The following is a 57671-nucleotide window of genomic DNA, read 5'->3' as shown; positions in this document are numbered from 1 at the left end:
CTGAATACCGAAAAGGCGGTCGCGCCCGAGCACGACCGCCTTCCCGTGGAGACGCTTTCCGAAGCAATGGAAGAAGGGGGGTATTACTTCAGAAGCGAAAGCACGTTCTGCTGGGCCTGGTTCGCCTGCGCGATCATCGCGGTCGAGGCCTGGCTGAGGATCTGCGACTTGGCCATCGCGGTGGTTTCCGCCGAATAGTCGGTATCGAGAATGCGGCTGCGGGCATCCGACAGGTTGGTGACGTTGTCGGTCAGGTTGCTGATCACCGATTCCAGCCGGTTCTGGCCGGCGCCGAACGAGGCGCGCGCCGCGCTGACTTCGGCAAGCGAGGTATCGACATCGCCCAGCGTGGTCGTGGCCGCCGTGGCGAGCGAGACGTCGAAGGTGACGGTGGCGATGCCCTTGCTGGTGATGTCGACCGTGTCGGTCGATTCACCGCCCACCTGGATGGTGAAGGTGCTGTCGGCGGTGCCGAACACGTTGTTGCCGTTGAACTTGGTGTTGGCGAGCACGTCGTTGATCTGGGTCGCCAGTTCCTGAACTTCGGCGTCCATGTAGCCGCGGTCGGTATCCTGGTAGGTGCCCGAGGCCGACTGCACGGCAAGTTCGCGGACGCGCTGGAGCATGTTGGTGACTTCGTTCAGCGCGCCGTCTGCGGTCTGGGCAAGCGAGATGCCGTCGTTGGCGTTGCGGATGCCCTGGCTCATGCCCTTGATCTGCGAGGTCATGGTGGTGGTGATCGCAAGGCCCGCGGCATCGTCCTTGGCGCCGTTGATGCGCTTGCCGGTCGACAGGCGTTCCATCGCGATGCCGGCCATCTTGCCAGCGGCGTTCGAAGCATTGGCCGCCTTGAGCGCGGCGATATTGGTGTTGATGACTGCCATTTCCCATTCTCCACTATGGGGCCGGAGTGACGCTCCGTTCCGTGTTCCGAAGCCAAGAACGGCGGGGCGCGCGAGGTGTTAAGGGGGGATATTCGACGGCGCGGGACTTGCCCGCTGTTCCGTTTCCGTTCACTGGAGAGCTGCCAACCGGAGCGATGATGAAACCGCTGCAGATCCCCGCCATTCACGCCTCCCACGGGGGATGCTGGCTGCGGCGCCCAGACCTTGTGGGCGACATGCTGGGCGCCACCACGCGCGGCGTGGGCAAGGGCGAGGCGATCATGGCGGTGTCGGACACGCCGCTGCTGATGCTCAATGCGCCGCTGGTGGCAAGCCGGCTGGGCTATCCCGACCTTTCAGGCCTCGACCTGCTCGAACTGTTCGCTTTCGTCCATCCGGCGCGGTTCGTGGTGCCGACGCCCAAGGGCATGGCCCATGCGCTGGGGCTCGAACCACCGGCAGGCGATGCCGACGTGCCCGAACTGCTGCAGCGCGCGGCCGGTGCGCTGCTGGCGACCTGCGAGGCCGAGGACTGGCCCGAGCGCGAGGGCGCGTGGACCGCGCTGCAATCGCTGGTGCGGCTGCGCTGGCCCTGGGCGGGGCTGGTCACGCCGCATCTGCGCAAGCCGGAAAAGGCCGAGCGCTGGCTGTTCGCGCGGCTGCCGGAATGGGAGGAAGCGCCCGAACGCCCGCAGCCCGCGCAAGTCGTGCTCGGCGCGGCGGAGATCGGCCTGCGCCTGTCGGCGCTCACCGGCGAAGGCGCGGAGGAGCGCGCCAGCCAGCTCGCCTTTGCCGAAGCGGTGGGTGCGGCCTTTGCGCCAAGGCGGGGGCAGCGCGAACCGCACGTGGTGCTGGCGCAGGCGGGCACGGGCACGGGCAAGACGCTGGGCTATCTGGCGCCCGCCTCGCTATGGTCGGCCAAGAGCGGCGGGACGGTGTGGGTTTCGACCTACACCAAGGCGCTGCAACGCCAGCTGCGGCGCGAAAGCCGGCGCGCCTATGGCGAAGGTGCGGCGGGCGGCCAGCAGCCCGTGGTGGTGCGCAAGGGACGCGAGAACTACCTCTGCCTGCTCAACCTGGAGGATGCGCTGCAGGGCGGCTTCCAGGGGCGCGCGGCGATCCTGGCGCAGCTGGTGGCGCGCTGGGCGGCTTATAGCCAGGACGGCGACATGATCGGCGGCGATCTGCCGGGCTGGCTCGGCACGCTGTTCCGCAAGCGTGGGGTGACGGCGTTGACCGACCAGCGCGGCGAATGCGTCTATGCCGGGTGCCCGCATTACCGCAAGTGCTTCATCGAACGCTCGGCACGGGCTTCGGCCGGCGCGGAGCTGGTGATCGCCAACCACGCGCTGGTGATGGTCAATGCGGCGCGCGGACGCGATGTGGCCAACCGGCCGACGCGGGTGGTTTTCGACGAAGGCCATCACGTGTTCGAAGCGGCGGATTCGACCTTCTCCGCCGCGCTGACCGGGGCCGAGACGATCGAGCTGCGACGCTGGGTGATCGGCCCCGAAGGCAAGTCGCGCGGGCGGCGGCGGGGACTTTCGGCGCGGCTGGCCGATGTGGCAAGCTATGACGAACAGGGCGCGCTGGCGATCACCGAGGCGGTCGAGGCGGCGCAGGCCCTGCCCTCTGACGGGTGGCTAGGCCGGATCGTGGAAGGCGCGCCGTTCGGCCCGGTCGAGGAGCTGCTCGGCGCGGTGCGCGCGCTCGTCTACGCGCGCGACGAGAATGGCGGTAGCGAGGCGGGCTACGGCCTCGAAACCGAAGTGGCGCAGCTCGATGGACCGTTCGTCGAGATTGCCGGCCACGCGCAGGAGGCGCTGGAGGCGTTGCGCCAGCCGCTGGTCCGCCTGGGATTGCGGCTGGAGGCGCTAATCGAGGACGGGCCCGACTGGCTCGACGGCCCGGCGCGCGCGCGGATCGAAGGCGCGCGCGGGGCGATCGGCTGGCGCAGCGACCTGATCGGCGGGTGGATCGCGCTGCTGGCACGGCTGGGTGGCCCCGCCGACCGCGATTTCGTCGACTGGCTGGCGGTCGACCGTTCGGACGGGCGCGAATGGGACATCGGCCTGCACCGCCACTACCTCGATCCGATGAAGCCGTTCGCCGAAACGGTGCTCGCCCCCGCGCACGGCGTGGTGCTGACCAGCGCGACGCTGTGTGATCGCAGCGGAGCGAGCGGGGGCGAGACCGGCGGCGACGACTGGGACAGCGCGGTGACCCGCAGCGGCGCGCAGCATCTGGAGGTGGCGCCCAAGCTGTTCAGCGCGGAAAGCCCGTTCGACTATGCCGCCCAGGCCGAAGTGCTGATCGTGACCGACGTTGCCAAGGGCGACATTGCTGCGCTCGCCGGCGCCTATGGCCGGCTGATCGAATCGGCGGGCGGCGGCGTGCTGGGCCTGTTCACCGCAATCCGGCGGCTGCGCGCGGTCTATGGCCGCATCGCCGACCGCCTCGCCCGCGCCGGGCTGCCGCTCTATGCCCAGCATGTCGATCCGATCGACACCGGCACGCTGGTCGACATCTTCCGCGACGATCCGCGCGCCAGCCTGCTCGGCACCGATGCTCTGCGCGATGGCGTGGATGTGCCGGGCGATTCGCTGCGGCTGGTGGTGATGGAACAGGTGCCCTGGCCCAAGCCATCGATCCTGCACCGCGCGCGGCGGCTGGCAGCCAAGGACAGCGGCGGCGGACAGCGGCACGATGATCGCATCATCCGTGCGCGGCTGGCACAGGCGTTCGGGCGGCTGATCCGTTCGGGCACCGACCGGGGGCATTTCGTGGTGCTGTCGGCGGCGTTCCCTTCGCGCCTGCTCAGCGCCTTCCCGCCGGGCACGCCGGTGCGCCGGGTCACGCTCGATGCGGCTTTACAATTGATCGCAGCCGGTGTTTCAGGGAGCGAACCCGCGGCTTCGCCCGCAGCCATCGACGGAAGGACCGCGTGAAGACCCTGGCCCTGTTCCGCCACGCCAAGTCCGACTGGAGCGATGCCCGCGCCCGCGACTTCGACCGCCCGCTGAACCTGCGCGGCCAGCGCGGCGCGCTGGCGATGGGGCAGCACATCCGTTCGACCGGGCGCCGCTTCGACCGCATGATCGCATCGCCCGCAGTGCGCGTGGCCGAAACCATCGAGACATCGAGCAAGGCCTGGGGCCGCAGCTTCCCGGTCGAATGGGACCGGCGCATCTACCTTGCCAGCAGCGCGGTGCTGATGGACCTGCTGCGCGAAATCGCGGGCGATCCGAAGAGCGTGCTGATGGTGGGCCACAATCCCGGCTTGGAAGACCTGATCTTCGACCTGGTGCCCGACGATGGCAGCAGCCCGTTGCGCGACGTGGTGGTCCAGAAATTCCCGACCGCGACCTACGCGGTGATGGAACTTGCGATCGACCGCTGGGCGGACCTGGAGGAAGGCTGCGCCAGGCTGGTCGAGCTGAAACGCCCGCGCGATCTCGACCCGGAGCTGGGGCCCGAATTGCCCGATTGAGCGATGGCTGGCGCGCCTGGCGCCGCCACCAGCCGGTCAGTCGCGCCGGGTCGCCATGATGATGACGTGCTGTTCGTCTGGCTTGGCGGGGCACGAATCCGCGCCGCGATCGGCTTCGATCACGGTGACCGAAAAGCCGCTGCGGGCGAGCGTTCCGGCGAACCGGTCATCGTGGGAGGCGGACCAGATGCCGAGTATGCCGCCATCCTTCAGCGCAGAGCGCGCGGCGGCGAGGCCTGCGGCGGAATAGAGCCAGTCGTTCGCGCGGCGGGTCAGCCCTTCGGGTCCGTTGTCGACATCGAGCAGGATGCAATCATAGCCCTGCCGCGCGGATTCGATCAGCAGGGCGACGTCTTCCTGAACCAGCTGCACGCGCGGATCATCGAGGCAGCCGAAGGTGATCGCCGCCATCGGACCTTTCGCCCATTCTACGATCTTGGGCACGATTTCGGCGACCGTCACTTCGGCATCGGGGCCGAGAGCACGCAGCGCGGCGCGCAGCGTGAAGCCCATGCCATACCCGCCGATCAGCATGTGGACGGGCGCACGGTCAGCCAATTCTGCGCAGACCGCGCTCGCCAGCACGCCTTCCGAAGCCGAAAAGTCCGTGCTCATCAGCTCGTTGTCGTCGAGCAGGATCGCGAAATCGGTGCCGCTCTGGACAAGGCGGAGCCTGCTCCCGTCGGGCACGAAGGCCGTGTCGACGAGATGTTCGCCGGCATTGAGCGCGGACATGCCGCTGGCGGGGGCAGGATCGGGCAAGCGTTACTTCTTGCGCGCCTTGCGGGCCGCATACTTGGCGTCCCGGGCTGCCTTGCGCTCCGCTTCGGTCAGTGCAGGCGCCACCTTGGCGGCGCTTTCCGCCTTGGCGGCGCGCTCGGCCTTGTCGGCCAGTTCCTGCGCCTTCTTCGCCTTGAGCAAGGCGCGCTTTTCGGCCTGCGCCTTCTCGCGCGCTTCGGCCGCAGCGATGCGTTCGGCCTGCGCTACGGGATCGAGCGGCGCCCGTGCCTTGAGCTTTGCGAGAGCCGCTTCGCGCGCAGAGGCTGCTGCTGCGCGCCGGGCTTCGAGCCCGGGTTCCTTGTAACCTGCCATAAAACGGGGTCGTCTCCGAAGGAAGGCGCTTGCCGATCCGCGCGATGGGATAGCAATCTGCCAGAATATGCCTGGTGGCGAGCAATGCCCGCTCTTTCGAGCTGAGCCTGCGTGGCGGCACCGACATCGCCAGCCCTACGCCCTATCGCACGCGATGTCACGGACTGTTGTCCTTTCCGGGGCGGCGGCGCCTTTATACTTTGGCCGACCCCAGCCGTTCGGCCCAGGCGCTGACGCCGTCGCGCAGCTTGCGATTGCGGCTGGCAGGGGTCTCGTCGTCGCAATCGAAGCTCTCGACGATCTCCAGCGAGAAGGCGTCTTCGCCATGCTGGCGCCACGCCTCCTGCAGGGTGCGGTGCGGATTGGCGCCTTGGCGCAGCGTGAACCAGACGCGGTTGCGGATGGTGGTCACGTCCGGCGCAGCGCCGGTCCACACGCCATCCGACGCGCTGCAGCGGATGACATAGATCCCGGCTTCCACCTTGCGCTGGCGATAGGTGGCAACGGCCGCCTTGCGATCGGGACGCTCCATCGTGGCTCCATTTTCATATGGGTTAATTGACATTATTTAATCCGGGTATATTTATGCCGACATGAACGATGTGCTGTCAATCCCCTGCTCGGCCTTTGCCGGATTCTCGCTCGTCGCCCAAGGCAGCGTGGTCGACGTGGCGCTGGCGCTGCGCGATCTGGTGACGCCAGTCGATGCCCCGCCGGTGCTGATCTTCGACGACCTGTCCGGCGGGCAGATCGACCTCAACCTGCGCGGATCGACCGCCGACGTGGTGCGACGGCTGGGCGAGCATCCGGCGCTGCTGCGGCTTGTCGCCAGTACCGATGCTGCAGCGGTGGAGGATGGGGACAGCGATGCGCCGCGCGGCCGGGGCCGGCCCAAGCTGGGCGTGGTGGCGCGCGAGGTGACGCTGCTGCCGCGGCACTGGGACTGGCTCGCCAGCCAGCCGGGTGGCGCTTCGCAAGCCCTGCGGCGGCTGGTGGACCTGGCGCGCAAGCGCGATGCCGGACGCACCGACGAGCGCGCGGCGCGCGAGCGGGCCTATCGCTTCATCTCCGCGCTGGCGGGTGATCTGCCCGATTTCGAGACGGCGTCGCGCGCGCTGTTTGCCGGCGACACGACGGCGTTCGCGGCCAGCATCGCGGCGTGGCCGTCAGACGTGCGCCGGCACGCGCTGCGGCTGGCGGAGATCAACGCCGCCTAGTCGGCGATGGCGAGGGCGAGCCGTTCGCGGATGGCGGAGAGGTGCCCGGCAAGGACGCGCAGTGCCTCGACCACCTCGTCCTCACCGCCGTCGAGCGGCAGCGCGGGTTGCGGCGCGGCCGCTTGCGATGGGGCCGGGTGCGGCTGCACGGCGGGTTCGACCCGCGCGGCCGGCGGCTTGCCTGCCGACAGCAGGGTCTGGCGCGCGCCCTTGATCGTGTAGCCTTCGCCGTGGAGCAACTGGTTGATCTGCTGCACCAACGCCACGTCCTCGGGCCGGTAATAGCGCCGGCCACCGGCCCGCGTCAGCGGGCGCAGCATCGGGAACTGTTCTTCCCAATAGCGCAGGACGTGCTGTTTGAGCCCGAGCGCCTTGGCCACTTCGCCGATGGTGCGCAGCGCATCGGGCGCCTTGCCATCGTCGAATACGGGAGCCGAGGAAGCTGCGGGTGGCTTTGCGGTCATCTAGTTTCCGGTCAGGACCCGGTGCAGATGCGATCCTTGAGCATCTGGCTGGCGCGGAAGGTGAGCACGCGGCGTGGCGTGATCGGCACTTCGATCCCGGTCTTGGGATTGCGGCCGACGCGCTCTGCCTTGTCGCGCAGGAGGAAGGTGCCGAAGCCGGAGATCTTCACATTCTCGCCCTCGCCCAGCGCACCGCACATGTGGCCAAGGATCGCTTCGACCATTTCGAGCGAGTCCGCGCGCGACAGACCGACGCGACGATTGATGCTTTCCGCGAGATCGGCGCGGGTCAAGGTACCTACAGAACGCATTCTAGCTCATCCCCCCAGATGACAGAACAATCCGGGCCCTGATCATAACGCGAATTCTCGCCAGCGCAATCCAATGCCCTGTGATAAAAGGAAATGCGTACCGTAATGAAACCTTGTTGAACAAGGTGACAATTGAAACTTCCGCCGGTCAGAAGCGGGCGAGGCTGGCGCCCCAGGTGAAGCCGCCGCCCATCGCTTCGAACATCACCAGGTCCCCCTTGCCGATGCGGCCATCGCGCACGGCGGTGTCGAACGCGAGCGGGACCGAGGCCGCGCTTGTGTTGGCGTGCCTGTCGACGGTGACGATGACCTTCTCGATCGGCAGCGACAGCTTGCGCGCGGTGGCATCGAGAATGCGGAAATTGGCCTGATGCGGCACGACCCAGTCGATATCGGACGGGGCGTGGCCGGAAGCTTCGAGCACTTCGGACAGCACGTTGGCGAGATTGGTCACCGCGTGGCGGAAGACTTCGCGGCCCTTCATGCGCAGCTTGCCGACGGTGCCCGTGGTCGAAGGCCCGCCATCGACGAACAGCAGTTCGTTGTGCGCGCCATCGGCGTGGAGCCGGCTGGCGATGATGCCCGGTGCGTTGGGGTCGTTCTCGTCGACCTCCTGCGCTTCGAGCACCAGTGCGCCCGCGCCATCGCCGAACAGCACGCAGGTGGTGCGGTCTTCCCAGTCGAGGATGCGGCTGAAGGTCTCCGCGCCGATCACCAGCGCGCGCCGAGCCATGCCGGTGCGCAGCAGCGAATCGGCGGTGGCGAGCGCGTAGAGGAAGCCCGAGCACACCGCGGCCACGTCGAAGGCGATGCCGCCGTTGCAGCCCAGCCGGTCCTGCACGATGGTAGCGGTGGCGGGAAAGGTCTGGTCGGGCGTGGCCGTGGCAAGCACGATAAGGTCGATCGACCGGGCATCGACGCCTGCAGCTTCGAGTGCGCGGCGCGCCGCTTCGGTGGCCAGCGAGGCGGTGGTTTCGCCCTCGCCCGCGATGTAGCGCTGGCGAATGCCGGTCCGCTCGACGATCCATTCGTCGGTGGTATCGACCATCTGCGCCATTTCGGCGTTGGTCACGAGACGCGCCGGCAGCGCGGAACCGCTGCCCAGGATAACCGAACGCACGCTCATGCCCCTTCCCCGGAAACCTCTTGTTCGGCGCCGGCGGCTTGCGGCTGCGCCTTGGTGTTGCGGCCCGAGGACCGGAAGGCTTCGGCCCCGACGCGCGTCAGGTCGGCCGCGATCCGTTCGGTGAGGTTTTCCTCAAGCAGGCGCGCGGCGACGGCAACGGCGTGGGCAACGCCCAGCGCGGACGCACCGCCGTGGCTTTTGACCACGAGCCCGTTCAGGCCGAGGAAGACCGCGCCGTTGTGATTGTTGGGATCGAGATGGTGCTTGAGGAGCTCGGTCGCAGGCTTCGAGATGAGGAAGCCGAACTTCGAGCGCAGCGACGAGGAAAAACTGCGGCGCAGCAGGTCGGCCACGAAGCGAGCCGCGCCTTCCATCGCCTTCAGCGCGATGTTGCCGGAAAAGCCATCGGTGACCACGACATCGACGTTGCCGCGCGAGATCTTGTCCGCTTCGATGAAGCCGTCGAACGAAAAGGCGAGCTGTTCGGCCGCGGCCTTGAGCGCCGAGGCGGCATCGCGCAGGTTGTCGGTGCCCTTGGTCTCTTCGCTGCCGATGTTGAGCAGGCGCACACTGGGCGCATCGAGTCCATGGACGATCCGCGCATAGGCCGCACCCATGATCGCGAACTGGATCAGGTTGCGCGTGTCGCACTCGGTATTGGCACCGAGATCGAGCATGACGAGATCGTGTTCGCCAAGCGTGGGCAGCAGGGCGGCGAGCGCGGGGCGATCGATGCCGGGCATCGTGCGCAGCGCAAGCTTGGCCATGGCCATCAGCGCGCCGGTGTTGCCGGCGCTGACCGCGACTCCGGCCTGGCCGCGCTTCACCGCGTCGATGGCAAGACCCATCGACGTGGTCTTGGCACGGCGCAGGGCCTGCGTCGGCTTCTCGTCACCCGACACGACGTCGGGCGCGTGGAGAATTTCCGACGCGGCCTTGAGATTGGGGTGATTCTCGAGCGCCTGGGCGATGCGCGTTTCTTCCCCGACGAGCAGGAACTTGAAACGATCGTGGCGGCGACGGGCAAGCGCCGCGCCTTCGATCATCACGCGCACGCCTTCATCGCCGCCCATCGCATCGACAGCGATACGCGGCAGGCTCATTTTCTAGCGATCCCCCCGGAAACCGGTCAGCTTAGACGCCGACGGCGAGGACTTCGCGACCGTTGTAGTGACCGCAGGCCGTGCACAGGTTGTGCGGGCGCTTCAGTTCACCGCAGTTCGAGCATTCGTGGAAGGCTTCGACCTTCAGCGCATCATGGCTGCGACGCATGCCGCGACGGCTGGGGGAAGTCTTTCGCTTGGGGACGGCCATCTCGGCACCTGTTCCTGATCAAAGTATCGTTGTGTCACGGGCGCGATAGGGAAATCGTTCCCGTCGCACAACCCCTGCGCGACACGCGGCACGAGACGGGAAACGGGGATTCGCCAATCGCGGGCGAAGGCGCGCCTATACGGATTTTGGGATGCTTTGCAAGCACGGCCGCGCTAGCGTCGGCACCGGGACGAAAACAACAGGGGGAGTACGAAAGGCATGTTCCTGCCCATTACCCTGGCTTCGGCGGCTGCCGCGGCCTTCATCAACATCTGGCTGTCGGTGCGCATCGGCATGATCCGCACGGCCAAGAAGATCTCCGTCGGCGACGGCGGCGACGAGGACCTGGTGCGGCGGATGCGCGCGCAGGCAAACTTCATTGAGAACACGCCCATAGTATTGGTACTGATCGGGGTGATCGAGGCTGCGCGCGCCGGCAACCCGTGGCTGATGGGCGTGGCCGCAGTCTACGCCCTGGGGCGCGTGGCGCACGGCGTTGGGATGGACGGCGGACCGCTGGGCTTTGGCCGCACGGTCGGTACGCTGATCACCATGCTGACGCAGATCGGCCTCGCCGTCTGGGCCATCACCATCGCGCTGGACATGTAAGGTGCAAGCGGGGGCGCCCGGCCGGGTGCCCTCGCAAGCCTTCCACCTTCAGCTCAGCATGTAGTCGCTGACGAAGGCATTCATCTTGCGCTCCTGGCCGAACGTGCTGGTGGGGCCATGCCCGGGCACGAAGCGCACTTCGTTGCCGAGCGGCCAGAGCTTCTGCGTGATCGAATCGATCAGTTGCTGGTGATTGCCGAGCGGGAAGTCGGTCCGCCCGATCGAGCCCTGGAAGATCACGTCGCCCACGATGGCGAAATTCGACGGGCCGTGATGGAACACCACGTGGCCCGGCGTGTGGCCGGGGCAGTGGATCACATCGAGCACCAGATCGCCGATCGTGACGGTATCGCCATCATGCAGCCAGCGGTCGGGTTCGAACGCTTCGCCATCGATGCCGTACTTGGCGCCATCTTCGCCGAGCTTCGCAATCCAGTAGCGGTCCGCCTCTTCCGGTCCTTCGATCGGCACGCCCAATTCGCGGGCAAAGATTCCGGTCGATCCGCAGTGATCGATGTGGCCGTGGGTGACGAGCAGCTTTTCGATAGTGACGCCGGTCTTTTCGATCGCCATGCGCAGGCGGGCGAGATCGCCACCGGCATCGATGAAGGCCCCGCGCATCGTCTTGGTGCACCACACCAGCGTGCAGTTCTGCTGCAGCGGGGTGACGGGAATGATCGCCACCTTCATCGGCGGTTCGGCGGCGGGTGTCTGGGTCGCTTCGGTCATGGGCGGAAGATGGCGGCTCCGCCTCTCGCACGCAAGCCTTAGAGCCGCCCGCCCTTCCACACGACGCGGCCAACGATCTCCACCTCGGCCACGGGGCGTTCCATGCGCGGGTAGGCGGGGTTGTCGCTGATCACGCGGATCGTGCCGGCAGGCCCCGTCTCCAGCCGCTTGACGAGCAGCACATCGTCGAGGCGGATCACGTGAACCCCGGCGCGCATCGGGCGCGGGCTGCGATCGACAAGGATCTCGTCGCCATCGCGCAAGGTCGGCTCCATCGAATCGCCCTCGACCTCGATCACCGAGAGATTGGCGGGTTCGAGCCCCTGCCCCTTGAGCCAGCGGTTGTTGAAGCGCAGGCGGCCCGAGGGAATTTCCTCGCCCGCCATCGCGCCGGGTCCGGCCGAGGCGCCCAGCGGCAGGCGCGGAATGTCGGCCCATTCGGCCAGCGCTGCCGGAATCGGGCGCTCCGCAGTCCTGGCCACCTGACGTGCCGGCTGGAGCGGGGCAACGCCCGGCAGATCGACCACCACGACACCGCCGCGCGCCGGGGCGCCGAGCTCGCTTTCATCCACGCCGAAGAATTCGGCGAGCGTGCGCCGGTCGTTCTCCTCCAGCTTGCGGGGGGATCCCTTGCGCACGAACTGCTGCAGGTACGTGGTGTTGCGACCGATCAGCGCGGAAAGCGCAGAAAGGCTGACGTTGCGGGCATTGGCCAGTTCGAGCAAGCGGCCCCGCGGCCCGTCGATGGAATTTTCCGCAGCCAGATCAGGACTTTCGCCAAACCTTGCCATTTCCTTACTCCGATTTCGAAGGACTTTTCCTAGACGAGTTGGATTTCACCGTCAACATAGGATTTATACAACGCCGAGTCTCAGTGAGGAAAAGGAATTCGCCGATGCTCCTGCAGAAGATCGAGAAGTTCATCGCGGTGACCGGGATGCCCGTCACCAAGTTCGGCCGCCTTGCCGCGCATGATCCGCGGCTGATCGGCGATCTGCGCAATGGCCGTGATCCGCGTCCCGCGATGGTGGAACGCGTGGAACATTTCATGAACGAATACGTGGGGACTGTCCATGCTGCTTGATCTTAGCCTGCTCGAAGACGGAGAACCCAAGGCGCCGCGCGTCCGCCCGACGATGGGCGAGCGCCTGGTCACCGCAGTCCGTCGTCTTGCTGGAGAGCGCGCCTGCATCGCCCGCCATGGCGAGACGCCCTGGGCCAGCGTGACCTTCTCCGGCTCTCGCCACAGCGTGGTGCTGCGCTTCGAGGGATGGGAAGCCTGCGACGACGGCGAAACCTTCATCGCGGAACTGCCCGACCATGAATTCACCTTGCCGGGCGTGCTGGTGGCCGACGCAAGCGTGGTCCGCAACGAGCAGGTCCTGCTGCCCGAGCCGGTGCTGGAAGTCGAAGTGGAGCTGCTGCTGCTCAACACCAAGGAGTGAGGGCCTTGGCGAGGGCGAATGTGCCCTCGCCCGTCGCAGACCCACCCCTGCACGGCGCAGCCCCGCACCGCCGGGGCAGACGCGCCCTGCTCAGTCGATCCGCGCCTTGGCCATCAGTTGCGGTGCGGTCTTCGCCCCCACCCAGAGCTTCATGTCGACGCTGTTCGACACCTTGAACGGCTCGCCCCGGCTGTTGAGGAACAGCTCCTCCATTTCCTTGCGATTGAACGGCCGCGATCCAAGGCGGCCGAACACCGCGATCTGGCCGCCGGTCTCGTCCACCCCGCGATCGCGGTCGAGCCCCTTCGACATCGCCAGCGCCGGACTTGGCGTGCGGGCCCAGGCGATCAGCTCGGGCTTGGGCTCGGGCGCGAAGCCATAGAAGTTGGGCTGGCTCGCCGGGCTGGTCAGCTGCACCACCTTCATCCCGTTCCGCCCGTCGGCCACGTAGGCGAAGAGCGAGGCGTTGGTCGAGCCGACGATCACGTCCTCGGCATCGTTCAGCTGCCCGTCGGCGGTGAACTGCTGGTAGATGGCAGGCCTCGTCGGCGCGGTGACATCAACGATGACGAGACCCTGCGCCTTCGCCGCGACATAGGCGTAGGTGCGCGCCACATAGACGCGGCGCGCATCGGCCAGCGGCACGGTCGCCTGCGGCACCGGCTTCGGCTCGGCCAGGTTGGTCACGTCCATCAACTCGAGCCCGTTGGCCGTCGTCACCCACAGGTAGCGGAACTGCACCGCCGTGGCGCGCGGATCCTTGAGCGGCACGACCGAGGTGATGCTGGGGTTGAGGCAGGTGGTCTTGCCCGAAACCTCGCATGGGCGGTCGGGCGACCATGCAGCCGGCAGGTGCACGGTCACCAGCGCCTTGTCGGTGACGATGTAGGCGTAATCGCCCGCCAGCGTGATGTGGCGCGCCCCCGTCAGCACGCCGCCCGGATTGAAGGTGAGCGCGCGGTCGAAGAAGTTGTTGCGGAATTCGCCGTCAGCCAGCGTGTCCACATTCACCGCGATCAGCCCTTCCACCGCATCGGTGACGAAGGCGTAGTGGTAGATCGGGCTGAACGGTTGCTCCTGGTTGACCGTGCGCAGTTCGACCGTGTTGCGGGTGGGCGCGATCGACTGGTTGGTCGGCAGCGCCATGCAGGTGGCGTTGCTGGTCTTCACATGGGTATCGTGCCCCAGCGGCGAGAACGGCGCGGTGGTGATCCGTTCGGAAAAGCCCTTGTTGGCGACCGAGGCGATGTCATAGGCGCGGAAACCGCCCGTTCCTTCGGCAACGTACATGTATTCACCGCGCATCTGCAGGCAGCGCACGGCATCGCCGGTGCCCTTGGTGACGTTGGTGAATTCCTCGCGCCCGGTGGTTTCGCCCGACAGCTTGCCATTCATGATGGCGCCGCGCGTCCAGTCCTTCAGCTCGCGCCCATTCTTCTCCACGTGCTGGCGGTAGAAGTCGGGATATGCATAGCGGTGGAGGTAGGAACCGATCACCGCCTGCGGTTCGTCCCACTCGGTCACGCGCACCGCCTCGAACCCGCCGGACAGGCCGGTCCAGGCGTTCATGCCGACGAAGTTGACGTAGTTGGTGCCGAGCAGCAGCAGCTGCGCCATGATCGCGTTGTTGTCGTCCTGGTCCGACAGGTGGCAGTCGGTGCACTGCTTGGTTTCCTGCCGGCGGACGGTGTGCGGGAAGTGCGGCGCGAAGGCCTGTGACGAATAGCCGATCGCCGAGATCGGCGGCTGCTGCACGTAGATGCGTTCGCGGTTGATGTTGGTCGACGACAGGATCAGCGCCGAGCTGGAGCGGATCGGTGCGGTGATCGCCTTGCCCGAAACCGGGTTGCCTTCGGCATCGAACTGCACCGGATCGCTGCCCGACGACTTGTTGCGCTGGTGCTTGCCGAGCTGGAACATGTCATCGCGCGCCACCTGCGGGTTATAGGTCGCGTAGTTCCGGGTGTAGTCTTCCTCGTACTTGTGGACCGCACTCTTCCAGTTGGCCTCGATCGGCAGGTGGCAGCCGGCGCAGCTGGTAGTCCAGCTGAGGTGGCAGGTGAAGCAGGCCATGTCGTCGTCGCGGTGCGCGCGCGCTTCCTTGGGGATGCCGAGGCCGAAGCGGTACATTCCGTCCTCCGCCGCCGACTTGCCCATCAGCTTGGCGCGCGCCGCCTTGGGGTTGAACACGGGGCGCCCGTCGGGCTCGACCACGTTCTGGTATTGCGGATCCACCGATTCCTTCACCAGGCTGACCCGCCAGGTCAGCTTGGGATCGATGATCGAGCGCTGCAGCAGCACGCGCCGCCCATTCTCCTCGGTCCATTCGAAACGGCGCTGGCCATCGGCATTGCGCAGCAGCGAAAGGTTGGTGCCGCCCTTGGGCGCGGCGAGGTTCGAGGTCAGCAGCGTGGGGAAGGCATCGGGCGTGCCGTGGCAATCCTTGCAGCCGATCTCCACCGCGTTGGCGACTTCGCCATAGATCATGCCGTTGCCGTGGCTGTCCTGCGCGAAGTGGCAATCGGCGCACTGCATGCCGACCTGGGCGTGGATGTCCATCATGTGGACCGACTTGCCGGGGTTGTCGTACGAAGGATCGACGAACTTGCCTTCGCTGCCTTTCCGCCACTTTTCGGGATCGTCGGGGCTGACGATGTGCGCCTTGTCGGTGCCGTAGCTCGCCATGTCGCCATCGGCATCGAGCAGGTTGCCACGCCGGTCGCGCTTGAGGATGGCGCGGAAATTCCAGCCGTGGCCATGGTAATCGGCGAACTGGGTGTCCTTGTTGCCGGCGTTCAGGTCATAGACGTTGCGCAGGAATTCGACGTCGCGCCACAGACCGTGTGTGCTGGCCGCCTCGGGATTGCGATCGAGCACTTCGCGCTGTTCGACCATGTTGGGGTGGAACTGCGTCCTGAACGCCTTCTGCCACTGCGCGTCGGTCAGCCCTTCGGGGCGCGGCGCAGTGTTTTCAGGGCCGGGCCACATGCGGGGCGCATCGGATTCATAGTCCCACATGATGTAGCCGAGGTAGGTGTTCAGGAAGATGTTCGGCTGGTGCATGTGGCAGTTCATGCACTGCGCCGTGGGAATGGCGCGGGTGAAGGCATGGACCAGCGGGTGGCCGCGCTCGCGCTCCTGCATCGGCACATAGCGGCCGACGGCGGGACCATGCATGCCGCCTGCCCCATCGGCCCCGTCCTTTGCGTGGCCTCGGGCATCGAGACCGGCGACGGCGTGCGCCTCGGTCTGGCTCATGCGGTGATCGTCCATCGAGCCGTGTGGCGCGATGCCTTGCGCGGGCGAGAAGGTCAGCTGTTCGGCCGAGGCGATGGCGCGGGCGCAATCGCCCGCCATGTCAGCGCTCTGTTCGGGGTCGGTGGCATCGCCGCCAAGGTACTTGCCCCTGCCGCCGAGCACGGTGCCGCGCACGCGCTCTTCGTGATGCTCCTTCGCGGCATCGAAGCTGCCATAGGCACCGGCGCGGTGTTCGCCTTCGCGCAAGGTGTTGATCGTGGGATCGACGGTGATCGACTGCCCGTCGCGGCCGCACTTGCCATAGAGCGAGGAATGGCGCGGTTCGCGATCGTTGGCGTAGATCACGTGGCACGCGGCGCAGCCCGAGGAGCGATAGTCGCCCGGCTGGTCGTTGGTGCCCATCTGGAACAGGAACGGGTCGTTGAGGCGCGTCTTGTGGATGTTGAGCACCGGGATCGCGACGCGCAGGCCCGTGGCGGGACCACGGTTGGACTGCTTGAGATCGGGACGGCCCGGCTCATCGAGCTTCTGGATCGAGCCGGTCGAATTGGGCAGGCCGATTTCGGGGAATTGCGGGTTGATCGTGCGCCCGCCATCCTCGAACACGCGGAACACGTCGCCGGGAGGGATCGAGTTCCAGCGCGGCATCGGATAAAGCACGGGCAGCGCGCCGCGCGCCTTCTCCGCCGGGGTGACCGTGCCCCACATCGGCTTGCCATCGGGGCCGATGCGGGTGGAGGCAGACTTGAGCAGCGCCGGTTCGCCCTTGCGGGTAAAGCTTTCACCGAAGATGTAGTTTTTGAACGGGACGATGCCGTTGTTGTAGGCCGCCCCGCCCCACAGCATCGCGCCCGTGCTCATCAGCGAGCGTTCCGACGCTTCGATCATCTGCATGTGGCAGGCGCCGCAGGCTTCACGCGCAACGCGATAGTCCGACGGGTTGACGAAGCGGATGAATTCGGGCGCTTCCTTGGCAAGCAGCGCGTAGGATCGCTTGGGGTTCGCCGAACTCGGCCAGCCCCAGCCGCCGGGGAAGCGCGGCAGGACGTGCGCGTCCTTCATCGCCGCGAGATAGTCGATCGAGCCGCGGTTCCAGGAGCGGTCCGCCACGATCTTCGTGTTGCCGCCATGGCAATCGGCGCACGACAGCACGACCGCCGGACTGGCGTGCATGGTCTTGTGATCGCTCGCGGTGTGGCACGAAACGCACCCCGCGTTGGCGCGATCGACGTTGGCCCACTGTTCCTCGACCGTGTCGCCCGGCTGGATGCGGGGTGCGGGCGGCGCGCGGGTATAGGTGATCTTCTGCGCGACTTCTTCGCCGGAAGCCCACAGCGCGCTGGGCGCGAGAGCCATGGCGAGCAGCAGCGTGAGCGCGGCGACAAGGCGGCGGAACGGGGCGGAAGACATCGTCGCGCGCTCCATCAGAAAGCCAGCGTCGCGTTGGCGAGCACCGAGTAGAACTGGCGCCCGTGGTTCCTCTGGTCGAACAGGTCACGGAAGCCCGCACCCGCCGCAAGCATCGCGCCCGACAGGCGGAACACGACGTTCTGCGCCGCCTTGGGCCGCCAGATCGAGGAGACCGAAAGGTCCCAGCCGATGGACTTGGGGATCGAGCCTTCGTTGCGCAGGACCTGCATGACCTTCGTGTTCTGGAACCAGAGGTGATTGGCGTTGGCCGAGACGCGCAAGTTGGGCGTCAGGTCGAAATCTCCGCCGACCCCGGCCAGCACCGTACCGGGATTGGTGAAGTTCGATTGCCCTTCGTCCTTGGCCGAGCGCAGCGAGTTGAGGATGCCGTTGCGGCCATTGACCGAGATCGCGCGGCCACCGCCGGCGAACGGGACCGACTGGCGGATCCAGTAGGACGTATCGGCGCCGGCGAACTGCGGATTTTCAAGGATGGCGTCGAACCCGCCTTCAACCTTGTCGTAGGGATCGCTGTCACCGCTGGCCCACAGGCCGGAAGCGCGGAACCGCATCCAGTCCTTGTCGTAGCTGATCTCAGCCGCGGCCATGAACGCCTTGATCGTGGCGGGGCGGCTGGTGAGGAAGTTGTTCCGGTCCTCTCCCAGCGCGCCATAGACCTGGCCGGTCAGGTTGATCCGGCCGACGTGGCCATCCAGTGCGTAGCCGAGGTAGACCACATCGTACTGGCGCGGTCGCAGATCGCCGAGCAGGGCGGGACGGACGGGGAAGCCGTTCTCGTCGCTGTAATAGCGATCTTCGCGGTTCATGTCGTACGTCACCGAAACCTGGCTGGTGAGGCCGACCACCGGGAAATCCTGGCGGTAGAGGTTGCCGGTGAAGATCCAGTTGCGCCGCAGCGGCTTGGTGAAGTCGTTGAGGCCCGAATTGGTGTCCTTCTCGATCCGCCAGAAGGCGGCGAGGTTGAACTGCCAGCGATTGTTGTCGCGATTGCCGAACAGGCGCACGCCCAGCTGGTTGTCCTGGAACAGGAAGCCGCGAAAATCGGACTGGAACGGCTGAACGCCGGCGCGCAGGCTGACGAAATCGAAGCGCTTCGTGTCGAAACGGCCGATGTGGTAATCGACGAAGGCTTCCTGAACGCCGATGAAGCCGTCGGTGCGCTTGGTGCCCTTGGAAGGTTCGACGAACAGAACGCGGCGCGCCGGCACTTCGACGTGGTTGATGTTGCCGGCCAGCACGATGCGATATTCGACCACCGGCGGCTTGAACGCGGTCAGGCCCTTGAGCAGCGAGGCGCCGACGATGAACGTCTGCGACAGCACGAGGCTGTTGGAACGGCCGAAGGTGTCGATCTCGTTCGGATTGGACGTCGTCTGGTTGCCAACGGGGATCGGGAAGCTGCGCGGCTCGACCACCGTGTCGGAAATGCCGTTGAGGACGAGGAACCAGTCATCGCCCTTGAGGAAGCCCGGCCGCTTGCCGCGCGCCAGCGGCTGGTCGCCCTTGAGCAGGTTGTGGTGGAACGGATCGAGCTGCGAATGGCAGGCGGCGGCCAGGTTGGGGTAGAGCGTGAAGATCGCGCGATCGGTGACCCCGGTCTTGGCGTCCTTCTTGGGGCAGAGCGAGGAGACGATGCGCCAGCGATCGGGCACGGCGACGTCGAGGCTCAAGGAATCGAGCGGGCCTTCGCCGTCGTACTTGTCGTAGAAGGCCTCGGGCTCGGGCGCGTTGACGGCGCCGGGATTGTCCTGTTCGACCTTGTCGGGAAGCTTCTTCTCGAAGCCCGGACGGCGCCGTCCGTCGAGCAGCACGTCATCGGCGGTGGCATTGCCGGGGGCAGCGCTCGCCCCTTCCGGGGCTGGCACTGGATCGGCCTGCGCCACCGGTGCCGACAGCACCAGCGCCGGAGCGAGAAGGAGCGAAGCCGCGATCACAGGCCCTCGCAGACGTTCTGGTCGCTGGTATCGAGGAACGGCGCGAACGGGCAATTGACGTAGCGCAGCCGCACGCCATTGCCCACGTTCACCACGATCGTATCGGCGCGTATGTCCTTGGGCGCGTTGCCGATGCTGCCCACCTTTACCCCGCCGTTGTTGGTGCCGAGGAAGGCGATCATATCGTCCTGGTCGATGCCGTCGCCCGAAATGCCGATCGCGCCCACGAGTTGCGTGCCGCGATAGATCGGCACAGAGCCGGGGAAGATCTGGATGCCGTTGGCCAGCCGCTTCTTGCCGTTGGGCGCATCGGGCACGTTCGAACACTGCTGCTTGACGTCGCGCGCGTTGAGCGAGCCTTCGACGAAAACCGCGTGCTGCACGACGTCGGCCTTGATCAGCGCCGTCTGCAGGCCGGTTGCGAACGGGCTCCACTGGTCGATGGGCAGCGACAGGGGACCGTTCGGCCGGCCCACCTCGCCATCGGGGAAATAGGGCCGCGACAGGTTGCCGCCCGAACGGTCGGCAAAGGCCTTGGTCCCGGTCAGCGCCTGCGGATCGCCAAGGAAGGTGCGCACCGCATCGACGAAGGCAGGCACGCCCGCATCGAGATCGCCCTGCAATTGCGCGGCGGCGACCTTGTTCGAGAAGAACGCCGCGGTGCGCGCCTTCTGCAGCGAAACGTCGGTGCCGAAAATCGGCGCATCTGGCCCGCGGACCACCCCGAGCGGGGTGCCATAGGTATCGACCACCGAGAGCGAGACTTCGGCGCGGCTGTCGAGCGGGCGGCGGATCTGGGCGCGGGCGCGGCTCATCACCTTGAACGCCTCTTCCAGCACCGCGCGCACTTCGGCGGCGGTCAGCGGCTGGGCGACGTCGGCGGCATCGGTCCCGCCCCGGATGGGGTAGCGATTGTTGCCCGATCCGTCGGTCAGCACGAAGGCATCCGGGTTCGAGAATTCGCTGCTGGTGGCATAGCGGAATCCGCTTGCCTCGGTGCCATAGGCGGTGCCGGGCAGGATCGCCTTGCCATCGAAGTAGCCGTTGACGGGGACGAGCGTGCCCGCCGTACCGGCGATCGCGGCATAGTCGCTCTTGAGCGTGTGCAGCCCTTCGACGCGGGCGTCGGAGAAGCGCAGCGTGGTGCCGTCGACCGGGATCTTGTCGGCGCGGATCGCATCGTCAGGGGCAAAGCCCTGGATCCCGGCCAGCGCTTCGTATTCCTCGACATCCCCGTCGACGTTGCTGACGTCGCGATCGAAGGCATAGTCGCCGTCGGCCATCACGCCGATGCCGCCGACCACCACGCCGTTCTTGTAGAGCGGCAAGCCGCCGGGGTCCGCCGAAAGGCCGATGGGCGAGCGCTTGGGCCCGATGAATGCGCCCGATCCTGCGTTGCCGGCGGCATAGCGGGTGTTGAGGTCGGAACAGGGCAGCTGGCTGAACTGCACCCCGAACAGCGGTCCGCTTTCGAGCCCCGGCGTGTTGGGCGCGGGCGGAAAGTGCTGCTGCACGATCATGCTGGCGGTGCGGGTGGAAAAGGCGTTGCCGCTCGACGAGAGATAGGCCGCGGTGACGGCCTTGGCGATCGCGCCCATCGAGGCTTCGACGTTGACGCCCTGGAAACCGGTCGGCGTGGCGTTCTCGGTGCCGGCGCCGGTGATCTTGCTGAAGATCATCCGCGTCGGCGCGCCGTTCATGCGATAGACAGCGAGCACGTTGCCGACCCGGTCCACCACCGCGATCACGGCGGGGTAGTTCAGCGCCTGCGCTTCGCCCACCGCCTGCGCGATGACCTTCTGCACGTCGCTAACGGTGAGCGCTTCGGAGGCAAGTGTCGGGTAGACCCGCGCGCTCCCCGGGGTGGACGTGGGCGTGGGCGTGGGGGCGACGGATCCGGAAGAATCCCCGCCGCCGCAGCCGGCAAGCGCAAGCGACAGGGCCGCAACGATCCCGGTCACGGGCTGGCGGAACGCGGCAAGGCCCATCAGCGAAGGCTCCGGATCGAACGGATGGCGCCGCCCAGCGCCTGTCGGAAGGCGATCGGGCGGTAGCTGTTGGGCTCCTTCACCGCGGCATAGGCCTGGTTGATCTGGACCCTGAGGCCAGAGGCCGCGCCGGTGCTTACCATGCCGGAATTGACCATGCCGTTGAGCAGGGTGTCGATCGCCATGACCGACTGGACCGAGCCTTCATAGTCGGTGAAGCGGTCCGAGATGGCATCGCTGGCGATGGCATCCATGATCGCGAACGTGCGCTCGCGGCCGAATTCGGCGCCGGCCATGCGGGTCGACAGGGCCTGCGCGCTCTGGCGCAGGGCCTGCGCGGCGGTGACCGTTTCGGCGCGGCCCACGCCCATCGCGCGATGGAAGGCCTTGGCCCGCGCGTCGAATTCGCCCGCCAGATTGGGCGCGACGACCCGCGCGGCGGCGAGCAGCATGATCATGTTCTCGTCGTTGAACGGCGGCATGCCCTGCGCGATCGGCCGGCCCGGGTTGGGAACGGCGGTCACGTGCGCGTCCTCGCCATCGATGATCCGGCGGTGGCACGAATGGCAATCGTAGAAGGTGAATTCAGGGAAGATCCCGTTGCTGGCCTTGGCCGGCTGGCTGAACAGTTCGAGGCTGCGGGTCACGGCCTGGGCCTGGCCCACGGCCCACATCCGCATCGAATTGGTGCGGCCGCCCTTGCGCTGGACGTAGTCGGCATCTTCGTCGTGGTGCATCTGCAGCGTCGAGAACAGGTCGAGCTCGAACGAGATGCGCGGGTGGCCGGCGGCCATGATGCGGTGCGCGATGAACTGGCCCCGCCCGTCACCCGAAAGGTGGCAATCGAGGCAGACGCTGGCGCGCGTTGCCGGATTGACCAGATCGGTCATCCCTTGCGCCACGTTGCGGCGATGGCTCGCCCCGACGGCGTAGTGCGTCGAAAGCCAACCGCCCGCGGGGCCGTGGCAGGCTTCGCAATCGACTCCGTCGGACAGGCGCCCACGCCCCGTGGCAGCGGCGGGCGATGCGTGGCAGCCGGCGCATTCGCGCTGCACGCCCGCGGCATCGAGGCCGAGGTGGCGGGCAATCTCGCGCCCGCGCGGACCTTCGACCACGCGCCAGGCGCGGCTGTGCGCGCCGGCGGGCGAACTGTCTTCCTGCCAGCGGGCGATCTCGTCCTGACGCACGGGCGTACCGCTTGGCACGGAGCGGCCGTGGCAGGTCGACCCGGCACAGGATGCGACACCCATGTGCGCGCGCAACGAGGCGGCCGTGCTCTCTGCCATCAGCGGGGCGGGTGCGAACAGCGCGGCGCAAAGGGCAGCGACAGCCATGGCAAGGCACAGCAGGCCGGCCGCGAAAGCGGACCGCGGCGTGTCGCGCCAGGCAGCGCTAAGCTGCCGCAACAACGTGGAATTGCCCTGCATTGCCCCTCGTTCCCACCGCGATCACGGGCCCGCCGACGCTGTTGCGCCTGGCGACCGGCTTTCACGGAAGTTTTAGCAATGCGACCCCTTTCGCGCAGCCTAGGCTGGACACACCGCCGGTTCAAGAGCCGAATTGGCCCGTTGTCCCCGGTGAAATCGGCATTCCGAACAAGCCCTTGCCCCGCCCCGCCGTGCACCAGACCGCCACGGCGCGGGCGAAGGCCGATTCAGGCGCGACGGATCACGAGGTTGCGGATCTCGGTCATGTCTTCCATCGCGAAGCGCACGCCTTCGCGGCCAAGCCCCGAATCCTTCACCCCGCCATAGGGCATGTTGTCGACGCGGTAGGACGAAACGTCGTTGACTACCACGCCGCCGACCTCGAGTTCGTCCCACGCGTCGAGCACCTTGTGCAGATCGCGCGTGAACAACCCTGCCTGCAGGCCAAACTTCGAATCGTTCACCTCGGCCAGCGCTTCTTCCCAGGTGCGGAACTTCGACAGCGTGACGACCGGACCGAATGCCTCCTCGACATAGAGATCCGACGTGCGATCGACGTTTTCGAGCAGCGCGGCCTCCAGCATGGCGCCTTCGCAACCGCCGCCTGCCAGAAGGCGAGCGCCGCCCGCAACCGCGGCATCGATCCAGCCCTTCAGCCGGCTGGCCTCCTTCTGCGAGATCATCGGGCCGATGAACGTATCGCGGTTCTTGGGATCGCCGGCGACGAGCGTCCGGACCTTGGCCGTGAGCATATCGCGGAAAGTGTCGTAGATATCCTCGTGGATGATCACCCGCTGCACGTGGATGCAGCTCTGGCCCGACTGGTAGTATCCGCCGAAGATGATCCGGGCGAGCGCGTGATCAAGATCAGCATCCTTGTCGACGACGACGGCCGCATTGCCGCCCAGTTCGAGGACGACCTTCTTCTTGCCCGCCTTTGCCTTCAGGTCCCAGCCGACGGCGGGCGAACCGGTGAAGGACAGCAGCTTGAGCCGCTCGTCGGTGGTGAACAGGTCGGCAAGGTCGCGGCTGGCGGGCAGGATCGAGAACGCGCCTTCGGGCAGCACGTCGCATTCGGCCAGCACTTCGCCCATGATGATCGCGCCGAGCGGGGTGAGGCTGGCAGGCTTCATCACGAAGGGGCAGCCGACCGCGATGGCGGGCGCGATCTTGTGCGCGGCAAGGTTCAGCGGAAAGTTGAACGGGCTGATGAAGCTGCATGGGCCAATCGGCACGCGCTTCCACATGCCCATGTAGCCCTTGGCGCGCGGCGAGATGTCGAGCGGCTGGACTTCGCCGTAGTTGCGCGTGGCTTCTTCCGCCGCGATGCGGAAGGTATCGATCAGGCGCCCGACCTCGCCTTCGGAATCGGCGATGGGCTTGCCCGCCTCGACGCACAGGGCATAGGCCAGTTCGTCCTTGCGCTCGGTAAAGCGGCTGACGCAGTGATCGAGCACGTCGCGCTTTTCGTAGGAAGCGAGCCTGGCCATGGCGGGCGCGGCGCGCACGGCTCCGGCGATCGCTTCGTCGATCACGTCGGGTGTCGCAAGCGCGGTGCGGAACGCGATCTCGCCGGTGAACTTGTCGGTCACCGCAAGATCGGTGTTCGGCTGCACCGCCTTGTTGTTGAGATAGAGCGGGTAGACTTCCTTGAGCTTCATGAGGGCCTTCCAATCTCCGTCATCCCGGGCCTGACCCGGGATCCCGCTTTCTTCCTTCCCGCCGCGAGAACAAGCGGGACCCCGGCTCAAGGCCGGGGTGACGACATTGTTCCCGCCGCGTTCCCTACAGCGCCTTCGAAAGTTCCTTGATGTCCTTGTTCAGGATCTGATCGTTCTGCGAATAATCGACCGGACAATCGATCAGGTGCACGCCCGGCGTATCGCGGCAATGCGCCAGCAACTCCTTGAGGTGGGCGGCACTTTCGACACGGCAGCCCCTGGCCCCGTAGCTTTCGGCATACTTCACGAAGTCGGGGTTGTTGTAGGTCAGGCCGAAGTCCTCGAACCCCATGTTGGCCTGCTTCCAGCGGATCATGCCATAGGCGCTGTCGTTGAGGATCAGCACGGTGAGGTTGAGCCCCAGACGCACTGCGGTCTCCATCTCCTGGCTGTTCATCATGAACCCGCCGTCGCCGCAGATCGCCATGACCTTGCGATCCGGATAGAGCATCGCGCTCATCATCGCCGAGGGCAGCCCCGCCCCCATCGTCGCCAGCGCATTGTCGAGCAGCACGGTGTTGGGCTGGTAGGCGGTGTAGCCGCGCGCGAACCAGATCTTGTAGACCCCGTTGTCGAGGCAGATGATCCCGTCTTCCGGCATCGTGTCGCGCACCGATTGCACCAGATGCGGCGGAAACACCGGGAAGCGGGCGTCGGCGGCAAGTGGCGCGGTGTGAGCCACCTCTGCCGCGCGATAGGACAGCATCTTGTCGAAATTCCACGCAGGGTTCGGCGTGATCGCTTCCTTCATCTGCCAGATGGCATTGGCGATATCACCGATCACCTCGATGCTGGGGAAGTAGACCGGATCGACTTCGGCCGTCTTGGTCGACACGTGGATGACGGGCGTTCCCCCTTCGCGCATGAAGAACGGCGGCTTTTCGATCACGTCGTGGCCGACGTTGATGATCAGGTCCGCATCCTCCACCGCGCGGTGCACGAAATCGCCCGCCGACAGCGCCGCGCAGCCGAGGAAGCGCGGGTGACGTTCGTCGATCACGCCCTTGCCCAGCTGCGTGGTGAGGAATGGGATGCCGGACTTCTCGACGAATTCGCGCAGCATCTTGCCGGTCATCTTGCGGTTCGCGCCCGCGCCGATCACCAGCACCGGCGCATTGGCACTTTCCAATGCGGCGACGGCCTGCTGGATCGATTTCACGTCGGCGGTCGGCCGGCGCACCTGGCTGCGCTTCAGCGGCACCGAGGTGGTGTGCTCGTCGGCGATGTCCTCGGGCAGTTCGATGTGGGTCGCGCCGGGCTTTTCCTCTTCCGCAAGGCGATAGGCTTCGCGCACGCGGCTGGGGATGTTGTCCGAAGACTGCATCTGGTGGGTGAACTTGGTGATCGGCTGCATCATCGAGACGACGTCGAGGATCTGGAAGCGGCCCTGCTTGGACTTCTTGATCGGCTTCTGCCCGGTGATCATCAACATCGGCATGCCGCCGAGCGTGGCATAGGCCGCGGCGGTGACGAAGTTGGTCGCCCCCGGCCCCAGCGTTGCGATACACACGCCGGTCTTGCCGGTGTGCCGCCCATACGTCGCCGCCATGAAGCCCGCACCTTGTTCATGGCGGGTGAGGATCAGCTTGATCTGCTTGGAGCGCGAAAGCGAATCGAGAAAGTCGAGGTTCTCCTCGCCCGGAACGCCGAAGATGTATTCGCAGCCCTCTTCTTCCAGGCACTGCACGAAGAGGTCGGACGCCTTGGTCCCTGCACCGTTTTCCGCCATTCGGATCGCTCCCGCACTTCAGGAAAACGCGCGGGGCCACCGGCGCTCCTTCTCCCCAACGTCGCGACCCACGGGGCGGTCCGGTCGTTCAAAGGCCCATGCCTGGCCTGCCCCCTGAGGCAAGGCGTATCAAAGCCGTGCCCCCGCGTCACCCCATCCGATCGACGACAGGAAAAGAGTCAGTAGCCAAGCGCGAGGTCGACCTGCGGCGCGAGCGGCTCACCCCGACGATAGCGTTCGAGGTTTTCGAGGAAGCGCGCCGCCGAGCGCTGGAACATCTTGTCCTGCGCCCGGCCCGAAAGGTGCATCGTGACGTGCGCATTGGGCAACGCCCACAGCGGATGATCGGCGGGCAGCGGCTCGGGCGTGGTCACGTCGAGGAACGCCGCGCCGATGCGCCTCGCTTCGAGCGCTTCGACCAGCGCCTCCTGATCGACCACGGTGCCGCGCGCGACGTTGACCAGCACCGCGCCGGACTTCATCGCGGCAAGCTCGGCCGCGCCGATCATGCCGTCGGTTTCGGCCGTTGCGGGCACGGCAAGGATCACCCAATCGAACGTGCCAAGCTGCGCGCGCCATGCGTCGGGGCCGAGCGCGCCTTCTCCACCCGAGCGGCGCACCTTCACCACCTCTACATCCATCGCCGAAAGGATGCGGTCGACCCGCTGCCCGATCGCGCCATAGCCCAGCAGCAGGGCGCGGCTGCCGGCAAGTTCTACCTTGCCGGGCGAATCCATCAGCCACTCATGCCGATCCTGCGCATGCACCACCTCGCGATAGCCCTTGGCCACGGTCAGCATGCCCATCACCACGTATTCGGCGATGGTCACCGCGTTGATGCCGACGCCGTTGGTATAGACGACCCCGCGCTCCGCCATGATATCGAGCGGCATGCCATCGACCCCGGCATAGATCGAGTTCAGCCAGCGCAGCTTCGTCGCGCGCCGCACCGCCTCGGCCATCGGGGCCTTCTTGTCGAGATCGAACCAGCCGATCTCCGCTTCGGGCGCGAGGTCGAACAGTTCCTCGGTATGGCGAAACGTCCGCAGATCGACCCAGTCGGGCAAGCGCGACGCAATCAGCGGCGCAACCATGGCATTGGCGACGAGGATGGTCATGATGTCACGTCTCTCCCGGAATCCCCGAAGCGTTCGAGCATCGGTGGTCGGTGCAGGCATTGCGCAAAATCGAACGGGCGGCAATCCAGCGGTGCCACCCGTGCGGCGTCCGGATGGCGCGGGTTGAGCAGAACGACGTCAGCCTCTGGCAGGACGCGCGAGGGGATCGCCAAGAGCAGGCCGCACCCTTCGGAGAGCCATTGCGTCGCACTCGCCCGCAAATCGCCTTCATCCAGCGTCGCAGCAAGGCGGAGACATGGTGCGTCGACGTCGGTCCAGCCGAGCACATGGTCGGTGGACCATTGCGCGCGGCTGGCCGGCAGGTAGCGCAGCGCGACCAGCACGGCGAGGCCTGCCTCCGAAGCCAGCGACACCACCGGCAGCCCGGCAGGCGTATAGCGCCCACCGTGCAGTTCGGCGCCTCTGCCGTCGAGCGCCACGTGCTCTGCTCGGGTCAGGCGCCAGAGCCTCAAGGCTTCAGGCCCGGCACTTCACGACGCGAGCTTCCATTCCCAGCCGAGCGGATCGCCGTCCATCACCTCGACGCCCTTGGCGGCAAGTTCATCGCGCAGCGCATCGGAGCGGGCGAAATCCTTTTCGGTGCGCGCCGCCTTGCGTTCCGCAAGCACCGCATCGATCTCGGCTTCGTCGATCTCGACACCCTTGGGGCGCAGGCGCAGCGCAGCGCGATCGAGATCGAGCAGGTCCAGCCCGAGCACCGCATCGACCGCCGCGATCGCCGCGAGCTTTTCTGCCGGATCGACCTTCTTCACCGCGACGATCTCGTCGAGCACGGTCAGCGCCACCGACGTATTGAGATCGTCTGAAATCGCGGCGTCGAACTTGTCGAGCAGGGGCGCGAACTTCGGCCCCGGCGCGGTTTGGGCGGCATCACCTGCCCGATCCTTCAGTTGCGCCACGGCCAGCACCAGCCGCTTGAGCCGGGTCAGCGCGGCGCCCAGCCCATCCCAGCTGAATTCCAGCTCGCTGCGATAGTGCGCCTGCAGGCACAGCATTCGGTAGGCGAGCGGGTGGTAGCCCTTGTCGATCAGCAGTTGCAGCCGCAGGAATTCTCCCGACGACTTGCTCATCTTGCCGCTGCGTTCGACCAGGAAGTTGTTGTGCATCCACACTTTCGCGCCGCTGTTGCTCGGCACCGAAAGCCCGTTGGTGCAGCAGAACGCCTGGTTCTGCGCGATCTCGTTGGGGTGGTGGATTTCGCGGTGGTCGATGCCGCCGGTGTGGATATCGAAGGGGAAGCCGAGAACTTCGCCCGACATGACCGAGCATTCGAGATGCCAGCCCGGCGCGCCGCGACCCCAGGGGCTGTCCCATTCCATCTGCCGCCTCTCGCCCGCAGGCGTCTTGCGCCAGATCGCGAAGTCGGCGGCGTTGCGCTTGCCTTCTACCGCCTCGATGCGCCCCTCCCCTTCCTCGGTCTGCGCGCGCGCCAGCCGGCCATAGTCGGCCACGGTCGAAACGTCGAAGTAGAGCCCGCTGTCCAGTTCGTAGCAGTGCTGCGGTGCGATCTTCTTCGCAAAGTCGATCATCGCGGGCACGTAGTCGGTGGCGATGGTCCAGCGCGCCGGCTGGCGAATGTTAAGCGCGCGCACATCGGCCCAGTAGGCCTGCTTGTAATGCTCGGCGATGTCCCAGATCGACTGCTTCTGAGCCGCCGCCATCCGCTCCATCTTGTCCTCGCCATCGTCCGCATCGTCGGTCAGGTGGCCGACGTCGGTGATGTTGATGACGTGGGTGAGCTTGTAGCCCTTGAAGCTCAGCGTTCGCCCCAGCACGTCGGCAAAGACATAGGCGCGCATGTTGCCGATGTGGGGATAGTTGTAGACCGTCGGCCCGCACGAATAGACGCGCGCCTCCCCCTCGTGCACCGGCACGAAGGGTTCAAGGGCGCGGGTCAGGCTGTTGAACAGCGTCAGCGGGCGGGCAGCGTTTTCCATGGCCAAGCGCCTTGCCCGCTCCGGGCGCTTTCGGTCAAGCGCGGCGGTTCAGCCGCCGACGGCGCTGTTGGCCATGACGTCAAGCTGCGCGGTGCAGCCGCTGTCGGCGAGCAGGCTCGCCATGCCGAGCCCGTCGGTCGGCACTTGCGCCAGCAGCTTGATCTTGATCGCCACGGTGCGGCCGACGGGGTTGCGGAAGCCATAGGACTGCCCGTCGATGATCGGCAGCGTGTCGCTCGGCCACAGCTTGAGCGGATTGCCCGCATTCCACGTGACATCGGCGCTGGTGCCATCGGCGCCGGTCAGCTTGCCCATGCCGGTTTCGACTGCATCGGGGCGCCAGAGCACCACCTGGCGCGGATCGGCGACGCAGAAGGTGCCGCCCTTGGTCACGTCCAGGTACCAGATCGAATCCGGCCCGCTCGCCGGCTCGGCGGCAGGAACGGGCGCGCCGCGTACCGCCCCGGTGCGCACGCGGGCGCCGCCCGGAACCGTCGCCATCTGCGCCACGGCCAGCGCGCCAGCCTGATCGCGGCTGACCGCGGCAGTCACCGGAAACGCGCCAGGGCCGTTGAGCACGCGGGTGCCCGACTTGTCGATCACGGTGACATGGTCGCCCGCCTTGAGCGCCAGCGTCCCGCTGGCCGGCAGCTTCTTGCCCATCGGGTACTGCGCGGCCGAAGGTCCGGTCGAGCGCACCACGACGGCCTGCGCCATCGCCGCATGGCCCGCCACGAGCGCGAGCGCGCCGGCTGCGAGGGCAAGGGGCTTGCGGAGCTTGGCAGCATCAACCCAGGGCATGACTTTCTCCTTCGTGCGCTTGTGCAAGGCGGGCGGCAAGATTCGCCAGCGCCCGATCATCCTTAGCGGCTTGCGCGATTCGTTCTGTGACGTTGCGCACCGCCACGCCATCGCCGTTACGGTGAGCCGCGACCAGCTCCTCGGCCAGCGCAGCTTCGCGCGCATCACCGGGCGGCAGCGGCTCGAACACCTCGACCGGGGTTGAGCGGCCGCGCAGCGTGACCGTGCCCATCGGGCGGAAACGCGGCTGGCCGGCACGATCGCTCCCCTGTCCCACGTGCTCCAGCGCCTCGCGGCTGACCAGAACGGTGGTGTCGAGCGTCTTGTTCGCGCCTTCCAGCCGCGCCGCGGTGTTCATCGCATCGCCCAGCGCGGTATACTGGATCCGCCCCTCGCCGCCGAAATTGCCGACGATCGCCTCGCCGTAATGGACGCCGACGCGCGTGCGGCCGATCGGCGGCACGCCTTCGGGCACGGCGCGGCGGAACTCCTCGCCCGCCTGGTACATCGCGATGGCGGCGGCGATCGCGCGCTCGCCATCGTCGGGCTTGGCGAGCGGAGCGCCCCAGAACGCAACCACGGCATCGCCCACGAACTTGTCGAGCGTGCCGCCGTACTGCAGCACCACCGCCGAAAGCCGGTCGAGATAATCGTTGAGCAGGCGCGCGATCATCTCCGGCTCGACCGCATGGGTCAGCTTGGTGAACCCTTCGAGATCGGAGAACAGGCAGAAGATCGCGCGCTTCTCGCCATGCAATTGCAACCGTTCGGGGTTGCGCATGATCTCGTTGGCGATCGAGGCGGGCAGGTACTTGCCCAGCGCCCCCTGCGCGAATTCGCGCTGCGCGGCGTTGAGTGCGCGCAAGGCCGAACTGACCGCCAGGTAGCCGAGCAGCCAGCCCACGAACCAGCCGAACGCCGGCAGGTTCAACGTGTCGAACCCGGCGCGCTGCATCACGAATGGCAGCAGCAGCACGACGCCAAGCTGCACCACCACGAACAGCGAAAGCAGCCATGTGCGCGCCCGGGCCAGTGCGGTCAGCGCGCCCAACCCCACGGCCAGCAGCGCAAAGCCGAGCTTGGCGACCATCGGCACATCGCGCGGCCGCGCATGGTCGAGCACTTGCGCCAGCATCGCGGCATGGATGGCAACGCCGATCGTCTGGGTTTCGCCCATGATGCGCGTGTTGGTGCGGGTGAACGGCGTGTCGAACTTGTCGAAATCGGAAAAGTGCGCGCCGATCAGCACATAGCGGCCCTTGATCTGCTCCTGCGCGAAGGCGGCCGTTTCGGGATCGGCAACGAAGTCGATCGGCAGCTCGTCGAACACCGGCCGGTCGCTCGAAGCGGGGCGTCGGAAGCGGATCGGTCCGGTATAGCCGGTGAAGCGGGAATCGCTCTCGCCGGTCGCCTCGGTCATCGCCATCGACAGCAGCAGCGGCATCCCCGGCTTGCGCGCAGGCCAGCGCCGCGAGACGTTGTCGTAATCGTTGTCAAGCAGGATGGACGCCGGGCGTACGGTCGGCCCGCGCACTGCTGCGATGGTGCGGCGCAGGTCCTGTTCCTGCTCCCAGGTGATGTTCTCGGGGCTCGCCTTATTGGTGGTGAAGGCCAGGAATACCGGCACCTTCACTTGCGCCAGCGCGGCATGGAGCACGGGATCGTCGGCCTGCGGACTGTCCAGCAGCACGTCGACGCCCACCGCCTTTGCGCCCAGCTTGTCGATATTGGCGATCGCCTGCGCCATCATCGTGCGGTCCACGGGCGAGATCTTGCCCGTCTTGCGGTTGGTATCGGGGGTATAGACCACCAGCGTGATGCGCTTGTCGGTATCGACCGCCCGCGCCAGCGTCGCCACGCGCAAGTCGTAGAGCGCGGATTCGGCGTCGCGCAGCAGCGGCAGGCGCCAGCTGACCAGCGCCACCAGCACACCGATCGCCAGCAGCAGCAGCAGGACCGCCACGCGCTGCGGACCGAGCTGGCGCGTGCCACCGGCAAGGCGCTGGCCGATCGGCTGGTCCTGGCTTTCCGGCATCGTCGGCTTTCCCCCTTCCCCAACGCGCGCTTCCCCGGCACGCGTCCCCGCCGCCGGTTATGGACGCGTGCGCGCCCCACGCAAGCGCCATTGGCGCAATGGCGGAGCTAGCGCATTGGCGTCCAAGCGAATTGTACGAAACCGACGTCCGCGGGTGCGGCGCACCGGCGGCGCCGGGGCCGCCTGCAGGTCAGAAGCCTTCGAACCGCACCGCTTCGGACAGCGGCGCGCGCGGCACCGGGAAGGCGTTGATCGGATCGCTTTCGTCGCGCTTGCCGATCGACAGGCCGCAGAAGAACACGTGGTCTTCGGGAATATCGACGCAGGCGCGGATCTGCTTCTGGTAGATCGCCCAGGCTTCCTGAGCGCAGGAATCGAGCCCCTCCTCGCGCAGCAGCAGCATGACCGTTTGCAACCACATGCCGATGTCCGACCACTGCGGCGGGCCCATGTAGCGCGGCGTGTGGACCAGCATCAGGACCGGCGCGTCAAAGGCGCGGAAGTTGGCCATGAAGCGCGACAGGCGGCCCTTCTTGTCCTCGCGCGGGATGTTCAGCGCGGCATACATCGCTTCGCCCACGCCAAACCGGCGCTCGGCATAGGCGCCGTCCAGCTCGGGCGGATAGATGTTGTATTCGGGCGCGTGCGACTTGGTGCCTTCCGGGATCACCTTGGCCGTCTCTGCCACCAGGCGCTTCAGCGGCTCGCCCGCGATCACCACCGCATGCCACGGCTGGGTGTTGCCGCCCGACGGCGAACGCTGCGCCTTTTCGAGCACGCGCTCGATCACCGTGCGATCGATCGCATCGGGCAGGAAGGCGCGGATCGAGCGCCGCGTCTCGACAGCTTGGGAAACGTCCATGGTGTTGTTCCGGTGATTGAAGGTCAGAAGCCCAGGAAGCGGACGTTGCCGTCGACCGGCTCGCGCTCGCGGGGGAAATTGTTCACCGCCTCGTCCTCTTCGCGATAGCCGATGGCGATGCCGCAGAACAGGATGTGGCTCTCGTCCGATACGCCGATGTGCTCCTTGATGAGCCGGGCATAGAGCGACAGGAACTCCTGCGGGCAGGTGTCGAGCCCTTCCTCGCGGGCCAGCAGCATGATCGTCTGCAGCCACATGCCGGTGTCCGACCACTGCGGCGCGCTGTTGCGGCGATCCATGTAGCACACCAGCAGCGCCGGCGCGCCGAACGAGGTGGCATTCTTCTGCATGAACTCCAGCCGGGCGTCCTTGTCGCCGCGGCCGATGTTCATCGCCGTGTACATTGCCGCGCCGACGGCCTGCAAACGGGCCTTGCATTCGGGGATCACTTCGGGATCGGAAAAGCTGTATTCGATCGGGTCCTGCGGCGGGCTCTGCAGGATCTTGCCCTGCAGCGCCTTCAGCGGCTCGCCGGTCAGGATCGTCGCTTCCCACGGCTGGAAATTGCAGCCCGACGGCGCCCAGCGCGCCTTGTCCATGATCCGGCGCAGCACCTCGAGCGGCACCGGCGTATCCTTGAAAGCCCGGATCGAACGGCGCGAAAGGACCGCATCGGAAACGGACATCTGCGTGGCCGCGGCAGCAGGCGCCGCTTCGAGCGTGGCGGTGGACATGACAGGACTCTCCCCCGAAAGGTTGCTTGCGATTTAATTGATCGGTTAAGCGCTTTCGGTCAAGCTCATTCGTCCTCGAACAACCCGGCTAGTTGTTCGACCATCGTGCCGCCCAATTGCTCGACATCCATGATCGTCACGGCGCGGCGGTAATAGCGCGTCACGTCGTGGCCGATGCCGATGGCGACCAGCTGGACCGGGCTCTGCTTCTCGATCCAGTCGATCACGCGGCGCAGGTGCAGTTCGAGATAGCCCGCGCTGTTCACGCTGAGCGTCGAATCGTCGACCGGCGCGCCATCGGAAATGACCATCAGGATGCGGCGGTCTTCCTGGCGGGCGAGCAGGCGGTTGTGCGCCCACAGCAGCGCCTCGCCGTCGATGTTTTCCTTGAGCAGGCCCTCGCGCATCATCAGGCCAAGGTTCTTGCGCGCCCGGCGCCAGGGCTCGTCCGCCTTCTTGTAGACGATGTGGCGCAAGTCGTTGAGGCGGCCCGGCTGCGCGGGCTTGCCGCCTGCGAGCCACTGTTCGCGGCTCTGCCCGCCCTTCCATGCGCGGGTGGTGAAGCCGAGGATCTCGGTCTTCACCCCGCAGCGCTCCAGCGTGCGCGCCATGATGTCGGCGCTGATCGCCGCGATCGAGATCGGCCGTCCGCGCATCGAGCCCGAATTGTCGATCAGCAGCGTGACGACGGTATCCTTGAATTCGACGTCGCGCTCGATCTTGTAGGACAGCGAATGGCCGGGCGAGATCACCACGCGGGCCAGCCGCGCGGCATCGAGCATGCCTTCTTCCTGGTCAAAGTCCCACGACCGGTTCTGCTGCGCCATCAGCCGGCGCTGCAACCGGTTGGCAAGCTTGGAGACGATGCTCTGCAGCCCCTTGAGCTGCGCGTCGAGATAGGCGCGCAGCCGCGTCAGCTCTTCCTCGTCGCACAGGTCGGTGGCGGCGATGACTTCGTCGAACTGCTCGGTATAGGCCTTGTAGTCGAAGGTATCGGGGATGTCGGTCCACTGCCGGTTCGGGCGAGTGGGCAGCATGCCCTCCTCGCCATCGTCGGCCATGTCGGCCTCGGCATCGTCCTCGGCGTCCTCGAGCTGCTGCTCGGTCTCGCTGTCCTCGTCGCCTTCCGAGGTATCGCCGGCGACTTCGCTCGGCTGCTGCTCCTGGTTGTCCTCGCCGCCCTCGGGCTCTTCCTCGCCCTCCTGCTCCTCGTCCTCGCCTTCGTCCTCGTCAGTTTCGGGCTGGTCGATTTCGTCCGAGCGGGTCATCTCAAGATGGCCGAGCATGTCGAGCGCGAGCTTCTGGAACGCCTTCTGGTCTTGCAAGGAATCCGCCAGTGCCGCGAAATCGTCGCCCGCGCGCGCCTCGATCCAGCTGCGCACCATTGCGGTGCCGAGCTGCGCGGCTTCCGGCACCGGTTCGCCCGTCAGCTTTTCGCGCAGCAGCAGCGCCAACGCGGTCGGCAGGGGCACGTCCTCGGGCTTGCCCGCTCGGGCAATCGGATCCGAAGCGACGCGAACGTCGGTTGCCGCGCCGATGTTGCCGCGAATCCCGGCATAGCCCTCCGAGCCGAGCGCTTCGTAGCGGACCTGTTCGATCGCGTCATAGGCGGCGCGCGCCACCGGTTCGGCCGGTGCCCCGGCGCGGTGCACGGCTTCGTTGTGCAGGCGCAGGCGCAGCGCCATCGAATCGGCAAAGCCGCGCGCTTCGGCCACCTGTTCCGCAGGCAGCGAGCGGCCGGGCATCGGAACGCGCATGTTTCCGCCGGACTGGCTGGCGCCATCGGCGGTCCAAGCAACCTCGATTTCCGGCTCGTCGGCAAGCGCCCGCGCCGTTCCGGCAAGAACGGAGCGGAACTGGTCGAGAGGAGTTTCGTCGCGCATCGCTTTACCCTGTGGGTCCGTGCAAGGACGCCAACCCACAGCGGTAACGCGCCTCGCCGAACGAGGCCCCCGCCTGCGCGGGGACGCCCTTCAAGTCAATCAACCAATTGATTGCCCGGTCTTGGCCCAGTCCGCAAGGAAGCCTTCGATGCCCTTTTCGGTCAGGACATGCTTGAACAGCCCCTTGATCACGGCGGGCGGCGCGGTGATCACATCGGCACCGATCTTGGCGCTTTCCAGTACGTGGACGCCGTGGCGGATCGAGGCGACCAGGATTTCGGTCTCGAAGGCGTAGTTGTCATAGATCAGGCGGATGTCGCGGATCAGGTCCATGCCATCGAAGCCGTTGTCGTCGTGGCGGCCGACGAAGGGCGAAACGAACGTCGCGCCGGCCTTGGCGGCGAGCAGCGCCTGGTTGGCCGAGAAGCACAGCGTGACGTTGACCATGGTGCCATCGCCGGTCAGCTTCTTGCAGGTCTTGAGCCCGTCGATCGTCAGCGGCACCTTGATGCACACGTTGTCGGCGATCTTGCGCAGCACTTCGGCCTCACGCATCATCCCGGCATGGTCCAGAGCGACCACTTCGGCCGAGACTGGACCGTGGGTGATCTTGCAGATCTCCTTGGTCACTTCGATGAAGTCCTTGCCCGACTTGGCGATCAGCGAAGGGTTGGTGGTCACCCCGTCGAGCAGGCCGGTGGCGGCGAGGTCTGCGATTTCGGCGGTATCGGCGGTGTCGACGAAGAACTTCATGGAAACTGGTCCTGCTGGGATGGTGCGATTCCCTGCCCCATAGACGCCTTGCGGTGAATTGGGAACGCAAGGCAGCTAAGCAATGCCCGCCAACCTTGCCCTTGCGGCGACTTGGAGGCATAGGGCCGCGCGAGTCCTCCGCACTTGCAGTCCGAAAGGCCCGTTGCCCATGAAAGTCCGCGTTCACGTCAGCCTCAAGAACGGCGTGCTCGATCCCCAGGGCCGCGCCATCCACCATGCGCTGGAAGGGCTGGGCTTTGACGGCGTCAACGATGTGCGCGCCGGCCGCCTGATCGAGCTGGACGTGGCCGACACCATCGCCGACGAGGCGCTTGACGAAATGTGCCGCAAGCTGCTCGCCAACATGGTCATCGAAAACTACCGCATCGAAAAGGTTGCCGCCTGATGCCTTTCACCGCGGCCGTCATCACCTTCCCCGGATCGAATTGCGACCGCGACATGGCGGTGGCGATCGAGGAGATCAGCGGCGGCACCGTGCACCGCGTGTGGCACGGCGATGCCGCCCTGCCCGATGGTCTCGACCTGATCGCCCTGCCCGGCGGCTTTTCCTATGGCGATTACCTGCGCTCGGGCGCGATGGCCGCGCGTTCTCCGGTGATGCAGGCGGTGGTCGAACAGGCCGGCCGCGGCGTTCCGGTGCTCGGCGTGTGCAACGGCTTCCAGGTGTTGACCGAAGCCGGGCTGCTGCCCGGCGCGCTGATGCGCAATGCCGGCATCCGCTTCGTCTGCCGCGACGTGAAGCTGAAGGTCGAAAACGCCAGTTCGCTGTTCACCTCGGCCTACCTGCCGGGGCAGACGATCACGATCCCCGTGGCGCACCATGACGGTAACTACTACGCCGATGCCGAAACGCTGGACCGGCTCGAAGGCGAAGGCCGCGTCGCGTTCCGCTATCTCGAAGCCTGCAACGGCTCGCAGCGCGACATCGCCGGCGTGCTCAACGAAAAGGGCAACGTGCTCGGCATGATGCCGCATCCCGAGCGGATGATCGAGCCTGCGCACGGCGGCAGCGACGGTCGCAAGCTGTTCGAAAGCGTGCTGCACGGCCTCAACGCCTTGGCCTGACCCGGCGCGCCCGCTTTTGCGGGCGCCCCACCGCAACGCTCAAGCCGCGCCGCGTTCGCGGATCGCTACCTGGTTGAACAGGGCCAGTGCGTCCTTCGCGGCCATCGGGCGGCCGAAGAAGAAGCCCTGCACCTTCTTGCAGCCGAGACGGCGGATCGTCTCCAGCTCCTTCTCGGTCTCGACGCCTTCGGCCGTCGTCGACATTTCCAGGCTGTCGGCCATCGCGACGACCGCGCGCACGATGGCCAGGCTTTCGGCATTGTTCACCGCCGCGCCCTGCACGAAGCTGCGATCGACCTTGATCGTCGAGAAGCGCATCTTGCGCAGGTAGCCGAGCGAGGAATAGCCCGTCCCGAAATCGTCGAGTGCCACCCCGCAGCCAAGCGACATGATCCGCTCGAGCGTGGACTGCGCCGCGGTGCCATCGCGCACGAAAACGCTCTCGGTCACCTCGATCTCCAACCGATGGGGCGCGAGCCCGCTCTGCGCCAGCGCGCTCACCACCACCTCGGCGAAATACGGGTCGAGCAGTTGCTCGCCCGACACGTTGACGGCAACCTTCACGTGGGACGGCCAGTTGCACGCCTCGATGCAGGCCGTGCGCAGCACCCATTCGCCGATCGGCACGATCAGGCGGGTATCCTCGGCAAGCGGGATGAACTTGGCCGGGCTGACGAATCCGTGTTCGGCGCTGTTCCAGCGCAGAAGGGCCTCGAAGCTCACCACCTGCTCGCTCGCGGCATCGACCACGGGCTGGTAGTGCAGCGCGAATTCGCCGCGTTCGAGCGCGCGCCGCATCGAGAATTCGAGCTGGCGCCTTTCCTCGGCGTGGGCGTGAAGCGAAGGCTCGTAGGTGCAGTGCTGCCCGCCGCCTTCGTCCTTGGCGCGATAGAGCGCCAGGTCGGCGTTGCGCATCAGCGTCTCGACCGTGGCGCCGTCGCGCGGGCCGATCGCCGATCCGACGCTGGCGCCGACATAAAGCGTGTGGTGATCGATCTCGTAGGGTTGCGACAGGGTGTAGATCACTGCCTGCGCCACCGCATGCAGGCGCTCTGTATCCGATGCATCGCGGATCACGATGGCGAACTCGTCGCCGCCAAGCCGCCCGCAAAGCTCGTTCTCGGTCATCAGCGCCTTCAGCCGCTCAGAAACGCGCGCCAGCAGCTGGTCGCCCACGAGGTGGCCCAGCGTATCGTTGACGGCCTTGAATCGGTCGAGGTCGATCATCAGGAAGGCGCAGCGCGTCCGCCACTGAGCCGCCGCCGTCATGGCAGCGCCCAGCGTCTCGGTGAGCATCATGCGGTTGGGCAAGGCGGTCAGCGTATCGTAGCGCGCCAGGTAGGCGATCTTCTCGCTGCTTTCGCGCTGCTCGGTCACGTCCGAGCCCACGCCCCGGAAACCGGCGAACGTGCCGTTGTCGTCCACCTTGGGCGATGCGGAAAGCTCCCACCAGCGGTGCTGGCCATGCAGCGTCACCCGCACCAGCAGGTTGGAAAAGCTTTCCCGCCGCTTCAGCTTTTCGGCCAGGTCGTGGAGCGAGGAATCGAAGTGGCCGCTTTCCCACGATGGCCCGGCGACGAGCTGGATCAGAGGCTTGCCTTCCAGGTCCTCGGGATCCTGTCCCAGCGCGAAGGCGAAGCGCGGCGATACTGATCGCACCCGGCGCGCACCATCCACCTGCCACAGCCAGTCGGCCTCGCCTTCCTCGAACTCGCGCAGCAGCAGCGAAACGACCTCGCTCTTCTCGGCGATGTTCGCCTCCGCCACCTTGCCCCCCAGGAACGTGCGCGCCGCCTCCAAGCTGCCGACCGCAACAATGATCGAGAAGGTCAGCGCGACGAACGCGGCGACGAGGTTGCCGCCGAGGGCAAACGTGGCAACCCCGGCCATTCCCAGGATTGCACAGAACAGGACCGCTCCCAGTGGCGCGGCGGCAAAGGCGACCGAGGTGCCGGCCATCAGCAGCGCCATGATCGCCCACACCGTCATGCGCTGCGTTTCGCTGCAGAACGGCCCGAACCCGGCCATCGGCACGATCCACACCAGCGCCAGCGCCACCGTGCTGACCGTCTGCTGGTGCACTTCGCGTCGGGCCATGCGGCGGCGGTCGGCATCTTCCAGGCTGCGATCGAAGCGCACGCCATAGATCAGCGTCGCGATCACCAGCGCAACCCAGCCGATCAGCAGCGCGAGATGGATCGTCCCGGCGAGCGCCTGCACGGTCAGCAGCGCGGCAAGGACATGGGCAGCGAGCCGCGCCGGGGTCAGCCGCGCCAGGCTGGAATACTGCAGCCCGCGCAGCCTTCCCCAGTCGCCGTCGCCGGGTTCGGTAACGCCAAGGACGGCCAGCGCCGGCAGCTTTTGCGGCAGCGCCGCGGGGCTCGTGTCGGGAATCCTGCTCACTCTGCCCGACTAGGTGAAAACCCTTTCGCAATCGTTGCAGTCGCAGCGCCGCCCGGAGCGGCATCGCAACCGATCCGGCGGAAAACAAACGGCTTTCCAGCCGCTTGCCGTTCCTTGTTGCCTCGCCGGCTCAGGCGTTGGCGACGGCAGCCGCCTTGGCGGCACACGCAGCCACGATCGGCGCGGGATCGTAATAGTAGGGCTTGATCTCGCAGACCTTGCCGTCGCGGAAGCGGAAAAGTTCGCACAGTTCGGCCGGAGCGAGCGACGGGTCGGCAAACTGGAACGACAGGATCGTCACCGCATGGTCCTTGCCCGCGCAGGTTTCGACGATTTCCAGCCCGGCAACGTCCATCATGCCCATCACCGTGGTGAACAGCTCGCGCAGCGCGTTCTTGCCGCGATAGACGCCCTTCATCGGCAGCGTGTCGGCTTCGCTGACGAAGAAATCGTCGGTCAGCATCGTCGCCACCTTGTCCCAGTCGCCCGCGCCGCTGGCGGCATAGAGATCGACGACGAACTGCTTGATGTCTTCCGGGGTCATGGCCCTCACCTCTCCTGCGCGCCGCCGGTGCGGCTCCCGTGTCGCACCATCGCCGATTTGCGCGCGTGCCCGAACCTAGCCCAATGGCTAGCGCCCCCCACGTGCGCCATGCTCTATGCCGCTTGCCCATGGGAGATATACGCCAGATCGTGCTGACCCGCCGCCCTACCGGCGTGCCGGTCCCCGAAGACTTTGCGCTTGCCAGCGCACCGATGCCGCAGCCCGGTCCGGGCGAGATTCTCGTGCGGATGCGCGTGTGCTCGTGCGATCCGGCCATTCGCGGCTTCCTCGATGACCGGCCAAGCTACCTGCCGCCGGTTGCGCTGGGCGCGCCGATCAACGGCATGTCGCTGGGCGAAGTCGTCGAATCGAACGATCCGGCATGGCCCGTCGGCACCCTCCTGCGCACGATGGCCACGTGGTCGGAATACTATGTCATCCGCGGCGATGCGCTCGGGCTGGAAAAGGTCGACGCAGCGCCCGGTGTGCCGCTGCAGCACTACATGGGCGCGCTTGGCCCGGTGGGCCTTACCGCCTGGGTCGGCCTGTTCGAAATCGGCAAGGCAAAGCTCGGCGAAACCGTTCTGGTCAGCGCCGCTGCGGGTGCGACCGGCAGCACCGTGGTGCAGCTGGCGAAGGCGGCCGGTTGCCGCGTCATCGGTCTTGCCGGCGGCCCGGCCAAGGCGCAGGTCGTGCGCGATCTTGGCGCCGATGTCGCCATCGATTACCGCGCGGTCGATGATCTCGCCGCCGCGATCGGCGAAGCCGCGCCCGACGGCATCGACGTCTATTTCGACAACGTGGGCGGTGAAACGCTCGATGCCGTGCTGCCCCTGATGCGCCTGCACGGCCGCATTGCGGTGTGCGGCATGGTGTCGCAGTACAACGATGCCGATCATCCCCACGGCAACCGCAACCTGTGGCAGCTGGTCGTCAATCGCCTGACCATGCGCGGCTTCATCACCTACGACCATCCCGAAGTGCTGGGCGAAGCGCAGGCCACGCTCGACAGCCTGTTTGCCAGCGGAAACCTGACACCGCTTGAAAATTTGCGCTCCGGCCTTGAAAAGCTTCCCGAAGCCTTCATCGATCTGATGAGCGGCCGGACGACGGGCAAGACGCTGGTCCTGATCTGAACGTCCCGATCTTGAGCAGGAGAGCACGATGGCGCGGCTTGCAGGCAAACTGGCGTTCGTAACCGGCGCCGCTTCGGGCCTTGGCGCGGCCATTGCGCGCGCCTATGCGGCAGAGGGCGCGCAGGTTGTCGTGGCAGACATCGACGAGCCGGCCGGAACCGCGCTCGCGACCGAACTCGGCAATGCCCAGTTCGTGCGGCTGGACGTCACCTCTGAACAGTCGTGGGCCGAAGCGGTCGCGCCGTTTGCGCGGATCGACGTGCTGGTCAACAACGCCGGCATCACCACGCTCGGCTCGATCGAGGAATGCACCGTGGCGCAGTTCCGCCACGAACTGGACATCGACGTGATCGGCGTGTTCATAGGCATCCAGGCCGCTCTGCCGAAAATGAAGCAGCACGGCGGCTCGATCATCAACATGTCCTCGCTCGCCGGGGTGAGCGCTTCGGCCAATCTCGTGGTCTACAACGCTGCGAAGGCGGCGGTCACGCTGATGACCAAGTCGTGCGCCCTGCACTTTGCGCAAAGCGGCTACCCGATCCGCTGCAACTCGATCCATCCGGGCGCGATCCACACCCCGATCATCGACAAGGTGCTGGCCCAGTCCGACGATCCCGACGCGTTGTACGCAAGCTTCGTCGCCACCCACCCGATCGGCCGCCTGGGCAAGCCGGAGGAAATCGCCGCGATCGCGGTCTATCTCGCCAGCGATGAAAGCGCCTTTGCCACCGGCGCCGAATTCCGCATCGATGGCGGCGCCTCGATCTGATGAAGGTCGGCTGATGCAGCAGGCGCACAGGCGGCCGATCCGGCAGGTCGCGTACTTCTGCGACGACGTGCGCGCAGCGGCGCGTGCACACCATGCCGCGTTCGGATCGGGTCCGTTCTTCGTCGCCGACAACATCCCGCTGGCCCGCGCCGTCCATCGCGGCACCGAACGGCTGCTCGATCATTCGAGCGCCTATGGCCAGTGGGGCGATGTCATGGTCGAATTCGTCCAGCAGAACAATTCCGGCCCCTCCCCCTTCCATGACCTGTTCCCGGAAGGGTCTGGCCGCCATGGCCTGCACCACGTGGCGCTGTGGGTGGACGATGTCGATGCCGAAATCGCCCGCTTCGCTGCGGCGGGCGCGCCCTGCGCGTTGCGCGCCGAAATGAACGACGGCTTCGTCTTCGCCTTTGCCGACACCACCGCCACGCTCGGCCACATGACCGAGCTTTACGCCCCCGTCCCCAGCCTGACCGGCTTCTACGCCATGGTCGCGGAGGCTGCGGCAAGCTATGACGGCGGCGAACTCATCACCACCATCGCCTTTTCCTAGTCAAGGACCGCAGACCCGTGAGCGAAAGCTGGCATCCCGTCATTGCCGAGACCGAATTCCCCGCCGAAGGCAAGCTCGCCACTAGGATTGCCGGCTGGTACGTCCTCATCGGCAAGACCGACGATGGCCTTCATGCCGTCAACGATCGCTGCACCCACCAGGCGGCGCTGCTGTCGACCGGGCGCATCCGGCGTGGCGCGATCATGTGCCCGCTGCACGGCGCGCGCTTCGAAATGGCCACGGGCAAGTGCATCGGCAGCGCCTATCGCGATCTTCGGCCCTTCCCCTTGCGCATCACCGACGGCACGATCGAGGTCTGCCTGCCCGATGAAGCGCCGACAATGGACGAACTGCCGGTCGTCACCGGCTGACCGTCGCTTCGCGCACCTGATCTAACCCACAGTAGGCCGTGGCTGCGGGCACGCTAGTCTCCTGCGCAAACCATCTGCGGGAGAGTACCTGATGCCCTTTACCGGCCCTGCCGAAGACCGCCTCGCCATCCGCGAGCTGCTCGAAACCTACGCCGACGCGGTCACCCGCTGCGATGCCGATGCCTGGTCGGCCACGTGGGCGGAAGACGCCGAATGGTCGCTGCCGGACTATCCCGAGCTTGGCACCACCCGCGGCCGTGCCGCGATCCGGGCGATGTGGGTCGAAGCGATGAAGGGCTACCCCGGGATCATGTTCGAAGCCTGGCCGGGCTCGATCGAGGTCGATGGCGATAAGGCCACGATGCGCAGCTACACCAGCGAAGTCTACGACCAGGACGGAGTGACCAAGCGCGATCGCGGCGTTTACGAAGATACGTGCGTCAAGATTGACGGGACGTGGCTGTTCAAGTCGCGCTCGTTCCGCAACATCCACCGCCAGCACGCGCCGAAAGGCTGTTAACGCTTTCGGCCGATTTACTCAGGGGAAGTCCAGGGTTGCAGGTAGGCGGGTTCTAAGTCCCGACCGTTATTGGATCATCGTCGAACCAGAACGCAGGTTGCAGCGCGCCGCGCTTGCTGCCGGGAGGGCGACAGATCCATGCACAAATCCGGACTTCTTCTTTTCGCCGCGCAGTTGGCGCTCGTATCGCCCGCGTTTGCCGAAGCGAACGATGACCAGTCCGATGCGGCGAGCACGCGGCCCCAGGCAAAGCCGCCGGTCGAAGTGTTCTCGACCGGCGTCGCCAAGGGTCGCGATCGCCTCGACAGTGCAACTTCGACCAGCGCCCTGCGCGGTGACGATATCCAGAAATTCGGCCCCCGTCCCTTGGGCGATGTGCTGCGCACAATGGCGGGCCTGCGGGTTGAATCGGGTATCGGCGAAGGCAACAACAACTACACCGTGCGCGGCCTTCCGCTGGCTGCTGGTGGCTCCAAGTACATGCAGTTTCAGGAAGACGGGCTTCCCGTTCTCGAGTTCGGCGATCTCTTCAACATCGGCACCGATGTCTACCTCCGCAACGACCTGTCGATCGCGCAGATCGAAACGATCCGTGGCGGTTCGGCCTCTACCTTTGCCTCCAATTCGCCCGGCGGCCTGATCAACATCATTAGCCGCACCGGCGACGTCGAAGGCGGATCGCTGCAGCTTTCGAGCGGGCTCGATTTCGACCAGAAACGCGCCGACTTCAGCTATGGGGCAAAGCTGGGTGAAAACACCCGCTTCCACCTTGGCGGCTTCTATCGGCAAGGCGAAGGGCCTCGCCCCATCGGGTTCGACGGCTGGCGCGGCGGCCAGGTCAAGCTCAACGTCACGCGCAATCTGGCTGGCGGCGGGTACATCCGGCTCTACCTGAAGCTGCTGGACGATCGCTCGCCGACCTACGCACCTTACTTCGTCAACATCACCGGCACGAATTCCAATCCGGTCTTCCGCAGCTACCCCGGCTTCAAGCTGAACCGCGATTCGGTGCTCTCGCCCTATCTCGGTCCGGTCGTGACGCTGGATGAAAACAACCGCCTGGCGGCCTTTCCGATCTCGACCGGACAACATGCGGTGTCGAAGTCGATCGGGCTGGAAACGCAGTTCGATGTCGCCGATTGGACGATCACCGAACGCATGCGCTATTCCGCCAACAGCGGGGATTTCAACCGGGCTTTCCCATCGAGCGCCAACACCGTGTCCGCCTTTGCAGCATCGCAGGGGGGCGCCGGGGCCAGCGCCGTCTACGCAAGCGGACCGCTTGCCGGCCAGGCGATCCCCAACGGCAGCATGGTCAACGGCAATGGCCTGCTCGCATTGTATTACGTGTCCTACGTTCGCGCGCACGCGCTCGACGATTTTACCAACGATCTGCGCGCGACGCGGGTCTGGAAGGTGTCGGGCGGCAACCTCACGACGACCCTGGGCGCCTATTACGCATCCCAGAAGCTCAAGACGACCTGGCTGCACACCGCGATGGATATCGACGTCAACGGCGGGAAGACCGCAATGGTCGACATCATCAGCGCCAACGGGACTGCGCAAACGCAGGACGGCTATTATGCCTTTGCGCGTAGCACCAGCCTGTTCCGGCGCGCCTTCGATGTCGATTACCGGGTCTTCGCGCCCTATGGCTCGATCAACTACCACTTCGGCAAGATCGCGATCGGCGGCAGCTTGCGCTATGATATCGGGCGGGTCCGGGGCTCGCTGATCGGTGCCGATCTGGGAGGCGGTCGCAAGGGGCTGACGTCCTACGACATCAACGGTGATGGTGTGATCAGCGCTGCCGAAAAGCGGGTTGCCTACCTGCCGCTGACCGAGCCGGCCCCCGTGAACTACAACTACGGCTATCTCAGCTATTCGGCGGGCGTGAATTACCGCGTGGCCGAACCCTTCTCCCTGTTCGCGCGCTACAGCCTCGGGGCCCGCGCAAATGCCGACAAGATCCTGTTCACGCCAGTCGTCAGCACGACCGACGGCAGTGTGGCCAGCTCGCGTGACAAGGCGGACAAGGTGCGCCAGCTCGAAGGCGGCTTCAAGTTCCGCAAGAACGGGATCACGCTCAACGCAACGGCCTTCCGCGTAACCGCGGACGATCACAACGTCCTGAACGGATCGGCCAACCGCACCGACCGCTCGTACCGGGCCACCGGTGTCGAGCTCGAAGGCGGCGTGCAGCGCGGCCGCTTCAGCCTGATGCTGGGCGCAACCTATACCAAGGCAAAGATCACGGCGGACCGGCTCGACCCCACCCTGGCCGGAAAGGAACCACGCCACCAGCCCGACTGGACGTTCACGGCAACGCCGCAAGTGGATTTCGGCCGTGCGGCGATCGGTGCCAGCATCGTCACGATCACCAAGAGCTATGCGCAGGATTCGAACCTGCTGGTGATGCCGGGCTTCACCACCGTTGGCGCCTTTGCCACGGTGTCGCCGATGGATCGGATACACCTGTCGGTCACTGCGCAGAACCTGTTCGATACGGTCGGGATCTTCGAGGTCAATCAATCCACCGTCCCGGCCAATGGCATTGGCTTCGCGCGTTCGGTCAACGGGCGCACCGTGCAGGGATCGTTGCGCTTCGATTTCTGATAGCGCCATCACGCGTACCATCGTGAAGGAGGGCGGGCCCCGACTGTGCCGCCCTCCTTCAATGGGTTTACGCGGCCCTCCAGCCCAAGTTGACACCGGGCTTGCATACGCAAGATCAGCCTGGCGAACGGCAACCATGTCCTACATGGGAAAATGCCGGTAAAAGACCCCCGCCCGCTCCTTGAAAACGTCCAAGATCATAGGCTTGCGCGTGTTCGGCGCTTAACCTTGCAACGAGTGCCCCGGGGCTTCGGCAAAGTTCCCTGAACACTGTCAACTTTGTCAACTTGGGCTTGCCTGGCGTCGCGCAAAGGCTCTCTTTCGGCTGATGACTATGGCGCTCGAATCGGCGCGACTGACCCAGTTTGAACCGGGTCGTGCACCGCACCTTTGAACCCGCAAAACCGCAACCCGTTTGTCCGTCTGAGCGCTCCTCGGATCGGAAATCCATCCAGCTGGCCTTTTTTACAGGCAGAGCCTTGGTGATGTTTCTGTAGGATTGTCGGCGGGAGAAGAGCCGAAAACACGCTGTGCCGCGATCAAGCCGAATGGGGCGGGATCGCACGGAAGGATCACACCTGCATCGCGCTGGGCGAAGCGGGCCGTCCGACCCCATGGCGCTTTCCATCCGATCCCATCCGACTGTCACGCCCCGGCGCTGCGCATTTCGCACCGCCCGGCAGATGACCAGCTTTGGGGGGAATATGAGCAACGACCGAGCAGTACCTGCCACCTGCGCCCGCAGCGCCTTCAAGGCCGCCGCGCTCGCCGCGACCATCCTGGCCGCAGCACCCGCTTTCGCCGCAGAGGACCAGGCCGCGGCCCAGGCCACTGCCGCCACCGACAACGGCGGCATCGAACAGATCACCGTGACCGCGCGCAAGCGCGTCGAGGACGTGCAGAGCGTTCCCCTCGCCGTTTCGGCCATCGGCGGCAAGACGCTCGAAGCCCGCTTCGTGCCCGACGTCCGCGCCGTTGCCCGCTACATTCCGAACGTCCAGCTGGGCCAGGTGCAGTACTCGGGCGCAACGCTGTCCGCCTCGATCCGCGGCATCAGCTTCGCCGACATCGAACGCTCGTTCGAACCTGCCGTCGCCACCTCGATCGACGGCATCTTCCTTGCCTCGAACACCGGCGCGCTGGTCGACATGTTCGACGTGGAATCGATCGAAGTGCTGCGCGGTCCGCAAGGCACGCTGTTCGGCCGCAACACCGTCGGCGGCATCATCAACATCAAGCGCACCCGCCCTACCGGGGAACTGGGCGTGAAGCTTCAGGCGACCGTCGGCTCCTACGGCCGCAACGATTACAAGGCGATCTTCAACGCGCCGCTCATCAAGGACGTGCTGGCGGTCAAGCTCGGCCTGTTCTCGATCAGCAGCAACAGCTTCACCTACGATGCCACCACCCGCAAGGCCGAGCCCGGCCTCGACCGGTTCGACGTCACAGGCAGCCTGCTGTTCACGCCCAGCGCCGAATTCGAGGCGCTGCTGACCTACGAGCACCTCAAGGACCGCTCGCACTATCCCAACCCGGTCAACCAGTCGGTCGGCGCGCAGAGCAACGGGTATGGCGGCGAGCTTGCCTGCACCGTCTTCGGCCTGTGCGGCCATGCCGCCGAGTACGAAAAGAGCGGTTACCGCGCGTCCTACGGCGGCCTGCCGTTCTATGCGCCGCTCGATGCGGACAACGTCACGCTCAACATGAAGTACAAGGCGGACAACTTCTCCATCGTGTCGGTCACCGGCTACATGAAGAACAAGGATTCGCTCGACATCGACAACATCGGCGATGCCTTCGCTCCCGGCACGCCGCTGTTCCACCCGGTTCGCAAGCTCCACGGCGATCAGTTCAGCCAGGAACTGCGCGTTGACACCGACTTCGACGGCCTGTTCAACATGGTTGCCGGCGTCTATTACTTCCAGTCGACCTACTCGCTCGACAACCAGAGCGTGTACATCCTCGACGGTACGGCAAACCCGGCCAACCGCGTCGACACGTTCAGCGCTGGCCAGACGGTCAAGTCCTATGCCGCCTTTGCCGAAACCTACTGGAAGGTGACGCCGACCACCCGGATCACCATCGGTGGCCGCTTCACGCACGAAACCAAGGACTTCCACGTCGAAAAGCCCGCCGTCACCGCGGCCGAGGGCGGCCCGTACAAGTGCCCCGACGTGAATTCGACCTACGCGCCGTGCCGCAATCCGTCGCTCAAGTTCAGCCGCTTCACCCCGCGCGTGTCGATCGACCAGGAACTGGCCGACGGCATCATGACCTACGCTTCGTGGGCACGCGGCTTCCGGTCGGGCGGCTGGAACGGTCGCCCCGGTTCGACGCCGGATTCGATCGGGCCGTACCAGCCCGAAATCGTCGACAGCTACGAGCTGGGCCTGCGCACCAAGTTCTGGGACAACAAGGCGATCTTCAACGTCACGCTGTTCCAGACCGAGTACAAGAACAAGCAGGAAGACCAGATCCGGTCCAACCCGGTGCTGCCGACCTCGACCGTCACCTTCGTCGAAAATGCCGGCAAGGCTCGGTTCCAGGGTGTCGAGCTGGAAGGGCAGCTTCGCCCGATCCCCGAACTGCACCTGTTCGGCTCGGCCGGCTACCTCAAGGCCAAGTACCTCAAGTTCCTCGACGGCACCGGCGCCGATGTCAGCGCGACCAAGCAGCTGCGCTATGCGCCCAAGTGGAACGCCAGCATCGGCGGCGACTACACTTTCGACGTTGGCGGCAGCGACACGGTCGTGTTCGCCTCCAACCTCAAGTACGTCGACAAGTACGTGACCGAATCGAGCGTCGATCCGGCCGGCCTTGGCCGCGAGATCATCCCGTCGCACACCGCGGTGGACTTCTCGCTGACCTACACCGGGCATCTCGCCTCGCTGAAGGAATTCAAGCTTTCGGCCTTCGTCAACGATGCCTTCCACAGCGGCGGCCGCATCGTGCGTTCGAGCTACGCCGGGCCATTCTGGTTCAGCGACCGCATCCCGAACCGCACCTGGGGCCTCGAAGCGATGGTCGAATTCTGACCGGCGCCATCGTCGCTGACCGCAAAGCGCCCGACCTTCCTTCGGGAAGGCGGGCGTTTTCGCGTCTGACCCTAGGGGATGAGCCAATTGCCTGCGATGCAAGGCGTTGCGATCCCGGCATGATAACGAGAGGATGACGATGACCGGCAACCGCTTCTGGCAGCTCGACCACCACCCCAAGGGCAACGATTTCGCCGCCGCCCTGTCTCTGCGCGAGGAGAACCTTGCACCGCTTGCCGAGGGCGAAGTGCGGGTGCGCGCCGGATGGCTGTCTATGGACGCCGGCACCCGCATGTGGATGAGCCCGCGCACCGATGGCTACCAGCCGCCGCTGCCGCTCGGTTCGAAGATGGTGGGCCTAGTCCTCGGCCGCGTGAGCGAGAGCCGCGACCCCGCCTTCCCGGTCGGCACGTTGGTGCGCGGCTTTGGCCAGTGGGCCGACTATTCGACGATGGTGCCCGCGCTGTCAGGGCTTGTCGCGCTGGACGATAGCGTGGCCGACGTTCGCCAGCACTTCGGCGCGCTCGGCATGAACGCCTGGACGGCTTACGTCGGCGTCAAGGAAGTGGCTGCGGTCAAACCCGGCGAATGGCTGGTGGTGAGCGCGGCGGCCGGCGCAACCGGGATCATGGCCTGCCAGGTGGGCAAGGCGCTGGGCGCGCGAGTGGTGGGCATTGCCGGGGGCCCTGCCAAGTGCCGCTTCCTGACCGAAACCCTGGGCGCCGATCTGGCCATCGACTACAAGGGCGAGGACGTGGCCGCGCGGCTGGCGCAGATCGAGGGCGGCGTTCATGCCTATTTCGACAATGTCGGCGGCCCGCTGCTCGATGCGGTGCTGCCCAACATGGCGCACTATGGCCGCGTCGCCGTCTGCGGCATGGTGGCGGCGTACGACAACGACGCGCCCCTGCCCGGCCCGGCCCGCTTCGACCAGGTGCTGATGCGCCGCCTGCGGATCGAAGGCTTCTTCATTCCCGACTTCCTGGAGCGGGGCGCCGAATTCCTGCCGCTGCTGCGCCAATGGTATGAAGAAGGCCGGCTTGGTGTGCCGTTCGACGAGAGCGTGGGACTGGAGAATACGCTCGTCGCCTATGACCGCATGCTCAGCGGCAAGGCGATCGGCAAGGCCATCGTGAGGGTCGCCGGCGACGCCTGAGCATACCCCGAACGCAAGGCAAAGGGCCGGTCCGATCTGTTCGGGCCGGCCCTTTGTGTTTGTGCGGCAAGGTTAGCGGGCCGGATCGTCGCCAGAGCCCCACTCCACTCGTTTGATCTGCCGGAGCGCGGGGATGCCCGTTCTGCGGCACAAAAAAAGGGAGGCGAAGCCGCAAGGCCCCGCCCCCCATAGGGTGGATTTGAATGCGTTATCGAACCGGCGTCAGAACTTCACGCCGATGGTGCCGCCATAAGTGCGCGGTTCGAGCGCCATGCCGAACGACCAGAGGCCCGCGACGGTGAACGCGTGGGTGGTGGTCTTTTCGTTCAGCAGGTTGCGACCGAAGACGCGGAAGTAGGCTTCCTTGTCACCCAGATCGAAGTTGAAGGTCATGCTCGCGTCGAGCAGATCCTGCGTGGTGGTGCGCACGCGCGGATCGTTGCCGCCGATGTTGTTCACGCCAGTGGTCGAAGTCGGAAGAATCCGCTGCGAGATCTGCTCGTCGTACGGGCTGATATGGCGCAGGCCGACCGAGGTCATGATCTTGCCGAAGCTGGTCGGCAAGGTGTGCTCGACATTGAGCGAGCCGGTGAACTTCGGCGCGTAGATCAGGTTGTTGTTCGAATAGTCGCAGGTCCCGATCACGGCACCAACCACGCAGCCCACGACGAAGTTGCGGAAGTGGGACTCCATGTACGCTGCGGAACCGGTAAGGCGCAGGTTGTCGGTCACGCGCAGGGTGAAATCGCCCTCGATGCCCTTGATCAGCGCGCCACCCGGCACGTTGCCCGTGATGGTCTGGTTGCCGGTCGGCCCACCAGGCACCGTGAGGTTCTGCTGCATGTTCTTGTAGTCGGAAACGTAACCGGCGACGTTCAGTTCAAGCTTGCGATTGAACAGGGCCAGCTTGGCGCCCAGTTCGTACGCGTCGACCGTTTCCGGCTGGAACGGGGTGCTGGCGGTTGCGGCCGTCGCTGCGCGCGGGCTGAAGCCGCCCGAACGATACCCGCGCGACCACGAGGCATAGAGCATCACGTCGCTGTTGGGGCGATAGTCGAGACCGATCTTGGGCGTGAACTTGTTGAAGCTTGCATTGCCCGAGCCGACCGCGGCGAACTGGGTGGTCGACACGTTGTCGGGATCGACGAGCACGCCAGGCGCGAAGCCGTTGTAGAGCTTCTTGTTGTCGTGGCTGAAGCGGCCGCCGAACGAGAGGCGGAACTTGTCGGCAAAGGCCCAGTTGAAGTCACCGAAAGCGGCAAAGCTCTCGGTCTTGCCTTCGACGTGCTGCGCGTTCTTGTCGAACAGGGTCGGCGGGGTGTTGGGCGAGAAACCGAACACGCGCGACCACTGGGTCAGATCATACTTGGATCCGAAGAAGTAGCCACCGATAACATAGTCGAACCCGTCGAACAGCTTGCCCGAAGCGCGCAGTTCCTGGCTCCACTGGGTGTAGTGCTGGCGACGATCGACGTAGTACAGGTCGGTCGACGAGCCATCGAAGTCCTGCGTCTGTTCTTCGCGGCTGTGGCGCCAGCCGGTGATCGCGGTCAGCTTCACGGCGCCCAGGTCGTAGTTCATTTCCAGCGTCGCGTCGGGCGCGTGGTAGTGGCTGTCTGCTGCCTGGCCGAACGTCGTGTACAGATCGGTGGTGGTGTTGCGATTGCATTCCTGCGCCGGAATGAACGCGCAGAACACTTCGCTGCTGTTGGTGATGTTGCTCACCACCGGGTTGAAGCTCTGCACCACGTTTTCGACGGTCAGCTGGGCTTCAACCCCCGAGTCGCGCGGCTTGAACAGCAGGCTTGCGCCGTAGCTGTCGCCCTTGCTCCAGCCATCCGAAGTGTTGCGCGTGACGTTGTGGTAGAAACCGTCGGTCTGGTTGTGGAAATAGAACGCCTTCACGCCCCAGGTTTCGCCGTCGCCGTAGTTGACGATCGCCTTGCCCGACCAGGTGTTCCAGCGGCCATAGGTGAATTCGGCCTTGCCGCCGGGCTCCATGGTCGGCTTGGACCGGGTGATGTTGATGACGCCGCCGATCGTGTTGGCGCCGAACAGCGTGCCCTGAGGTCCGCGCAGCACTTCGATCTGCGCAACGTCGAACGCATCCTGCAGCTGGCCGGTGTTGGTGCCGATGGTGACGCCATCGACGACGACGCCCACGGTGGGGGTCTGCGACTTTTCGATGTCGGCATAGGTCAGGCCGCGGATCGAGATGTTCGCCGCCTGTGCGCCGGAGTTCTGCTGCGTGATCAGCAGGCCGGGAGCTGCGCCCTGCAGGTCACCGATGTTCACGGCAGCCTTGGCTTCGAGCATGGCGGTGTTGACCGCGCTGATGGCGACTGGCGTCGACTGCAGCGTTTCATCGCGACGACGGGCGGTCACGATGATGGCGCCGGTGTCTTCGGCAGCGGCGGCATCAGCCTGCGCAGCCTGCGGCTGTTCATCCGCGGCAAAGGCGGGCGCAGAAATTCCGATGAACGAGGTACCAGTAAGAGCGGCCAGAACGGCCGTCCGTGCGAACGCGTTACGCATGTTTTCCTCCCAAGGCGGGTACGGGGCGTCTGAAGCGCCGTTCCGAAGCGCTTAATCCTGCAGGACCCCCTCCCGAACCAACTGCAACTTGTTACAGGTGTGTCCGGAGCGCCTCAGGGCATGCTGCAAACAACATATGGGAGAATGCCTAGTCATGTCCGCGAATCGCCGATTCCTGCTCGCTCGCCGCCCCCACGGCGAGCCTGTCCCCGAAGATTTCAGCCTGGTTACGGAACCGGTCCCGCAAGCGCCCGAAGGCGGTTTCGTGGTGCGCAACTGCTATGCTTCGCTCGATCCGGCCCAGCGCGGCTGGATGGATGATGCGCCCAGCTACATGCCGCCAATCCCGCTTGGCGACCCGGTGCGCGCGACCACCGTCGGTATCGTTTCATCCTCGAACACCGACGAATTCCAGGTCGGCGACTGGGTGATGGGCCTGAACGGGCTGGAAGACTATTCGGTCAACCAGGCGGGCGGGTTCACTATGAAGGTCGATCCGTCACTGGTGGATTCCCCGTCGAAGTTCCTCTCCGCCATGGGCGCCGTGGGGCTGACCGCCTATTTCGGCCTCATCGACGTTGCCAAGCCCCAGCCGGGCGAAACGCTGCTGGTGTCGGGTGCTGCCGGCGCGGTCGGCTCGGCCGTGGGCCAGATCGGCAAGATCCTGGGCGCGCGGGTGATCGGGATTGCCGGCGGTGCCGCCAAGTGCCGTCGCCTGATCGATGACTATGGCTTCGACGTGGCGATCGACTACAAGGGCAAGTCGGTCGACGCCCTTGCCGCGGAGATCCGCGCAGCGGCCCCCGAAGGTGCCAATGTGGTTTTCGAAAACGTCGGCGGCGATGTCATGGACGCCGAACTGATGAACCTTGCGAAGCACGCGCGCATCGTGCTGTGCGGGCTGATCAGCGAATACAATTCGCCCGAGAAGGTGGGCGTGCGCAACCTGTGGCAGGTGCTGGCGCAGCAGGCGACGCTCTATGGCTACCTGATCATGGACTATGCGCCCCGGTTTGCAGAAGGCGGCGCGGCAATGGCCGAATGGATGGCACAAGGGCGCCTGCGCATCGACGAGGATGTGCAGGAAGGGCTCGAGAACGCGCATGCGGCGTTCATGCGACTGTTCACCGGCGCCAACACCGGCAAGCTGGTGCTGAAGATCGCCGATGGCCTCTGACCGTCTCGCAGGCCGCAAGGCCATCGTCACCGGAGCAGGATCGGGCATTGGCGCGGCTGTCGCCGCGCGGCTGCGGGCTGACGGCGCGCACGTGTTCACCACCGACCTGAAGGGCGACGTCGACCTCGTCGGCGACGTTACCGCTGAAGGCGCGAGTGCCGAGCTGGTGGCCCGCGCCGTCGCAGCGATGGGAGGGCTCGACACGGTGGTGCCGTGCGCCGGGATCAGCGCGTTTGCGCCACTGGAAGGACACGAGGACGCCTATTTCGAGCGCGTCTTTGCGGTGAACGTGTTCGCCGTGTTCCGGCTGGTGCGCGATGCCGTGCCGCACCTCAAGGCCAGCGGCAATGGCCGCGTGGTGACGATCGGATCGACAACGTCGAGCTTCGGCGACGAAGGCCTTGCCGCCTATGCCGCATCCAAGCATGCGGTACTCGGCTTCACCAAATCGGTTGCAGCAGAGTTGGGACCGTTCGGCGTGACGGCCAATTGCGTGCAGCCGGGCGCGATCGACACGCCGATGACCGCACCGGCCTTCACGCAGATGCCCGAATACAAGACGTTCTGGGAAAACAAGGCCTCGCTGCGCCGGCTCGGCCAGCCGCAGGACATTGCCGACGTCGTCGCGTTCCTGTGCAGCGACGACGCGCGGTTCATGACGGGTCACGGCCTGTGGGTCGACGGCGGCGCAATGGCGCGGCACTGACCGATGCCGATCCTCCCCGCGCCGGGAGGATCGGCGACAGTCAGCTACTCCTTCATGACCGGCCTGGGCGTGTTCCCGCTCTCGTCAAGATAGTAAGCGACCCACTTGTGGAAGAACTGGTTGCCCGGTTCGTTGCGGCCGAACGTCTGGTGGGTCATCGCGCCTGATTCCAGCCCGTTCTGCACCTTGAGGCCGAGGAAGTAGTCCTCCTCCTCGACCACGTCGAAAAAGAAGTCGCACATCTTGTCCAAGGCTTCGAGCCCCTCGGGCGTCTCGGGCCGGGTGGGGAAGATGTAGTTCATCACCGTGCTGTTCTGGTTCGCCTTCGGCCCGGGGAAAAGCTGCGCCAGCTGCCCCATTTCGGGTGCAAGGAAGAAGCTCATGTTCGGAAACAGCATGCGGATGAAATCGTAGCCGTTGTTCTCCTGCCGGCCCCATTCCTCGCGCGGGAGATCGCGCAGCCGGGTGATCGAATTCTGCGGAAAGCCCAGCCTGATGTGCGGTCCGAAGCCTTCGTAGGTCGCGCGGTTCGATGGGCTGCGCGTCGCGACCGTGTTGGTGTGCGCCGCCTGAAAATGGTAGCCTTCGAGATAGCCGTCGTAGGCGACTTTCCAGTTGGCGCCCTTCATCACGCGGCTCTTGTGGAAGTACCAGGTTTCCAGCTTCAGCGCCGCAAAGTCCTCGTACATGCCATCCATCCATTCGATGGCGCTGATCGGCAACCCGGGCGTCAGGATCACGAAGATCAGCCCCGCCGCCTCGTCGCACGGCAGTTCGGTCATGTTGAGCGTGGAGCGTTCGACCTCGCCGAACGTGCTCGCCTCGGCAATGCCGATCAGCTTGCCGTCGTTGGCATAGGTCCAGCCGTGGTACTGGCAGGCAAAGGCCTTGCAGTTGCCCCTGCCCTGCGGCGCCAGATGCATCGCGCGGTGCTTGCACACGTTGAGGAAGGCGCGCGCCTTGCCATCCCTGCCGCGGGTGATCAGGACCGGCAGGCCCATCACCTCCATCGCCTTGTAGTCGTTGACCTGCGGCAGCTCGATCGTGAGCGCCAGCATCAGCGGAAGGCGCCTGAAGATGCGCGCGATTTCCGCGTTCCAGCGATCCTCGTCAAGGTAGTCGGCAACGGGCACGCGCATCGTGCCGCTCGCCTGGTCGGTGGTGCGGCTTTCGACGAAGTGCAGCATCCGTTCGGCCGCATCGCCGTACTTTTCGTAGAGTTCGGTCATTGCGCAGCCTTTCCGGCATTCAGGTAGTGGTCGAGCGTCTGGTGGATGTGGCGGATGCGTACTTCCTGATAGTCGGCCAGTTCGACGGCCTGGTTCTTCGACACCTTCAGCCCTTCGTGGCACAGCGCCATGTTCTCGCTGTCCTGATCGAGCACGCCGCCCAGCACGCCGAGTTCGGACGCATCGGCCCAGAGCTGATCGTCGCCAAGAAGATGCATCGGCACACCGGCCGGACTCGGCTGCCCCTGCGGAACGCGCGCGATCACGCGCACTTCCATCAGGCACTTGTCCTGATCAGGCCAAGGCCGCCAGCGATAGACGATGTTGGGCATGAAGCCCCCCCACGGCGCGAAGTTGGGGAACACGTTGTAGACCAGTGCATCGAGCAGTTCGCTTTCCGAAACGCCGCTGTAATCGCCGCCGAACTGCTTTTCCGAAACCTCGCGCATTTTGGCGCCGAGTGCGGTTCGGGCGGTTTCGCCGGCAGGAACCTCGATCGCGTAGCTGTCCTTTTCCGCGTCATAGTTGTCGGCGCTGCGCCCGTTGTACTTGCGGAATTCGTCGATGATGCGCTGCTGCGGCCAGTGCTCGGCTTCGGCCTGCGCCTCGATATGCGGGCTGATCACGCCGAAGGGCGTGTAGTTCACGTTCACATGGCGACCCAGCACGTGATACGCCGCGTTCGCATCGCCCGTGAACGGCATGAGCTGCGGATGCGTGACATAGGCGTGGTAGCTTTCCATGAAGGCTTCCATGGTGATCTTCCAGTTTGCCGGGATCACCTTCGCCACCCAGGCCACCGTCACGCAGTCCTCATGCCGCCAGCGCTGGAAGAATTCGGGCAGCGGATCGAGATATTCCTCGATCGCGGGCCCCTCCGGGTTTTCGCGCACGAAGATGTAGCCGCCCCATTGCGCCACGCTTGCTTCCGGCAGCTTCATCCTGGCATCGGTCAGGTGGCCGAAATCCCAGCGGCAGGGAATGTTGCGCAAGCTGCCGTCGGGGTTCCACGAGAAGCCATGGAACGGGCAGAGGAACTGTTCGGCGCTGCCACTGTCGGTCTTGAGCTTGCGCCCGCGGTGCAGGCAGACGTTGTGAAAGGCCTTCACGCTGCCATCGTCCTGCCGCACGATCAGGAAAGACCTGCCAGCGTTGTCGTAGGTCACGTAGTCGCCGGGCTCGGGCATGTCCTCTTCGCGGGCAGCGAACTGCCAGACGTTGGGCCACAACTTCTCGCATTCGGCGCGGAAGAATTCCGGGCTGTAGTACCGAGCCGCATCGATCGGTTCGGAGCCGAGATAGACCGAACGGTCGTCTTCCATGAAGGCAGGCGGCTTGACCCGATCCGCAGCCAGAATGTCTTCCCAGCTGGTGCCGGGACAGCGTGCACGCCCGAAGGCGCCGGGATCGCGATCAGCCATTGTACCTCTCCATCTTGCGATGGCAGGCAATGTCCCACGCGCCGGCAGATCGTGGCTTGATTCAGGTCAACAACGCGGGCCGCAAGCCCCTCTGATTTTGG

At 65.9% G+C, this 57671-nt stretch carries 49 protein-coding genes; 18 read left to right on the top strand and 31 right to left on the bottom strand.

Annotation, left to right across the window (positions count from 1 at the left end; translation table 11 throughout):
• Positions 1–83 precede the first annotated feature (83 nt).
• The gene (locus HHL27_RS03580) at positions 84–884 is read right to left on the bottom strand and encodes a flagellin N-terminal helical domain-containing protein (protein ID WP_169491963.1); all 801 of its coding nucleotides are present in this window, start codon (positions 882–884) and stop codon (positions 84–86) included.
• Between the two features lie 158 nt (positions 885–1042).
• Between HHL27_RS03580 and HHL27_RS03575 the strand changes: the two genes are divergently transcribed.
• Together HHL27_RS03575 and HHL27_RS03570 are read left to right on the top strand one after the other, a co-directional pair.
• Positions 1043–3832 (top strand): ATP-dependent DNA helicase, encoded by a 2790-nt coding sequence (locus HHL27_RS03575; RefSeq protein ID WP_169491962.1) that lies wholly within the window; start codon positions 1043–1045, stop codon positions 3830–3832.
• Positions 3829–4374, top strand: a complete 546-nt coding sequence (locus tag HHL27_RS03570; RefSeq protein WP_169491961.1) for a histidine phosphatase family protein — start codon at positions 3829–3831, stop codon at positions 4372–4374. The genes HHL27_RS03575 and HHL27_RS03570 overlap by 4 nt, the downstream gene beginning before the upstream one ends.
• Before the next feature lie 36 nt (positions 4375–4410).
• Here HHL27_RS03570 and HHL27_RS03565 read toward each other — a convergent pair whose 3' ends face one another.
• The 3 genes from HHL27_RS03565 to HHL27_RS03555 form a co-directional block, all read right to left on the bottom strand.
• On the bottom strand, positions 4411–5109 hold the full coding sequence (locus HHL27_RS03565; protein ID WP_169492116.1) for a spermine/spermidine synthase domain-containing protein: 699 nt from the start codon (positions 5107–5109) through the stop codon (positions 4411–4413).
• Positions 5110–5139: 30 nt separating this feature from the next.
• Entirely contained in the window at positions 5140–5466 is a 327-nt protein-coding gene (locus HHL27_RS03560) for a DUF6481 family protein (RefSeq protein ID WP_169491960.1), read from the bottom strand.
• Positions 5467–5659: 193 nt separating this feature from the next.
• Entirely contained in the window at positions 5660–5998 is a 339-nt protein-coding gene (locus HHL27_RS03555; RefSeq protein WP_169491959.1) for a GIY-YIG nuclease family protein, read from the bottom strand.
• Between the two features lie 61 nt (positions 5999–6059).
• On the opposite strand from HHL27_RS03555, the gene HHL27_RS03550 reads away from it, so the two are divergent.
• Positions 6060–6683 carry a DUF2239 family protein gene (locus HHL27_RS03550; RefSeq protein WP_169491958.1) on the top strand — a complete coding sequence of 208 codons (624 nt, stop codon included), beginning with the start codon at positions 6060–6062 and terminating at the stop codon, positions 6681–6683.
• On the opposite strand, the gene HHL27_RS03545 is transcribed toward HHL27_RS03550, so the two are convergent.
• The 5 genes from HHL27_RS03545 to rpmF all read right to left on the bottom strand — a co-directional run bounded on the left by HHL27_RS03545 (position 6680) and on the right by rpmF (position 9898).
• Positions 6680–7147 carry a MerR family transcriptional regulator gene (locus tag HHL27_RS03545; RefSeq protein WP_169491957.1) on the bottom strand — a complete coding sequence of 156 codons (468 nt, stop codon included), beginning with the start codon at positions 7145–7147 and terminating at the stop codon, positions 6680–6682. The genes HHL27_RS03550 and HHL27_RS03545 overlap by 4 nt on opposite strands.
• A gap of 11 nt (positions 7148–7158) precedes the next feature.
• A complete protein-coding gene (locus tag HHL27_RS03540; RefSeq protein WP_169491956.1) occupies positions 7159–7458 on the bottom strand; it encodes an integration host factor subunit alpha in 300 nt (99 codons plus the stop codon).
• A gap of 148 nt (positions 7459–7606) precedes the next feature.
• Complete coding sequence (locus HHL27_RS03535; protein WP_169491955.1) at positions 7607–8584, bottom strand: beta-ketoacyl-ACP synthase III; 978 nt, start codon at positions 8582–8584, stop codon at positions 7607–7609.
• Complete coding sequence (plsX, locus tag HHL27_RS03530; RefSeq protein WP_169491954.1) at positions 8581–9687, bottom strand: phosphate acyltransferase PlsX; 1107 nt, start codon at positions 9685–9687, stop codon at positions 8581–8583. The genes HHL27_RS03535 and plsX overlap by 4 nt, the downstream gene beginning before the upstream one ends.
• 31 nt (positions 9688–9718) lie before the next feature.
• Positions 9719–9898 (bottom strand): 50S ribosomal protein L32, encoded by a 180-nt coding sequence (rpmF, locus tag HHL27_RS03525; RefSeq protein ID WP_169491953.1) that lies wholly within the window; start codon positions 9896–9898, stop codon positions 9719–9721.
• A gap of 219 nt (positions 9899–10117) precedes the next feature.
• On the opposite strand from rpmF, the gene HHL27_RS03520 reads away from it, so the two are divergent.
• Positions 10118–10507 (top strand): MAPEG family protein, encoded by a 390-nt coding sequence (locus HHL27_RS03520; RefSeq protein WP_169491952.1) that lies wholly within the window; start codon positions 10118–10120, stop codon positions 10505–10507.
• 48 nt (positions 10508–10555) lie between these two features.
• On the opposite strand, the gene HHL27_RS03515 is transcribed toward HHL27_RS03520, so the two are convergent.
• Positions 10556–11236, bottom strand: coding sequence for an MBL fold metallo-hydrolase (locus HHL27_RS03515; RefSeq protein WP_240959286.1), 681 nt, complete (start codon positions 11234–11236; stop codon positions 10556–10558).
• Positions 11237–11274: 38 nt separating this feature from the next.
• Positions 11275–12027 (bottom strand): S24 family peptidase, encoded by a 753-nt coding sequence (locus HHL27_RS03510; RefSeq protein WP_169491951.1) that lies wholly within the window; start codon positions 12025–12027, stop codon positions 11275–11277.
• A 104-nt stretch (positions 12028–12131) separates the two neighbouring features.
• On the opposite strand from HHL27_RS03510, the gene HHL27_RS03505 reads away from it, so the two are divergent.
• Together HHL27_RS03505 and HHL27_RS03500 are read left to right on the top strand one after the other, a co-directional pair.
• Positions 12132–12320, top strand: coding sequence for a hypothetical protein (locus HHL27_RS03505; RefSeq protein ID WP_169491950.1), 189 nt, complete (start codon positions 12132–12134; stop codon positions 12318–12320).
• Positions 12310–12681, top strand: a complete 372-nt coding sequence (locus HHL27_RS03500) for a hypothetical protein (protein ID WP_240959285.1) — start codon at positions 12310–12312, stop codon at positions 12679–12681. Before HHL27_RS03505 ends, HHL27_RS03500 begins: the two co-directional genes overlap by 11 nt.
• 90 nt (positions 12682–12771) lie before the next feature.
• Here the strand turns inward: HHL27_RS03500 and HHL27_RS03495 are convergent, their stop codons facing one another.
• The 15 genes from HHL27_RS03495 to fsa form a co-directional block, all read right to left on the bottom strand.
• Positions 12772–17349: a multiheme c-type cytochrome gene (locus HHL27_RS03495; protein ID WP_240959284.1), complete on the bottom strand. Its 4578-nt coding sequence runs from the start codon at positions 17347–17349 to the stop codon at positions 12772–12774.
• Positions 17350–17363: 14 nt separating this feature from the next.
• Entirely contained in the window at positions 17364–19304 is a 1941-nt protein-coding gene (locus tag HHL27_RS03490) for a hypothetical protein (RefSeq protein ID WP_169491948.1), read from the bottom strand.
• Entirely contained in the window at positions 19301–21292 is a 1992-nt protein-coding gene (locus HHL27_RS03485; protein ID WP_169491947.1) for a heme-binding protein, read from the bottom strand. Before HHL27_RS03485 ends, HHL27_RS03490 begins: the two co-directional genes overlap by 4 nt.
• A complete protein-coding gene (locus HHL27_RS03480) occupies positions 21292–22719 on the bottom strand; it encodes a cytochrome c family protein (protein WP_240959282.1) in 1428 nt (475 codons plus the stop codon). Before HHL27_RS03480 ends, HHL27_RS03485 begins: the two co-directional genes overlap by 1 nt.
• 227 nt (positions 22720–22946) lie before the next feature.
• On the bottom strand, positions 22947–24380 hold the full coding sequence (locus HHL27_RS03475) for an aldehyde dehydrogenase family protein (RefSeq protein ID WP_169491946.1): 1434 nt from the start codon (positions 24378–24380) through the stop codon (positions 22947–22949).
• A gap of 124 nt (positions 24381–24504) precedes the next feature.
• Complete coding sequence (locus HHL27_RS03470; protein ID WP_169491945.1) at positions 24505–26169, bottom strand: acetolactate synthase large subunit; 1665 nt, start codon at positions 26167–26169, stop codon at positions 24505–24507.
• Positions 26170–26348: 179 nt separating this feature from the next.
• Positions 26349–27287: a D-2-hydroxyacid dehydrogenase gene (locus tag HHL27_RS03465; protein ID WP_169491944.1), complete on the bottom strand. Its 939-nt coding sequence runs from the start codon at positions 27285–27287 to the stop codon at positions 26349–26351.
• On the bottom strand, positions 27284–27760 hold the full coding sequence (locus HHL27_RS03460) for an RES family NAD+ phosphorylase (RefSeq protein ID WP_169491943.1): 477 nt from the start codon (positions 27758–27760) through the stop codon (positions 27284–27286). Before HHL27_RS03460 ends, HHL27_RS03465 begins: the two co-directional genes overlap by 4 nt.
• An 18-nt stretch (positions 27761–27778) precedes the next feature.
• Entirely contained in the window at positions 27779–29245 is a 1467-nt protein-coding gene (gene cysS / locus HHL27_RS03455; protein WP_169491942.1) for a cysteine--tRNA ligase, read from the bottom strand.
• A gap of 48 nt (positions 29246–29293) precedes the next feature.
• Positions 29294–30046 (bottom strand): hypothetical protein, encoded by a 753-nt coding sequence (locus HHL27_RS03450; RefSeq protein WP_169491941.1) that lies wholly within the window; start codon positions 30044–30046, stop codon positions 29294–29296.
• Entirely contained in the window at positions 30033–32081 is a 2049-nt protein-coding gene (locus tag HHL27_RS03445) for an adenylate/guanylate cyclase domain-containing protein (protein WP_169491940.1), read from the bottom strand. Before HHL27_RS03445 ends, HHL27_RS03450 begins: the two co-directional genes overlap by 14 nt.
• Positions 32082–32271: 190 nt before the next feature.
• Positions 32272–32943 (bottom strand): nitroreductase, encoded by a 672-nt coding sequence (locus HHL27_RS03440; protein ID WP_169491939.1) that lies wholly within the window; start codon positions 32941–32943, stop codon positions 32272–32274.
• Between the two features lie 23 nt (positions 32944–32966).
• Positions 32967–33677: a nitroreductase gene (locus HHL27_RS03435; RefSeq protein ID WP_240959280.1), complete on the bottom strand. Its 711-nt coding sequence runs from the start codon at positions 33675–33677 to the stop codon at positions 32967–32969.
• A 65-nt stretch (positions 33678–33742) separates the two neighbouring features.
• The gene (gene cobT, locus HHL27_RS03430; RefSeq protein ID WP_169491938.1) at positions 33743–35560 is read right to left on the bottom strand and encodes a cobaltochelatase subunit CobT; all 1818 of its coding nucleotides are present in this window, start codon (positions 35558–35560) and stop codon (positions 33743–33745) included.
• Between the two features lie 99 nt (positions 35561–35659).
• The gene (gene fsa / locus HHL27_RS03425; protein ID WP_169491937.1) at positions 35660–36313 is read right to left on the bottom strand and encodes a fructose-6-phosphate aldolase; all 654 of its coding nucleotides are present in this window, start codon (positions 36311–36313) and stop codon (positions 35660–35662) included.
• A gap of 169 nt (positions 36314–36482) precedes the next feature.
• Between fsa and purS the strand changes: the two genes are divergently transcribed.
• Positions 36483–36719, top strand: a complete 237-nt coding sequence (gene purS, locus HHL27_RS03420) for a phosphoribosylformylglycinamidine synthase subunit PurS (protein WP_169491936.1) — start codon at positions 36483–36485, stop codon at positions 36717–36719.
• On the top strand, positions 36719–37399 hold the full coding sequence (gene purQ, locus HHL27_RS03415; protein ID WP_169491935.1) for a phosphoribosylformylglycinamidine synthase subunit PurQ: 681 nt from the start codon (positions 36719–36721) through the stop codon (positions 37397–37399). Before purS ends, purQ begins: the two co-directional genes overlap by 1 nt.
• A 39-nt stretch (positions 37400–37438) precedes the next feature.
• On the opposite strand, the gene HHL27_RS03410 is transcribed toward purQ, so the two are convergent.
• Both HHL27_RS03410 and HHL27_RS03405 read right to left on the bottom strand, forming a co-directional pair.
• Complete coding sequence (locus HHL27_RS03410) at positions 37439–39802, bottom strand: putative bifunctional diguanylate cyclase/phosphodiesterase (protein ID WP_338114810.1); 2364 nt, start codon at positions 39800–39802, stop codon at positions 37439–37441.
• A gap of 130 nt (positions 39803–39932) precedes the next feature.
• Positions 39933–40346, bottom strand: a complete 414-nt coding sequence (locus HHL27_RS03405) for a nuclear transport factor 2 family protein (protein WP_169491934.1) — start codon at positions 40344–40346, stop codon at positions 39933–39935.
• 128 nt (positions 40347–40474) lie between these two features.
• Between HHL27_RS03405 and HHL27_RS03400 the strand changes: the two genes are divergently transcribed.
• The 8 genes from HHL27_RS03400 (at position 40475) to HHL27_RS03365 (ending at position 50502) form a co-directional block, all read left to right on the top strand.
• Positions 40475–41482 carry an NADP-dependent oxidoreductase gene (locus HHL27_RS03400; RefSeq protein WP_169491933.1) on the top strand — a complete coding sequence of 336 codons (1008 nt, stop codon included), beginning with the start codon at positions 40475–40477 and terminating at the stop codon, positions 41480–41482.
• A 28-nt stretch (positions 41483–41510) separates the two neighbouring features.
• Positions 41511–42251 carry a glucose 1-dehydrogenase gene (locus HHL27_RS03395; RefSeq protein ID WP_169491932.1) on the top strand — a complete coding sequence of 247 codons (741 nt, stop codon included), beginning with the start codon at positions 41511–41513 and terminating at the stop codon, positions 42249–42251.
• A 13-nt stretch (positions 42252–42264) separates the two neighbouring features.
• Positions 42265–42804: a VOC family protein gene (locus HHL27_RS03390; RefSeq protein WP_169491931.1), complete on the top strand. Its 540-nt coding sequence runs from the start codon at positions 42265–42267 to the stop codon at positions 42802–42804.
• Positions 42805–42821: 17 nt separating this feature from the next.
• Positions 42822–43175 (top strand): Rieske 2Fe-2S domain-containing protein, encoded by a 354-nt coding sequence (locus HHL27_RS03385; protein WP_169491930.1) that lies wholly within the window; start codon positions 42822–42824, stop codon positions 43173–43175.
• A gap of 91 nt (positions 43176–43266) precedes the next feature.
• Positions 43267–43695, top strand: a complete 429-nt coding sequence (locus tag HHL27_RS03380; protein ID WP_169491929.1) for a nuclear transport factor 2 family protein — start codon at positions 43267–43269, stop codon at positions 43693–43695.
• A gap of 138 nt (positions 43696–43833) precedes the next feature.
• Positions 43834–46311: a TonB-dependent receptor domain-containing protein gene (locus HHL27_RS03375; protein ID WP_169491928.1), complete on the top strand. Its 2478-nt coding sequence runs from the start codon at positions 43834–43836 to the stop codon at positions 46309–46311.
• Positions 46312–47015: 704 nt separating this feature from the next.
• Positions 47016–49346 carry a TonB-dependent receptor gene (locus HHL27_RS03370; RefSeq protein ID WP_169491927.1) on the top strand — a complete coding sequence of 777 codons (2331 nt, stop codon included), beginning with the start codon at positions 47016–47018 and terminating at the stop codon, positions 49344–49346.
• Between the two features lie 139 nt (positions 49347–49485).
• Positions 49486–50502 carry an NADP-dependent oxidoreductase gene (locus HHL27_RS03365; RefSeq protein ID WP_169492110.1) on the top strand — a complete coding sequence of 339 codons (1017 nt, stop codon included), beginning with the start codon at positions 49486–49488 and terminating at the stop codon, positions 50500–50502.
• Between the two features lie 222 nt (positions 50503–50724).
• On the opposite strand, the gene HHL27_RS03360 is transcribed toward HHL27_RS03365, so the two are convergent.
• Positions 50725–53037, bottom strand: a complete 2313-nt coding sequence (locus tag HHL27_RS03360) for a TonB-dependent receptor (RefSeq protein WP_169491926.1) — start codon at positions 53035–53037, stop codon at positions 50725–50727.
• Positions 53038–53191: 154 nt separating this feature from the next.
• Between HHL27_RS03360 and HHL27_RS03355 the strand changes: the two genes are divergently transcribed.
• Positions 53192–54214: an NADP-dependent oxidoreductase gene (locus tag HHL27_RS03355; protein WP_169491925.1), complete on the top strand. Its 1023-nt coding sequence runs from the start codon at positions 53192–53194 to the stop codon at positions 54212–54214.
• Positions 54204–54920 (top strand): SDR family NAD(P)-dependent oxidoreductase, encoded by a 717-nt coding sequence (locus HHL27_RS03350; protein ID WP_169491924.1) that lies wholly within the window; start codon positions 54204–54206, stop codon positions 54918–54920. Before HHL27_RS03355 ends, HHL27_RS03350 begins: the two co-directional genes overlap by 11 nt.
• A gap of 44 nt (positions 54921–54964) precedes the next feature.
• Here the strand turns inward: HHL27_RS03350 and HHL27_RS03345 are convergent, their stop codons facing one another.
• Positions 54965–56149 carry an aromatic ring-hydroxylating oxygenase subunit alpha gene (locus HHL27_RS03345; protein WP_169491923.1) on the bottom strand — a complete coding sequence of 395 codons (1185 nt, stop codon included), beginning with the start codon at positions 56147–56149 and terminating at the stop codon, positions 54965–54967.
• Entirely contained in the window at positions 56146–57570 is a 1425-nt protein-coding gene (locus HHL27_RS03340; RefSeq protein ID WP_169491922.1) for an aromatic ring-hydroxylating oxygenase subunit alpha, read from the bottom strand. The genes HHL27_RS03345 and HHL27_RS03340 overlap by 4 nt, the downstream gene beginning before the upstream one ends.
• Positions 57571–57671: the final 101 nt, after the last annotated feature.

Origin of the sequence: Novosphingobium olei (assembly GCF_012927405.1) — a bacterium.
In the GTDB taxonomy this organism is placed as follows: domain Bacteria; phylum Pseudomonadota; class Alphaproteobacteria; order Sphingomonadales; family Sphingomonadaceae; genus Novosphingobium; species Novosphingobium olei.
This window is presented reverse-complemented; position numbering and strand designations above follow the sequence as displayed.

Coding starts and splice junctions, on each gene's coding strand:
- HHL27_RS03580 (WP_169491963.1), bottom strand. CDS start 884: ATGGCAGTCATCAACACCAATATCGCCGCGCTCAAGGCGGCCAATGCT.
- HHL27_RS03575 (WP_169491962.1), top strand. CDS start 1,043: ATGAAACCGCTGCAGATCCCCGCCATTCACGCCTCCCACGGGGGATGC.
- HHL27_RS03565 (WP_169492116.1), bottom strand. CDS start 5,109: ATGTCCGCGCTCAATGCCGGCGAACATCTCGTCGACACGGCCTTCGTG.
- HHL27_RS03560 (WP_169491960.1), bottom strand. CDS start 5,466: ATGGCAGGTTACAAGGAACCCGGGCTCGAAGCCCGGCGCGCAGCAGCA.
- HHL27_RS03555 (WP_169491959.1), bottom strand. CDS start 5,998: ATGGAGCGTCCCGATCGCAAGGCGGCCGTTGCCACCTATCGCCAGCGC.
- HHL27_RS03550 (WP_169491958.1), top strand. CDS start 6,060: ATGAACGATGTGCTGTCAATCCCCTGCTCGGCCTTTGCCGGATTCTCG.
- HHL27_RS03545 (WP_169491957.1), bottom strand. CDS start 7,147: ATGACCGCAAAGCCACCCGCAGCTTCCTCGGCTCCCGTATTCGACGAT.
- HHL27_RS03540 (WP_169491956.1), bottom strand. CDS start 7,458: ATGCGTTCTGTAGGTACCTTGACCCGCGCCGATCTCGCGGAAAGCATC.
- HHL27_RS03535 (WP_169491955.1), bottom strand. CDS start 8,584: ATGAGCGTGCGTTCGGTTATCCTGGGCAGCGGTTCCGCGCTGCCGGCG.
- plsX (WP_169491954.1), bottom strand. CDS start 9,687: ATGAGCCTGCCGCGTATCGCTGTCGATGCGATGGGCGGCGATGAAGGC.
- rpmF (WP_169491953.1), bottom strand. CDS start 9,898: ATGGCCGTCCCCAAGCGAAAGACTTCCCCCAGCCGTCGCGGCATGCGT.
- HHL27_RS03520 (WP_169491952.1), top strand. CDS start 10,118: ATGTTCCTGCCCATTACCCTGGCTTCGGCGGCTGCCGCGGCCTTCATC.
- HHL27_RS03515 (WP_240959286.1), bottom strand. CDS start 11,236: ATGACCGAAGCGACCCAGACACCCGCCGCCGAACCGCCGATGAAGGTG.
- HHL27_RS03510 (WP_169491951.1), bottom strand. CDS start 12,027: ATGGCAAGGTTTGGCGAAAGTCCTGATCTGGCTGCGGAAAATTCCATC.
- HHL27_RS03505 (WP_169491950.1), top strand. CDS start 12,132: ATGCTCCTGCAGAAGATCGAGAAGTTCATCGCGGTGACCGGGATGCCC.
- HHL27_RS03500 (WP_240959285.1), top strand. CDS start 12,310: ATGCTGCTTGATCTTAGCCTGCTCGAAGACGGAGAACCCAAGGCGCCG.
- HHL27_RS03495 (WP_240959284.1), bottom strand. CDS start 17,349: ATGTCTTCCGCCCCGTTCCGCCGCCTTGTCGCCGCGCTCACGCTGCTG.
- HHL27_RS03485 (WP_169491947.1), bottom strand. CDS start 21,292: ATGGGCCTTGCCGCGTTCCGCCAGCCCGTGACCGGGATCGTTGCGGCC.
- HHL27_RS03480 (WP_240959282.1), bottom strand. CDS start 22,719: ATGCAGGGCAATTCCACGTTGTTGCGGCAGCTTAGCGCTGCCTGGCGC.
- HHL27_RS03475 (WP_169491946.1), bottom strand. CDS start 24,380: ATGAAGCTCAAGGAAGTCTACCCGCTCTATCTCAACAACAAGGCGGTG.
- HHL27_RS03470 (WP_169491945.1), bottom strand. CDS start 26,169: ATGGCGGAAAACGGTGCAGGGACCAAGGCGTCCGACCTCTTCGTGCAG.
- HHL27_RS03465 (WP_169491944.1), bottom strand. CDS start 27,287: ATGACCATCCTCGTCGCCAATGCCATGGTTGCGCCGCTGATTGCGTCG.
- cysS (WP_169491942.1), bottom strand. CDS start 29,245: ATGGAAAACGCTGCCCGCCCGCTGACGCTGTTCAACAGCCTGACCCGC.
- HHL27_RS03450 (WP_169491941.1), bottom strand. CDS start 30,046: ATGCCCTGGGTTGATGCTGCCAAGCTCCGCAAGCCCCTTGCCCTCGCA.
- HHL27_RS03445 (WP_169491940.1), bottom strand. CDS start 32,081: ATGCCGGAAAGCCAGGACCAGCCGATCGGCCAGCGCCTTGCCGGTGGC.
- HHL27_RS03440 (WP_169491939.1), bottom strand. CDS start 32,943: ATGGACGTTTCCCAAGCTGTCGAGACGCGGCGCTCGATCCGCGCCTTC.
- HHL27_RS03435 (WP_240959280.1), bottom strand. CDS start 33,677: ATGTCCACCGCCACGCTCGAAGCGGCGCCTGCTGCCGCGGCCACGCAG.
- cobT (WP_169491938.1), bottom strand. CDS start 35,560: ATGCGCGACGAAACTCCTCTCGACCAGTTCCGCTCCGTTCTTGCCGGA.
- fsa (WP_169491937.1), bottom strand. CDS start 36,313: ATGAAGTTCTTCGTCGACACCGCCGATACCGCCGAAATCGCAGACCTC.
- purS (WP_169491936.1), top strand. CDS start 36,483: ATGAAAGTCCGCGTTCACGTCAGCCTCAAGAACGGCGTGCTCGATCCC.
- purQ (WP_169491935.1), top strand. CDS start 36,719: ATGCCTTTCACCGCGGCCGTCATCACCTTCCCCGGATCGAATTGCGAC.
- HHL27_RS03405 (WP_169491934.1), bottom strand. CDS start 40,346: ATGACCCCGGAAGACATCAAGCAGTTCGTCGTCGATCTCTATGCCGCC.
- HHL27_RS03400 (WP_169491933.1), top strand. CDS start 40,475: ATGGGAGATATACGCCAGATCGTGCTGACCCGCCGCCCTACCGGCGTG.
- HHL27_RS03395 (WP_169491932.1), top strand. CDS start 41,511: ATGGCGCGGCTTGCAGGCAAACTGGCGTTCGTAACCGGCGCCGCTTCG.
- HHL27_RS03390 (WP_169491931.1), top strand. CDS start 42,265: ATGCAGCAGGCGCACAGGCGGCCGATCCGGCAGGTCGCGTACTTCTGC.
- HHL27_RS03380 (WP_169491929.1), top strand. CDS start 43,267: ATGCCCTTTACCGGCCCTGCCGAAGACCGCCTCGCCATCCGCGAGCTG.
- HHL27_RS03375 (WP_169491928.1), top strand. CDS start 43,834: ATGCACAAATCCGGACTTCTTCTTTTCGCCGCGCAGTTGGCGCTCGTA.
- HHL27_RS03370 (WP_169491927.1), top strand. CDS start 47,016: ATGAGCAACGACCGAGCAGTACCTGCCACCTGCGCCCGCAGCGCCTTC.
- HHL27_RS03365 (WP_169492110.1), top strand. CDS start 49,486: ATGACCGGCAACCGCTTCTGGCAGCTCGACCACCACCCCAAGGGCAAC.
- HHL27_RS03360 (WP_169491926.1), bottom strand. CDS start 53,037: ATGCGTAACGCGTTCGCACGGACGGCCGTTCTGGCCGCTCTTACTGGT.
- HHL27_RS03355 (WP_169491925.1), top strand. CDS start 53,192: ATGTCCGCGAATCGCCGATTCCTGCTCGCTCGCCGCCCCCACGGCGAG.
- HHL27_RS03350 (WP_169491924.1), top strand. CDS start 54,204: ATGGCCTCTGACCGTCTCGCAGGCCGCAAGGCCATCGTCACCGGAGCA.
- HHL27_RS03345 (WP_169491923.1), bottom strand. CDS start 56,149: ATGACCGAACTCTACGAAAAGTACGGCGATGCGGCCGAACGGATGCTG.
- HHL27_RS03340 (WP_169491922.1), bottom strand. CDS start 57,570: ATGGCTGATCGCGATCCCGGCGCCTTCGGGCGTGCACGCTGTCCCGGC.